Annotated in this window: 53 protein-coding genes (2 of these 53 cut by a window edge); 22 read left to right on the forward strand and 31 right to left on the reverse strand. The window is 68.4% G+C overall.

Annotated elements, in window-relative coordinates; genetic code table 11:
• On the forward strand, positions 1-1,086 hold the 3' portion of the coding sequence (locus AB0F43_RS02270; RefSeq protein ID WP_360469436.1) for a hypothetical protein. Its footprint begins 900 nt before the window's first position; 1,086 of the gene's 1,986 nt are visible here — the last part of the coding sequence; its start codon lies off the left edge, out of view; it ends in the stop codon at positions 1,084-1,086.
• Between the two features lie 45 nt (positions 1,087-1,131).
• Here AB0F43_RS02270 and trpD read toward each other — a convergent pair whose 3' ends face one another.
• The 3 genes from trpD to AB0F43_RS02285 all read right to left on the reverse strand — a co-directional run bounded on the left by trpD (position 1,132) and on the right by AB0F43_RS02285 (position 3,712).
• Positions 1,132-2,172: an anthranilate phosphoribosyltransferase gene (gene trpD, locus AB0F43_RS02275; RefSeq protein WP_360469439.1), complete on the reverse strand. Its 1,041-nt coding sequence runs from the start codon at positions 2,170-2,172 to the stop codon at positions 1,132-1,134.
• A 144-nt stretch (positions 2,173-2,316) separates the two neighbouring features.
• Positions 2,317-2,736: a hypothetical protein gene (locus AB0F43_RS02280; protein WP_337005742.1), complete on the reverse strand. Its 420-nt coding sequence runs from the start codon at positions 2,734-2,736 to the stop codon at positions 2,317-2,319.
• A gap of 58 nt (positions 2,737-2,794) precedes the next feature.
• Entirely contained in the window at positions 2,795-3,712 is a 918-nt protein-coding gene (locus tag AB0F43_RS02285; RefSeq protein WP_360469441.1) for a cytochrome c oxidase assembly protein, read from the reverse strand.
• Positions 3,713-3,959: 247 nt separating this feature from the next.
• Here AB0F43_RS02285 and AB0F43_RS02290 point away from each other — a divergent pair, with 247 nt between their 5' ends.
• The 4 genes from AB0F43_RS02290 to AB0F43_RS02305 are packed head-to-tail and all read left to right on the forward strand — an operon-like array spanning position 3,960 to position 8,195.
• Positions 3,960-4,622 carry a heme-copper oxidase subunit III gene (locus AB0F43_RS02290; protein WP_360469444.1) on the forward strand — a complete coding sequence of 221 codons (663 nt, stop codon included), beginning with the start codon at positions 3,960-3,962 and terminating at the stop codon, positions 4,620-4,622.
• Positions 4,619-5,488 (forward strand): cytochrome c, encoded by an 870-nt coding sequence (locus tag AB0F43_RS02295; protein WP_360469447.1) that lies wholly within the window; start codon positions 4,619-4,621, stop codon positions 5,486-5,488. The genes AB0F43_RS02290 and AB0F43_RS02295 overlap by 4 nt, the downstream gene beginning before the upstream one ends.
• Before the next feature lie 13 nt (positions 5,489-5,501).
• Positions 5,502-6,530, forward strand: a complete 1,029-nt coding sequence (locus tag AB0F43_RS02300) for a Rieske 2Fe-2S domain-containing protein (RefSeq protein ID WP_360472983.1) — start codon at positions 5,502-5,504, stop codon at positions 6,528-6,530.
• A gap of 6 nt (positions 6,531-6,536) precedes the next feature.
• A complete protein-coding gene (locus AB0F43_RS02305; RefSeq protein ID WP_360469450.1) occupies positions 6,537-8,195 on the forward strand; it encodes a cytochrome bc complex cytochrome b subunit in 1,659 nt (552 codons plus the stop codon).
• A 48-nt stretch (positions 8,196-8,243) separates the two neighbouring features.
• Here AB0F43_RS02305 and AB0F43_RS02310 read toward each other — a convergent pair whose 3' ends face one another.
• The gene (locus AB0F43_RS02310) at positions 8,244-8,702 is read right to left on the reverse strand and encodes a helix-turn-helix domain-containing protein (protein ID WP_360469453.1); all 459 of its coding nucleotides are present in this window, start codon (positions 8,700-8,702) and stop codon (positions 8,244-8,246) included.
• Between the two features lie 40 nt (positions 8,703-8,742).
• On the opposite strand from AB0F43_RS02310, the gene AB0F43_RS02315 reads away from it, so the two are divergent.
• A complete protein-coding gene (locus AB0F43_RS02315) occupies positions 8,743-9,564 on the forward strand; it encodes an alpha/beta fold hydrolase (protein ID WP_360469456.1) in 822 nt (273 codons plus the stop codon).
• Here AB0F43_RS02315 and AB0F43_RS02320 read toward each other — a convergent pair.
• From AB0F43_RS02320 to coxB, 4 genes are all read right to left on the reverse strand, one after another.
• A complete protein-coding gene (locus tag AB0F43_RS02320) occupies positions 9,550-10,782 on the reverse strand; it encodes an Ig-like domain-containing protein (RefSeq protein WP_360469459.1) in 1,233 nt (410 codons plus the stop codon). The two genes, AB0F43_RS02315 and AB0F43_RS02320, sit on opposite strands and share 15 nt — an antisense overlap.
• Positions 10,783-11,007: 225 nt before the next feature.
• Positions 11,008-11,403, reverse strand: coding sequence for a cytochrome c oxidase subunit 4 (locus AB0F43_RS02325; protein ID WP_360469462.1), 396 nt, complete (start codon positions 11,401-11,403; stop codon positions 11,008-11,010).
• Positions 11,400-13,118, reverse strand: a complete 1,719-nt coding sequence (gene ctaD / locus AB0F43_RS02330; RefSeq protein ID WP_360472986.1) for a cytochrome c oxidase subunit I — start codon at positions 13,116-13,118, stop codon at positions 11,400-11,402. The genes AB0F43_RS02325 and ctaD overlap by 4 nt, the downstream gene beginning before the upstream one ends.
• 47 nt (positions 13,119-13,165) lie before the next feature.
• On the reverse strand, positions 13,166-14,059 hold the full coding sequence (coxB, locus tag AB0F43_RS02335; protein ID WP_360469465.1) for a cytochrome c oxidase subunit II: 894 nt from the start codon (positions 14,057-14,059) through the stop codon (positions 13,166-13,168).
• A 94-nt stretch (positions 14,060-14,153) separates the two neighbouring features.
• On the opposite strand from coxB, the gene AB0F43_RS02340 reads away from it, so the two are divergent.
• The 5 genes from AB0F43_RS02340 (at position 14,154) to pulA (ending at position 22,555) form a co-directional block, all read left to right on the forward strand.
• Positions 14,154-15,269 carry an aminotransferase class V-fold PLP-dependent enzyme gene (locus AB0F43_RS02340; protein ID WP_360469467.1) on the forward strand — a complete coding sequence of 372 codons (1,116 nt, stop codon included), beginning with the start codon at positions 14,154-14,156 and terminating at the stop codon, positions 15,267-15,269.
• Entirely contained in the window at positions 15,266-15,478 is a 213-nt protein-coding gene (locus AB0F43_RS02345; RefSeq protein WP_360469470.1) for a sulfurtransferase TusA family protein, read from the forward strand. The genes AB0F43_RS02340 and AB0F43_RS02345 overlap by 4 nt, the downstream gene beginning before the upstream one ends.
• 43 nt (positions 15,479-15,521) lie before the next feature.
• Positions 15,522-16,073, forward strand: a complete 552-nt coding sequence (locus tag AB0F43_RS02350; protein ID WP_360469472.1) for a GNAT family protein — start codon at positions 15,522-15,524, stop codon at positions 16,071-16,073.
• A 3-nt stretch (positions 16,074-16,076) separates the two neighbouring features.
• Positions 16,077-16,793, forward strand: coding sequence for a Sir2 family NAD-dependent protein deacetylase (locus AB0F43_RS02355; RefSeq protein ID WP_360469475.1), 717 nt, complete (start codon positions 16,077-16,079; stop codon positions 16,791-16,793).
• A 77-nt stretch (positions 16,794-16,870) separates the two neighbouring features.
• Complete coding sequence (gene pulA, locus AB0F43_RS02360) at positions 16,871-22,555, forward strand: pullulanase-type alpha-1,6-glucosidase (protein ID WP_360469478.1); 5,685 nt, start codon at positions 16,871-16,873, stop codon at positions 22,553-22,555.
• Here the strand turns inward: pulA and AB0F43_RS02365 are convergent, their stop codons facing one another.
• Together AB0F43_RS02365 and AB0F43_RS02370 are read right to left on the reverse strand one after the other, a co-directional pair.
• Positions 22,556-23,533: a serine hydrolase domain-containing protein gene (locus AB0F43_RS02365; protein ID WP_360469480.1), complete on the reverse strand. Its 978-nt coding sequence runs from the start codon at positions 23,531-23,533 to the stop codon at positions 22,556-22,558. It lies immediately after the preceding gene.
• Between the two features lie 68 nt (positions 23,534-23,601).
• Entirely contained in the window at positions 23,602-24,477 is an 876-nt protein-coding gene (locus AB0F43_RS02370) for a diacylglycerol kinase family protein (RefSeq protein WP_360469483.1), read from the reverse strand.
• Between the two features lie 74 nt (positions 24,478-24,551).
• Between AB0F43_RS02370 and AB0F43_RS02375 the strand changes: the two genes are divergently transcribed.
• Positions 24,552-25,955 carry a serine hydrolase gene (locus AB0F43_RS02375; RefSeq protein ID WP_360469486.1) on the forward strand — a complete coding sequence of 468 codons (1,404 nt, stop codon included), beginning with the start codon at positions 24,552-24,554 and terminating at the stop codon, positions 25,953-25,955.
• Between the two features lie 137 nt (positions 25,956-26,092).
• On the opposite strand, the gene AB0F43_RS02380 is transcribed toward AB0F43_RS02375, so the two are convergent.
• A complete protein-coding gene (locus tag AB0F43_RS02380) occupies positions 26,093-26,821 on the reverse strand; it encodes a class I SAM-dependent methyltransferase (protein WP_360469489.1) in 729 nt (242 codons plus the stop codon).
• 109 nt (positions 26,822-26,930) lie between these two features.
• Between AB0F43_RS02380 and AB0F43_RS02385 the strand changes: the two genes are divergently transcribed.
• Both AB0F43_RS02385 and AB0F43_RS02390 read left to right on the forward strand, forming a co-directional pair.
• Positions 26,931-27,869, forward strand: coding sequence for an NAD(P)-dependent oxidoreductase (locus AB0F43_RS02385; RefSeq protein ID WP_360469492.1), 939 nt, complete (start codon positions 26,931-26,933; stop codon positions 27,867-27,869).
• Positions 27,870-27,919: 50 nt separating this feature from the next.
• Positions 27,920-29,206, forward strand: coding sequence for a M20 family metallopeptidase (locus tag AB0F43_RS02390; protein ID WP_360469495.1), 1,287 nt, complete (start codon positions 27,920-27,922; stop codon positions 29,204-29,206).
• A gap of 100 nt (positions 29,207-29,306) precedes the next feature.
• Here the strand turns inward: AB0F43_RS02390 and AB0F43_RS02395 are convergent, their stop codons facing one another.
• Positions 29,307-29,783, reverse strand: a complete 477-nt coding sequence (locus AB0F43_RS02395; RefSeq protein ID WP_360469498.1) for a VOC family protein — start codon at positions 29,781-29,783, stop codon at positions 29,307-29,309.
• A gap of 118 nt (positions 29,784-29,901) precedes the next feature.
• Entirely contained in the window at positions 29,902-30,612 is a 711-nt protein-coding gene (locus AB0F43_RS02400) for a TetR/AcrR family transcriptional regulator (protein ID WP_360469501.1), read from the reverse strand.
• Between the two features lie 284 nt (positions 30,613-30,896).
• On the opposite strand from AB0F43_RS02400, the gene AB0F43_RS02405 reads away from it, so the two are divergent.
• A complete protein-coding gene (locus tag AB0F43_RS02405) occupies positions 30,897-32,327 on the forward strand; it encodes a DHA2 family efflux MFS transporter permease subunit (RefSeq protein ID WP_360469504.1) in 1,431 nt (476 codons plus the stop codon).
• A gap of 137 nt (positions 32,328-32,464) precedes the next feature.
• Here the strand turns inward: AB0F43_RS02405 and erpA are convergent, their stop codons facing one another.
• The gene (erpA, locus tag AB0F43_RS02410; protein ID WP_337005647.1) at positions 32,465-32,821 is read right to left on the reverse strand and encodes an iron-sulfur cluster insertion protein ErpA; all 357 of its coding nucleotides are present in this window, start codon (positions 32,819-32,821) and stop codon (positions 32,465-32,467) included.
• Positions 32,822-33,018: 197 nt separating this feature from the next.
• The gene (locus AB0F43_RS02415) at positions 33,019-34,113 is read right to left on the reverse strand and encodes a glycerate kinase (protein WP_360469508.1); all 1,095 of its coding nucleotides are present in this window, start codon (positions 34,111-34,113) and stop codon (positions 33,019-33,021) included.
• Positions 34,114-34,250: 137 nt separating this feature from the next.
• Here AB0F43_RS02415 and AB0F43_RS02420 point away from each other — a divergent pair, with 137 nt between their 5' ends.
• Positions 34,251-34,652, forward strand: a complete 402-nt coding sequence (locus AB0F43_RS02420; protein WP_360469511.1) for a VOC family protein — start codon at positions 34,251-34,253, stop codon at positions 34,650-34,652.
• A gap of 34 nt (positions 34,653-34,686) precedes the next feature.
• Here the strand turns inward: AB0F43_RS02420 and AB0F43_RS02425 are convergent, their stop codons facing one another.
• Positions 34,687-35,409: a LacI family DNA-binding transcriptional regulator gene (locus AB0F43_RS02425; protein WP_360469514.1), complete on the reverse strand. Its 723-nt coding sequence runs from the start codon at positions 35,407-35,409 to the stop codon at positions 34,687-34,689.
• Positions 35,410-35,499: 90 nt separating this feature from the next.
• Between AB0F43_RS02425 and AB0F43_RS02430 the strand changes: the two genes are divergently transcribed.
• Both AB0F43_RS02430 and nfi read left to right on the forward strand, forming a co-directional pair.
• Entirely contained in the window at positions 35,500-36,036 is a 537-nt protein-coding gene (locus tag AB0F43_RS02430) for a CGNR zinc finger domain-containing protein (RefSeq protein ID WP_360469517.1), read from the forward strand.
• Positions 36,037-36,095: 59 nt separating this feature from the next.
• Positions 36,096-36,749, forward strand: a complete 654-nt coding sequence (gene nfi / locus AB0F43_RS02435; RefSeq protein WP_360469520.1) for a deoxyribonuclease V — start codon at positions 36,096-36,098, stop codon at positions 36,747-36,749.
• Here nfi and AB0F43_RS02440 read toward each other — a convergent pair.
• The 8 genes from AB0F43_RS02440 to AB0F43_RS02475 all read right to left on the reverse strand — a co-directional run bounded on the left by AB0F43_RS02440 (position 36,735) and on the right by AB0F43_RS02475 (position 44,882).
• Complete coding sequence (locus AB0F43_RS02440) at positions 36,735-37,391, reverse strand: SRPBCC family protein (protein ID WP_360469523.1); 657 nt, start codon at positions 37,389-37,391, stop codon at positions 36,735-36,737. The two genes, nfi and AB0F43_RS02440, sit on opposite strands and share 15 nt — an antisense overlap.
• On the reverse strand, positions 37,388-38,242 hold the full coding sequence (locus tag AB0F43_RS02445; RefSeq protein ID WP_360469527.1) for a xanthine dehydrogenase family protein subunit M: 855 nt from the start codon (positions 38,240-38,242) through the stop codon (positions 37,388-37,390). The genes AB0F43_RS02440 and AB0F43_RS02445 overlap by 4 nt, the downstream gene beginning before the upstream one ends.
• On the reverse strand, positions 38,239-40,623 hold the full coding sequence (locus AB0F43_RS02450) for a xanthine dehydrogenase family protein molybdopterin-binding subunit (RefSeq protein WP_360469530.1): 2,385 nt from the start codon (positions 40,621-40,623) through the stop codon (positions 38,239-38,241). The genes AB0F43_RS02445 and AB0F43_RS02450 overlap by 4 nt, the downstream gene beginning before the upstream one ends.
• On the reverse strand, positions 40,620-41,087 hold the full coding sequence (locus AB0F43_RS02455; RefSeq protein ID WP_360469532.1) for a (2Fe-2S)-binding protein: 468 nt from the start codon (positions 41,085-41,087) through the stop codon (positions 40,620-40,622). The genes AB0F43_RS02450 and AB0F43_RS02455 overlap by 4 nt, the downstream gene beginning before the upstream one ends.
• Positions 41,088-41,163: 76 nt before the next feature.
• Positions 41,164-42,285, reverse strand: coding sequence for an XdhC/CoxI family protein (locus AB0F43_RS02460; RefSeq protein ID WP_360469534.1), 1,122 nt, complete (start codon positions 42,283-42,285; stop codon positions 41,164-41,166).
• On the reverse strand, positions 42,278-43,372 hold the full coding sequence (locus tag AB0F43_RS02465; protein ID WP_360469537.1) for a VWA domain-containing protein: 1,095 nt from the start codon (positions 43,370-43,372) through the stop codon (positions 42,278-42,280). Before AB0F43_RS02465 ends, AB0F43_RS02460 begins: the two co-directional genes overlap by 8 nt.
• 8 nt (positions 43,373-43,380) lie before the next feature.
• Positions 43,381-44,256, reverse strand: a complete 876-nt coding sequence (locus AB0F43_RS02470; RefSeq protein ID WP_360469539.1) for a MoxR family ATPase — start codon at positions 44,254-44,256, stop codon at positions 43,381-43,383.
• Between the two features lie 38 nt (positions 44,257-44,294).
• Positions 44,295-44,882 carry a nucleotidyltransferase family protein gene (locus AB0F43_RS02475; protein WP_360469542.1) on the reverse strand — a complete coding sequence of 196 codons (588 nt, stop codon included), beginning with the start codon at positions 44,880-44,882 and terminating at the stop codon, positions 44,295-44,297.
• A gap of 82 nt (positions 44,883-44,964) precedes the next feature.
• Between AB0F43_RS02475 and nadA the strand changes: the two genes are divergently transcribed.
• Positions 44,965-46,146 carry a quinolinate synthase NadA gene (gene nadA, locus AB0F43_RS02480; RefSeq protein ID WP_360469544.1) on the forward strand — a complete coding sequence of 394 codons (1,182 nt, stop codon included), beginning with the start codon at positions 44,965-44,967 and terminating at the stop codon, positions 46,144-46,146.
• Positions 46,147-46,283: 137 nt separating this feature from the next.
• Here nadA and AB0F43_RS02485 read toward each other — a convergent pair whose 3' ends face one another.
• The 5 genes from AB0F43_RS02485 to AB0F43_RS02505 all read right to left on the reverse strand — a co-directional run bounded on the left by AB0F43_RS02485 (position 46,284) and on the right by AB0F43_RS02505 (position 50,461).
• Entirely contained in the window at positions 46,284-47,471 is a 1,188-nt protein-coding gene (locus AB0F43_RS02485) for a glycosyltransferase family 4 protein (RefSeq protein WP_360469547.1), read from the reverse strand.
• Positions 47,471-47,887, reverse strand: coding sequence for an adenylyltransferase/cytidyltransferase family protein (locus AB0F43_RS02490; protein WP_360469550.1), 417 nt, complete (start codon positions 47,885-47,887; stop codon positions 47,471-47,473). The genes AB0F43_RS02485 and AB0F43_RS02490 overlap by 1 nt, the downstream gene beginning before the upstream one ends.
• Positions 47,887-48,618 (reverse strand): CDP-alcohol phosphatidyltransferase family protein, encoded by a 732-nt coding sequence (locus tag AB0F43_RS02495; RefSeq protein ID WP_360469553.1) that lies wholly within the window; start codon positions 48,616-48,618, stop codon positions 47,887-47,889. Before AB0F43_RS02495 ends, AB0F43_RS02490 begins: the two co-directional genes overlap by 1 nt.
• 118 nt (positions 48,619-48,736) lie before the next feature.
• The gene (locus AB0F43_RS02500; protein ID WP_360469556.1) at positions 48,737-49,192 is read right to left on the reverse strand and encodes an adenylyltransferase/cytidyltransferase family protein; all 456 of its coding nucleotides are present in this window, start codon (positions 49,190-49,192) and stop codon (positions 48,737-48,739) included.
• 45 nt (positions 49,193-49,237) lie between these two features.
• Positions 49,238-50,461, reverse strand: coding sequence for a glycosyltransferase (locus AB0F43_RS02505; RefSeq protein WP_360469558.1), 1,224 nt, complete (start codon positions 50,459-50,461; stop codon positions 49,238-49,240).
• A gap of 87 nt (positions 50,462-50,548) precedes the next feature.
• Between AB0F43_RS02505 and AB0F43_RS02510 the strand changes: the two genes are divergently transcribed.
• Both AB0F43_RS02510 and AB0F43_RS02515 read left to right on the forward strand, forming a co-directional pair.
• Positions 50,549-52,243 carry a right-handed parallel beta-helix repeat-containing protein gene (locus tag AB0F43_RS02510; RefSeq protein ID WP_360469560.1) on the forward strand — a complete coding sequence of 565 codons (1,695 nt, stop codon included), beginning with the start codon at positions 50,549-50,551 and terminating at the stop codon, positions 52,241-52,243.
• 173 nt (positions 52,244-52,416) lie between these two features.
• Positions 52,417-53,937: a right-handed parallel beta-helix repeat-containing protein gene (locus tag AB0F43_RS02515; protein ID WP_360469563.1), complete on the forward strand. Its 1,521-nt coding sequence runs from the start codon at positions 52,417-52,419 to the stop codon at positions 53,935-53,937.
• On the opposite strand, the gene AB0F43_RS02520 is transcribed toward AB0F43_RS02515, so the two are convergent.
• Together AB0F43_RS02520 and AB0F43_RS02525 are read right to left on the reverse strand one after the other, a co-directional pair.
• Positions 53,912-55,294 (reverse strand): mannitol dehydrogenase family protein, encoded by a 1,383-nt coding sequence (locus tag AB0F43_RS02520; RefSeq protein WP_360469565.1) that lies wholly within the window; start codon positions 55,292-55,294, stop codon positions 53,912-53,914. The two genes, AB0F43_RS02515 and AB0F43_RS02520, sit on opposite strands and share 26 nt — an antisense overlap.
• Before the next feature lie 94 nt (positions 55,295-55,388).
• Positions 55,389-56,378, reverse strand: coding sequence for a LacI family DNA-binding transcriptional regulator (locus AB0F43_RS02525; RefSeq protein WP_360469568.1), 990 nt, complete (start codon positions 56,376-56,378; stop codon positions 55,389-55,391).
• Positions 56,379-56,557: 179 nt separating this feature from the next.
• Here AB0F43_RS02525 and uxaC point away from each other — a divergent pair, with 179 nt between their 5' ends.
• A protein-coding gene (gene uxaC, locus AB0F43_RS02530) for a glucuronate isomerase (protein ID WP_360469571.1) crosses the window boundary here: on the forward strand, positions 56,558-57,307 show its 5' portion. Its footprint extends 669 nt past the window's final position; the window shows 750 of its 1,419 coding nt (coding positions 1-750); the start codon lies at positions 56,558-56,560; the stop codon falls past the right edge of the window.

A 57,307-nucleotide genomic window follows, 5' to 3' on the forward strand; every position in this document is an offset into this window, starting at 1 on the left:
GGCCAGCAGCCGGGCCACCTGGCGCCAGGTCAGCAGCCGGGTCAGCCGCCGCAAAGGCAGCAGCCGGGTCAGCCGGTGCGAGGGCAGCACGCTGGGCAGCCGGGGCAAGGGCGGCAAGCTGGCCCGACGGCGGAAGGACAGCACGCCGCCCAGTCGTCACAGGGCCAGCCCCAAGGTCAGCCGCCGTACGGCCAGCAGCCCGGGCAGACGGCGCACACCCAGCAGGCGGGGCAGGCGGCGTACACCCAGCAGGCCGCCTATACCCACCAGGCGGCGTATGGCCAGCAGGCGGGGCAGGGCGGTTATGGGCAGCGGCTTCCTGGGGCCGATGGTGCGGACGGCGGTGGTGGGAAGTCGCCGATGGATGGGGCGATGCGGGCGCGGCTGATCGGTGCGCTCGTGCTGGTTGTCGCCGCGCTTGCGACCACCGGGATCAGCGTCGGCTGGATCTGGACCAAGGCTGACGCGGTGACCCCGGTGACGATGCCGTCCGGTGGGCAGAAGCCGATGGAGACGGTCGACCCGTCGGCGAAGCCGTCCGAGACGCCGACTCCGACCGGCAAGGTGCTCGGTACCGAGATGGTTGCCGGCAACAAGGACACGATGCCGATCATGAGCTCGGCGTGGACCAGCGAGTACGACCGGGTAGGCCTGTGGGGCGGGACCGCGATCTGGTTCACCGTGCACGCGAACTACGACGGCAAGAAGGGCACCTGGGGCAACTACGTCGCGTTCGGCCAGCTGGCGCCGCAGATCCCGTACGTCAACACCGCTGCCGGCCGGCGGGCGGCCGCGGGCCAGGCGGCCTCCCGGGCGGTCGTCAGTCTGTACGACAAGGACGCGAAGATCTCCGCGGTCACGCACAAGGCGATTACGGTCGACGGCCACCCGGGCCACGAGATCACCGCGCGGATCGCGATCAACCAGCCGCCGCTGAAGGAGACGTTCTCGACGATCATGATCGCGCTGATCGACCGCGGTGACGGCAAGACGGCGGCCGTCTCGATCGCGGACATCGCCGGATCCACGCCGGCGTGGCAGAACGTCTGGCGCTACAAGGTCAGCCAGATCAAGATCAACCAGTGACGAAGAAGGGGCCGGCGTCGCCGGCCCCTTCTTTCAACTGAGCAGCTACCGCACCGAGACGCAGGCAGCGATCCAGCGGTCCAGCACGTCCTTGGCCGCACCCGAGTCGATCGCCTCCGCGGCCCGGTCCATGCCGGCCCGGATCCGGCTGGTGATCGGCTCGTCCGTCGGGGTGTACGCCGCCAGCGCCGCCCCCGCGTTCAGCAGTACGACGTCCCGCACCGCCCCGGGCTCGCCCTCGAGCAACGCCCGCACCACCTTGGCATTGAACGCCGCATCCGCACCCTTCAACGCGTCCGCGGCCACCGGCGCGATCCCCAGTTCACGCGGATCGACCGTGAACGGCCCGTCCACCGAGCCCCCGCCGACCGTCCACACCTGCGAGGTCGTCCGGGTCGTCAGCTCGTCGAGTCCGTCGTCACCGTGGAACACCAGCGCGTCGATCCCCCGCCGCGCCAGCACCCCGGCCATCAGCCCGGCGATCCGCCCGTCCCCGACCCCTACCGCCTGCGCGGACGGGTTGCCCGGATTCGCCAGCGGGCCGAGGAAGTTGAAGGTGGTCGGCACCCCGAGCTCACGCCGCGGTACGGCGGCATGCCGCAGCGCCGGGTGGAACGCCGGGGCGAAGCAGAAGGTGATCCCGGCCAGCTCCCCCACCTCGGCCACCTGCTCGGCGGTGAGGTCGAGCGGTACGCCGAGCTCCTCGAGGACGTCGGCCGCCCCACAGGCCGACGAGGCCGCGCGGTTGCCGTGCTTGAGCACCTTGGCGCCGGCGCCGGCCGCGACGATCGCGGACATCGTGCTGATGTTCACGGTGTGGGCTTGGTCACCGCCGGTGCCGACGACGTCAAGCGTGCGGCCCGGCACCGAGATCTTGGTGGCGAAGTCGCGCATGGTCGCGACCAGGCCCTCGACCTCGGCAACCGTCTCGCCCTTGGACCGCAGCGCGACCACGAACCCGGCGAGCTGGGCCGGCGACGCGGCACCGGACAGGATCTGTTCCATCGCCCACGCGGTGGCGGACGCGTCCAGGTCTTCGCGCCGCAGCAGCGGATTGAGCACCTGCGGCCAGGTGTAGGCGGTCATGGGGCCTCCCGGCCTGGACTGAGGAGCGTAGGGAGCGCAGCGACTGGAGCGACGAGGGAAGGGCGGGAGTCATAGCCCCATGACCTGCCGCGCGCTAGCGCGGCAATGTGCACGGTCATGGGGCCTCCCGGCCTGGACTGAGGGTCAGGCAGTCGTGGCGGGCAGCTTGGCCAGGCGCTGCCGGAGCAGGTCGGCGGTGACCTCGGCCAGCCGGACCGGGTCGATCGGGTGCGAGACCGCGGCCTCGGCCCGGGACCAGGTGGCCAGCCAGGCGTCCTGCGGACGGCCGGTGATGACGAGCACCGGCGGGCACTGGAAGATCTCGTCCTTCAGCTGCCGGGCGATTCCCATCCCGCCGGCCGGCACCGCCTCGCCGTCCAGGATGGCCAGGTCGATCCCGCCCTTGTCCATGGTCTTGATCACGGCCGGCTCGGTCGCGCACTCGACGTACTCGAGCACGGGCAGATCGGCGGCCGGACGCTTGCCCAGCGCCAGCCGGACGGATTCCCGCGTCGTACGGTCGTCGCTGTAGACGAGCACCTTCAGCGGACGCTCTGAACTCATCGATCCATCCCAAGCTGTGTGTCTGTGACGAGTGGACATGCAAACAACACGGCGAATGCTACCGGGGCGCCTGTCCGCTCCGGCGAGCCTGTTCCTCCAACCGGTCCAGCCGGCGGTCCTCACGGCGGGCCTCCCGCTGCGACTCGCGCACCCACTGGACGAAAAGTACGCCGAAGAACACCAGCCCGACGATGTCGCCGGAACCCCACAGCAGCCCGCCGGCGATGTACTGGTCGCGCAACGGCGACGGCGGCCAGGACCGGCCGAAGCTGGTGTACCAGTCCTCCGCGATCAGCTTGTTCGCCGACATGATCGTGATGCCGAGGAAGGCGTGGAACGGCAGCGTGAGGAACGTCATGATCAGCCGGAACGGGTAGATCACCCGGCCCGGCACCGGGTCGAGCCCAAGCAGTGGCCAGAAGAACAGTGCGCCGACCAGGATGAAGTGCAGATGGAGCAGGTCGTGCAGCACGGTCGAGCGCAACGTGGCGTCGTACCAGCCGCTGAAGTACAGCGCCCACGGACTGAGCACGAACAGCGTGAAGCCGACCATCGGGAAGCACATCACCTTGGCGAACCGCGAGTGCAACACGGAGAGCAACCATTTCCGCGGCCTGGCCGGCAGGGTGCGCAGGGCCAGTGTCACCGGTGCGCCGAGCGCCATCATCAGCGGCGTGAGCATCGACAGGATCATGTGCTGGGCCATGTGCACGCTGAGCAACACGGTGTCGTACGTGCCGAGGGCCGACTGGGTGGCGATCACAGCGCTTCCCAGCCCCAGGCCGACGAACGCGAACGTGCGGCCGCGGGACCACTTGTCACCCCGCGCGCGAAGCTTGTGCACGCCGTACAGATAGAGCGCTGCCAGTACGACGATCACGCCAAGTAACACCGGTTCGAAGGTCCAGGCAGTCAGCAGCCGGAGCGGTGTCAGCGGCGCGATCTGGTCGCCGGGCTCGGCGTGGAGGGGAAGCACGCTTCCACAGTAGTGTCCTGAGCCGGGCGAGATCCGAGTGGCTGCGGTGTTCAGGTGCGTGCATCGTGGCGCTTCCGGCGCGTCCTCGATGCGGAGCATCGTGGATGTGCCGGAAGTGGCGCGAGGTGCGTGCCTGGGCGCCGCAGACGCCGGATGTCGCCCGGCTCAGGACACTGTGAAAGCGATAGTTGCCGACATGCATGGGGGTGGTCGTGGCAGTTGAGACGAGGACCGACATAATGACCGCGTGGCCACTGCAACCGCGCTCCCAGCGTCTCGTGAACACGGACACCACGACCGTCCCAGCATGGTCAGTGTCGGCACGATCGTCTGGCTCTCGAGCGAACTGATGTTCTTCGCCGCCCTGTTCGCGGCGTACTTCACGATCCGGTCGGTGACGACCGCTGCCGCCGTTCCCGGGACGGAGACGTTGTGGCAGGCGTCGACCGAGATGCTGAACGTGCGATTCGCCTCGGTCAACACGTTCGTCCTGGTCGCGTCGTCGTTCACCTGCCAGGCGGGTGTGTTCGCCGCCGAGCACGGCAAGGTGGGCCGGACCGGATCGATGCTGAACTTCCGCGCCTGGGGCATGCGTGAGTGGTTCATCCTCACGTACCTGATGGGCGCGGTCTTCATCGCCGGCCAGGTGACCGAGTACGCCGCCCTGCTCCACGAGGGCCTGTCGATCTCGTCGTCGCCGTACGGGTCGGTCTTCTACCTGACCACCGGGTTCCACGGTCTGCACGTGACCGGCGGTCTCATCGCTTTCGTGTACGTCCTGGCCAGGACGTACATGGCTCGTAAGTTCACCCACGAACAGGCCGTCTCGGCGATCGTCGTGTCGTACTACTGGCACTTCGTCGACGTGGTCTGGATCGCCCTGTTCGCGACCATCTACCTGCTCAAATGAGTGAGAAGAGACTTTCCTTGTCACCGGCGCGCTTTCTCTCCGCGCGACGACGGCACCGGTCAGCCGGCCTCGTCGTGCTCCTGTTCGGCCTCCTGGCAGTGGGTTCGGCGTACGCCGCCTTCGCCCCTGACGACGCGGTCGCGGACAACTCGGCCCAGTCCCAGCAGATCGAGGAGGGCAAGAAGCTCTTCGCGGTCGGTTGCTCCAGCTGCCATGGCCTGAACGCCGAGGGCAGCGGCAACGGCGAGGGCGAGATGGCCGGCCCGTCGCTGATCGGCGTCGGCGCGGCCGCGGTCGACTTCCAGGTCGGCACCGGCCGGATGCCCGCCATGCAGCCGGGCGCCCAGGTGCCGCGCAAGACGCCGGTGTACTCGCAGGAGGAGATCGAGGCACTGGCCGCGTACGTCGCCTCCCTCGCCCCCGGCCCGGCCGTCCCGGCGCAGGAGTCGTACGACGTGAGCAAGGCCACCGACGAGCAGGTCACCCGCGGTGGCGAGCTGTTCCGCACCAACTGCACGGCGTGCCACAACTTCGCCGGCCGTGGCGGTGCGCTGCCGAACGGTCGTTACGCGCCGTCGCTGATGGGCGTGAGCGAGAAGCACATCTACGAGGCGATGCTCACCGGTCCGCAGCAGATGCCGGTCTTCTCCGACCAGGTGATGCAGCCGGAGGACAAGCGCGACATCATCGCCTACCTGAAGGCGCTGGAGACCCAGAAGGACCCGGGCGGCTTCGGTCTCGGCCGGCTCGGCCCGGTGTCCGAGGGTCTGTGGGGCTGGCTGGTCGGGATCGGCCTGCTGGTCTGCGTAGCGGTCTGGATCGGCGCCAAGGGTGTCAAGGCCAAGGGAGTGAAGGCCAGTGAGTGACGACAAGCTGCCTGTGAAGGCAGAGGAGGAGCACGGCGGTCAGGTTCAGGTAGCGGAGCCGATCGCGGACCCGGGCCTGGAGGCGCACGAGTACCGGATCACCGATATCGACCCGAAGGCTGCCGACCGCGTCGAGCGGCAGGTGGCGGGCATGTTCGGCCTGTCCACCCTGCTCGTGCTCGGTGCCTGCGTGGCGTACTTCGCCATCCCGCGCGACGCCCAGCTCGTCTTCGGCCCGCTGTCCGGTAACGCCAACAACATGACGCTCGGCCTGTGCATCGGGCTGGCGCTGTTCCTGATCGGCGCCGGCGCGATCCAGTGGGCCAAGAAGCTGATGGTCGACGAGGAGATCTCCGAGGAGCGGCACGCCGCGCACTCGACGCTGGAGCAGAAGGCCGACATCACCGACGCCTTCCAGGAGGGGGTTGCGGAGTCCGGGTTCACCCGGCGCAAGCTGATCCGCCGCTCGCTGCTCGGCGCGCTCGGTGTGCTCGGCCTGCCGGCCATCGTGTTGCTGCGCGACCTCGGCCCGCTCCCGGGCCGGACGCTCTACCACACCATCTGGGCCAGGGGCATCCGCGTCGTCAACGACGTCACGCTGCGCCCGATCAAGCCGTCCGACCTGGTCATCGGCCAGCTCGTCAACGCCGCCCCCGCCAACCTGGCTCCGATCCAGGAAGAGAGCCCGGTCGAGTACCAGAACGCCAAGGCGAAGGCCGCGGTGATCGTGGTCCGGATCAGGCCGAGCGAGATCCGTACGCCGGCCGGCCGGGAGAACTGGGGTGTCGACGGCATCCTGTGCTACTCCAAGATCTGCACCCACGTCGGTTGCCCGATCTCGCTGTACGAGCAGACCACCCACCACGTGCTCTGCCCGTGCCACCAGTCGACCTTCGACCTCGCGGACGCCGCCAAGGTCGTCTTCGGCCCTGCGGCCCGGCCACTTCCTCAGCTACCGTTGGCAGTGGACTCGGAGGGCTACCTGATCGCACAGAGCGACTTCACCGAGCCAGTCGGTCCGAGCTTCTTCGAACGAGGGTGACCGCACGTGTCTGACAAGGATTTCCCACCACCGGTCAAGTATCTCGACGACCGCCTCGGGATCGCCAAGATCGGGCGGAAGAACCTCCGCAAGGTCTTCCCGGACCACTGGTCCTTCATGCTCGGTGAGATCGCGCTCTACAGCTTCATCATCCTGCTCCTCACCGGCGTCTTCCTGACCTTCTGGTTCAAGCCGTCGATGGCCGAGATCGAGTACCAGGGCTCGTACAGCCTGCTCAAGGGCCTGCACATGTCCGAGGCGTACGCCTCGACGCTGGACATCTCGTTCGACGTCCGCGGCGGTCTGCTGATGCGGCAGATCCACCACTGGGCGGCGGTGCTGTTCATCGCCGCGATGATGGTGCACCTGCTCCGCATCTTCTTCACCGGCGCGTTCCGCAAGCCGCGTGAGCTGAACTGGGTGATCGGCTTCACGATGCTGTTCCTCGGCATCGTCGAGGGCTTCATCGGCTACGGCCTGCCCGACGACCTGCTGTCCGGTACTGGTCTGCGGATCACCCAGGGCATGATCCAGGCGTCACCGGTGATCGGCACCTACATGAACTTCTTCATCTTCGGGGGCGAGTTCCCCGGCGATGACATGGTGCCCCGATTCTTCATCGTGCACGTGCTGCTGATCCCCGGGTTGATCCTGCTGCTGGTCACGCTCCACCTGTTCCTGGTCGTGTACCACAAGCACACGCAGTACCCGGGCCCCGGCCGGACCAACAACAACGTGGTCGGCTACCCGCTGTGGCCCGTCTACACGGCCAAGGCCGGCGGCTTCTTCTTCGTCGTGTTCGGCATCACCGCGCTGATGGGCGCACTGATGCAGATCAACCCGGTCTGGCTGTACGGGCCGTACAACCCGGCGGAGGTGACGGCGGGATCCCAGCCGGACTGGTACATGGGCTGGCTGGAAGGCTCGGTCCGCATCATGCCCGGCTTCGAGTCCCATTTCTGGGGCATCACGCTGAGCTGGAACCTGATCATCCCGGCCCTGCTGATACCTCCCGCCTTCGTCACGCTGGTCGCGCTCTACCCGTTCATCGAGGGCTGGATCACCGGTGACAAGCGCGAGCACCACCTGCTGGACCGGCCGCGCAACATGCCGACCCGGACCGGCATCGGCGCCGCCTTCATCACCTTCTACGGCCTGCTCTGGATCGGTGGCGGCAACGACCTGATCGCCACCCACTTCGGGATCTCGCTGAACAACGTGACCTGGTTCCTGCGGTTCGCGGTGATCCTCGGCCCGATCCTGGCGTTCTGGATCACCCGCCGGGTCGCGATCTCGCTGCAGCGGTCCGACAACGAGCGGCTCCTGCACGGCCTGGAGACCGGCATCATCGTCCGCTCCCCCGACGGTGCGTACTCGGAGAAGCACACGCCGATCTCGACGTACGAGGCCTACGAGCTCACCGCCCGGGACCGGTTGCTGCCGCTCGACATCGGTCCGGAGACCGACGAGAACGGCGTCCGCGCCCCACGCCGGGCTCTGAACAAGCTCCGCGCCCGGCTGTCGCGCTTCTACTTCGCCGACGCGGTGCAGAAGCCGACCCGCGAGGAGGTCGAGGAGGCTCAGGCCCACGCGCACGACGCGGACGAGATCCACGAACTGGGCGAGACCGAGACCTACCGCGAGGTCACCAGCGACAGGTCCTGACCCAGCATCACCCCAAGAAGCCCCGGCCATCGCCGGGGCTTCTTGCTTTTATCCGATCGCGTCGGTCACCGCCTCCAGGTATCTCTTGACCACGGCTCGCTCGGATGGCTGGAGCTCGACCGCGATCAGGCGCTCGAGCAGTGGGCCGAAGAACTGCCAGCCGAGGGCGACTGCGCTGTCGGAAACCTGGAGGCGGGAGCTGCGACCGTCTGAGCGGCTTCTGAGGCGTTCGACGTGCCCGGCGGCCTCCAACCGGTGGATGACCGCTGTCGTCGCCTGAGACGACATCCCCAGCTGCCCAGCGAGCCACCCCGGCGTCGCCTCCACACCGGCCCGCTCGGCGTCCAGCAGCCGGATCAAGGCCCGTACGTCGGTCCCGTGCAAGCCCGTCGTACGCGCGAACTCCCCCACCGCGAGCTCCAGCCGCGACGCGACCTCTCGCAGCCGGTGCACCAACTTCAACGCCGCCGCCCGCTCCGGATCCGCCGGCATCACTCCCTCACGCATACTCCCCAATTTACCTCACTGAGTGAGCTATCCTCACGACATGACTTTCGAGGACGCGTACGACGCTCTGCTCGACCGCTGGGGTGTCCCGGTGGAACGGCTCGACATTGGCGGCACCCACGTGAACGCGTGCGGCCCACTCGACGCCCCTCCCCTGGTCCTCCTGGCCGGCCACGGCGCGACCTCCCCGGTATGGTTCACCGTCGCCCCGCGACTAGCCGAGACCCACCGCGTCTACGCCCCCGACCTCCCCGGCGACGCCGGCCGCAGCACCGCCACGCCACCACGACAGGTCGACGACCTGATGGCTTGGCTCACCGGCGTACTCGACGGGCTCAAGGTCGACCAGACTGCTCTCTGCGGTCACTCGTACGGCGCCTGGACCGCCTTGACCTTCGCTCTACGCAACCTCGACAAGGTCGGCCGGCTGGCACTCGTCGACCCCACGGACTGCTTCACCGGACTCCGAATCCCGTACATCGCCCGCGCGTTGCCCAGCCTCCTGCGCCCTTCACGGGAACGGACGAGGTCGTTCCTCCGCTGGGAAACCCAGGGCCTGCCGGTCGACGAGCAGTGGCTCGAACTTGCCGCCCTGGCCGCCGAGCAGCCCACCGCTCCCTTCGTCCGCCCCAAGCGCCCGACCGACGATCAACTGCGGTCCCTACAGCCCGCTCCCCTGGTCTTCGTGGCGGCCCGCAGCAAGAGTCATGACGCCAACCGTCTCACCCAGCGCGTCACCACCCTCATCCCGGCGGCAACCGTCGTACGGGTCGAAACCGCGACGCATCACTCCCTGCCAGTCCTGCACAGTGACGAGGTCGTGAACGCTTTGACAGCCTCAGAGTGGTCAGGACAGGGCTGAGCCGGCCTTGTAGGCGGCCCAGGTCATGTTCCAGTCGGTCCAGCCGTTGCCGGGCTCCATCTTGCGGGTGGTGCCGGTGACGATGACAGGGTCGCCGCGCAGGGTCTGCTGGAAGTACCACTGGCCGTTCGCGAGGCTCATGCCGACACAGCCGTGGCTGACGTTCTCGCTGCCCTGGCTGCCGCTCGACCAGGGCGCGCCGTGGATGAACTCACCGGAGGTCGTGACCCGCTGGGCCCACTTCACGTCCCGGATGTCGTAGTACTCCGGGTCGCCCGGCTTGATGCCGACGGTGCGGGCGTCCATCCGCTTGGTGGGGAACTTCTCCATGATCACCTTCACCCCGCTGCGGGTGGTGAAACCGTCCTTGCCGGCGGTGATCGGGATGCTCCGGGCCAGCTTGCCGTTGATGGTGACGTACATCGTGTGCTTCTTGACGTCGACCTTGCTGACCACGGACCTGCCGATGGCGAAGGAGATCTCGCGGCTGGCCGAGCCCCAGGTGCTGTTCCCGGCGTTCACGCCCTGGGTGTCGATGTTCACCGTCACCCTGGTGCCGGCCGGCCAATAGTTCTTCGGCCGGTAGTTGACCTGCTTGCTGTTCATCCAGTGCCAGCTGCCGTCGACCGGGACCGACGTGGTCACCTTGAGCCGCTTCTCCACCGCGGCACGGTCCGTGACCGGGTTGTTCCAGTAGATCTGGATCGGCATCGCGACACCGACGGTCTCACCGTTCAGCGGGGCGACCGAGGCCTTCAGGTTCCTGGCCGCCTTCAGGGTCTTGAAGGTCGAGCTGATCGGCACGGACGCGCCGTCGGTGCCCTCCGCGGAGCCGGTCAGGGTGTACGTCGCCCCCGGCTCGAGCTGCGGCACGGAGGTCCACTGGTTCTTGTCCGGGTTGAAGCTGCCGGCCACCTTGTCGCCGTCGTCGTCCTTGAGCGTGACGTCCTTCAGCGTGCCTACCGAGGTCTTCACGGTCACCGGAGTGTCCGGCTTGACCGAGGTGGCGCCCTTGGCCGGGACGACCGAGACGTTGGCCGCACCCGGGTCCTGGGACGGCGTCGTCGAGGCACCAGGGGTGGTCGAGGCTCCCGGCGTACCGCTGGTCTGCGTCGTGCCCGGCGACGACGGGGAGCCCCCCGCCTCGGTGTCGCTGCACGCGGTGCCCACCATCAGCATCACGCAGATCCCCGCCACGGCCAAGCCGTGCTTCCTCACCGAACCGCCTACCATTCCCCAGCTCTCCCCTGTTGAAACCAACGCCGCCAGAGTAACCCGCCGTACCGACAGATCCCGGCAGCACACGGCCACCACAGTGGTACGGACCACAACGGCCCATTCTCCGGTGGCACCCCGTAAGACGCGCAAAGGCGCCATCCGGTTGGCTTCCGGATGGCGCCCGTACGACGTTGAGCTGGTGACCCTAGTGAGCCCTAGTGAGCCCTAGTGAGCATGGTCACCGCGGTAGTACTCGAAGATGAACCCGGACAGCGTGACGATGCCGAGCGCGCAGCCGGCGATGAACAGCCACCAGCCGAAGACGAGGCCCAGCACGACCACCGACAGGGTCAGCGCGCACCACAGCGGCCACCACGAGTACGGCGGGAAGAAGCCGAGCTCACCGGCTCCCTCGACGATCTCGGCCTCCTTGCGGTCCTCCGGCCGGGGGTCCATCCGGCGCGCGGTGATGCTCAGGTAGAACGCCACCAGCAGGGCGAGGAAGAACGTCATCACCAGCGCGGTGGTACCGGTCGGGTCCTCCGACATCAGCCAGTAGATCGGCGTGACGACCAGCACGAACACGCTCAGGATCCCGAAGACCCAGGCTTCGACCTTCACGCCTTGTCCTTCCCCTCGATACCGGCGTTCTGCTCCAGGTGCTCGACCCGGCCGTCGTCCTCACCGGCGTCGAGCAGGTTGTCCTTCGGCGCCCGGTTGTCCGGGTACTCGGCCAGTGCGAGGTCCGCGTGGTGCAGGTCGAACGCCGGGCTCTCGGACCGGATCCGCGGCAGCCGATCGAAGTTGTGCCGCGGCGGCGGCGAACTGGTCGCCCACTCCAGCGACCGACCCCAGCCCCACGGGTCGTCGACACCGACCAGCGGTGCCTTGCGCGACTTGTACACGTTGTAGAAGAACGGCAGCATCGACAGGCCCAGCACGAAGGCACCGACGCTGGACACCTCGTTGAGCGTGGTGAAGCCTTCGTTCGCACCGTACGACGCGTAGCGCCGCGGCATGCCCTCGACACCGAGCCAGTGCTGCACCAGGAACGTGGTGTGGAACCCGATGAACAGCAGCCAGAAGTGCAGCTTGCCGAGCTTCTCGTCGAGCATCCGGCCGGTCATCTTCGGCCACCAGAAGTAGAACCCGGCGAACATCGCGAACACCACCGTGCCGAAGACGACGTAGTGGAAGTGCGCCACCACGAAGTAGGAGTCGGACAGCTGGTAGTCCAGCGCCGGCGAGGCCAGGATGATGCCGGTCAGACCGCCGAAGAGGAAGGTGGTCAAGAAGCCCACCGACCACAGCATCGGGGTGTCGAACGACACCGATCCGCCCCACATGGTGCCGATCCAGTTGAAGAACTTCACCCCGGTCGGGACCGCGATCAGGAACGTCATGAAGGAGAAGAACGGCAGGTTCACCGCACCGGTGACGAACATGTGGTGCGCCCAGACCGCCACGGACAGCACCGCGATACCGAGCGTCGCGCAGACCAGGCCGATGTAGCCGAAGACCGGTTTGCGGCTGAACACGGGCAGGATCTCGGTGATGATGCCGAAGAACGGCAACGCGATGATGTAGACCTCGGGGTGCCCGAAGAACCAGAACAGGTGCTGCCACAACAGCGGCCCGCCGTTCGCGGCGTCGAAGACGTGAGCCCCCAAGGCCCGATCCGCCTCCAGCATCAGCAGCGCGCCGGCCAGGATCGGGAACGCGATCAGCACCAGGATCGAGGTGACCAGGATGTTCCAGACGAAGATCGGCATCCGGAACATCGTCATCCCCGGCGCCCGCATGGTGATGATCGTGGTGACGAAGTTGACCGCACCGAGGATGGTGCCCAGACCGGCCATCCACAGGCCCATGATCCACAGGTCACCGCCGACGCCCGGCGAGCGGACCGCGTTCGACAGCGGCGCGTAGGCGAACCAGCCGAAGTCGGCCGCGCCGCCCGGGGTGAAGAAGCCGCTGATGGTGATCAGGCCGCCGAACAGGAACAGCCAGAAGCTGAACATGTTCAGCCGCGGGAAGGCGACGTCCGGGGCGCCGATCTGGACCGGCATGATCACGTTGGCGAACCCGACGAACAGCGGCGTCGCGAACAGCAGCAGCATGATCGTGCCGTGCATGGTGAAGAGCTGGTTGTAGACCTCCTCGTTCACGATCTGCAGGCCCGGCTTGGCCAGCTCGGCGCGGATGACCAGCGCCATCACGCCGCCGATCAGGAAGAACGCGAACGAGGTGATCAGGTACATGTGCCCGATCAGCTTGTGGTCGGTGGTGGTGAGCCACTTGACCGCGAGTTGGCCCTTGGTACGCGCCCGGGGCAGAGCGGTAGTGGTCGCACCGATGGCACCGGTGCGCTCGGCGAAGTCGGTCACTTCTCGCCCTCCTCTGACCCATGGCCAGGAATGGTGGTGGCGTCCTGGCCACCGGTGGCGGCGCCGGTCTGGCCCTTGGCGGCCAGCTCACGCAGGTGTGCGTCGTACTCGGCGCGGGTGACCACCTTGACGGAGAAGACCATCCGGCTGTGGTAGAGCCCGCAGAGCTCGGCGCACTTGCCGGCGAAGGTCCCGGTCTTGGTCGGGGTCAGCTCGAACTTGTTGGTCCGGCCGGGGATGACGTCGAGCTTGAAGTAGAACGACGGCACCCAGAAGGAGTGGATCACGTCTTGTGAGGTCAGGTCGAACTTGACCGACTCGTTCACCGGCAGCCAGAGCTCGGCGGGCTTCTCCAGGGTGCCGGTCTCCCAGACGCCCTCCTGCCCGTCGACCGTCTCCTTGTAGTTGAAGGTCCACTGCCACTGCTGGCCCACCACGTTGACGGTGTGCTGCGGGGTGTCCGACATCGCGGTGATCTGGTTGCCGTGCTCGACGGTGTAGTAGAAGAGCACACCGATGATGGCGAACGGCGCCAGCGTGTAGAGCACCTCGAGCGGCAGGTTGTACCGGACCTGCTTCGGCGCGTCCTCGCTGCGCTTGCGGTACCGCACGACGACGTACAGGATCAGGGCCCAGACCATCACGCCGACGATCAGGGCAGCGATCCAGGCGCCGATCCAGAGGCTTCGGACGGCCTCGGTCCGGTCCGATGCGCCCTCGGGGAGACCGAGTCGTTTCCACTGCTCAGTGGTCGCCGACGAACAACCGGTCAGCAGCAGGGTGCCGAGCACCACTCCCGTACCGACCAGCAGGCGTCGCTTCGCCGGACGTGTGGCGCCGGCAAGACCTGCCGCGCGCTCGTCCACTCCGGGCGTGCCGTTCGAACCCACGGGGCGCCTTTCCCTTCCCAAGTGAGACTGACGACCAAACACTACTGGACACCCCTTCGGCTCCCGCGCATAGGTAGGGCTTAGCGTTTTGAGGGTGAGTGAGCGTGGGTATCTGGACGCGGCGTCGGCCGAGTCGTTGCATCCGGCAGCGCGGGAGATGTTGCTGTCGGCAGTCGATTCGGGCTGGGCGGATCCGGTCCGGTTGCACCACGAGGGGCGGACCGCGCGGCTGCTGCTGGACAACGCCCGGGCGGTCCTCGCGGACGCGGTCGGCGTGCGGCCCGACGAGCTCTTCCTGACCACCTCCGGTACGGCGGCCATCCACGCCGGGCTGACCGCGCTCACGGCCGCCCGCAAGCGCGTCGGTACGGCGGTCGTCCACAGTGCGGTCGAGCATTCCGCCGTACTGCACACCGCGGGTCAGATAGGTGTGGAGGTCGGCGTGGACACGGTCGGACGGGTCGACCTGGACGCGTTCACCGACGCAGTACGCGGACCGGGAGTCGCGGTGGCGGCCCTGCAGTCTGCCAATCATGAGGTTGGCACGCGGCAGCCGATCGAGGCAGCGGCCGAGGCGTGCGGCGACGTACCTCTGTTCGTCGACGCGGCCGCTTCGATCGGGCACGACGCTGTACCGGCCGGGTGGTCGGCGCTGGCCGCGAGTGCGCACAAGTGGGGTGGACCGGCGGGCGTGGGGCTGCTCGCCGTCCGTAAAGGCACGCGGCTGGCGCCGGCCTGGCCGATGGACGAGCGGGAGGACGGCCTCTCCCCCGGGTTCCCGGACGTCCCGAACACCCTCGCGGCGGCGGCCGCCCTGCAGGCTCGCCAGGCTGAGGCTGCACAGTTGAACAAGCAGCATCGGGCCTGGATCGACGAGCTCCGGCACAGGGTCGCCGCCGATATCCCCGATGTCGAGGTGGTCGGCGACCCGGACGACCGGTTGCCGCACATCCTCACCTTCTCCTGTCTGTACGTCGACGGCGAGGCACTCGTCACAGCCCTGGACGCGGCGGGCTTCTCGGTCTCCAGCGGTTCGGCCTGTACGTCGAGCACGTTGCGACCGTCACACGTCCTGGCGGCGATGGGGGTCCTCACCCATGGCAACGTCCGCGTCTCACTCGGCCGATCCACGACGTACGGCGACATCGACCGGTTCGCGACTGTGCTGCCAGGGATCGTGCAGCGGATCCGTGCGGAGGTGGGCCTGTGAACACCGAGCTCGACTGTCTCGGCCTGCTCTGCCCACTTCCCGTGATCAAGCTGGCGAAGCTGTTGCCGGCCATCGACGTCGGCGACACCATCACTGTCCTCGCCGACGACCCGGCCGCCGCCACCGACATCCCCGCCTGGTGCCGCCTCCGCAACCAGGAACTCGTCTCCGCCGACGCCCCGCGCTTCGTCGTACGAAGACTGAGCTAAATCCGCTCGCCCCGGAGACGATCCGGTTGGCAGACTGCGGACCGTGACCGACTTCTCCCACAAGCCGACGTTGACCGGCGAGCTCGTGATCCTGCGGCCGGTGGACGAGGGCGACTACGACGCGCTGGCTGTCGCGATGGCCGACCCGGATGTGATCAGGTTCACCGGGAGCCGTGGGGACATCGGTGAGGAGCAGGCCCGGCAGTGGTACCGGACCCGCAATGACCAGACCGACCGGCTCGATCTGGCGATCGTGGACAAGGCGACCGGGGAGACCGTCGGCGAGGCGGTGCTGAACGAGTGGGATCCGGACAACCGGTCCTGCAACTTCCGGATCCTGATCGGCCCGTCCGGCCAGGGGCGTGGGCTCGGTACCGAGGCCACCCGGCTGATCGTCGGCTACGGCATCGAGGAGATCGGCCTGCACCGGATCAGCCTCGGGGTGTACGCGTTCAACCCACGGGCGCAGCGTGCGTACGAGAAGGCCGGCTTCGTGGTCGAGGGCCGCCTCCGCGACGATCTGTACTGGGACGGCGAATGGGTCGACTCGATCGTCATGTCCGTGCTGGCTCCGGAATGGAAAGCTAACGTCTGAGGCGTGATCGACGCTGAGCACATCGCCGTGCTGACCGGAGCCGGGATCTCCACCGCGTCCGGCATCCCCGACTTCCGCGGTCCGCAGGGGCTGTGGACGAAGAACCCGGCCGCGCAGGCGATGTTCGACATCGACGAGTACGTCGCCTCCCGTGCGGTCCGGGTCGAGGCCTGGAAGCTCCGCCTGGCCGCGCCCGCGTGGACCGCCGAGCCGAACCCGGGTCACCTCGCGCTGGTCGAGCTCGAACGCCAGGGCCGCCTGACCGGCCTGATCACCCAGAACGTCGACGGCCTGCACCAGAAGGCGGGCTCGTCGCCGGAGATCGTCCACGAACTGCACGGCACGGTCTGGTACGTGGACTGCCTCGAATGCAGCCGCCGGATCCCGATGGCCGACGTACTCCCCCGCCTCGAGGCCGGCGACGAAGACCCCGCCTGTGAGGTGTGCGGCGGCATCCTCAAGTCCGCCACGATCTCGTTCGGCCAATCGCTCGACCAGCGCGTCCTCGACGCCGCCGTCGCCGCCACCGAAGCCGCGGAGCTGTTCCTGGCCGTCGGCACCTCCTTGCAGGTCTACCCCGCCGCCGGCCTCTGCGACATCGCCCTGGCCGCCGGCAAACCCCTGGTCATCCTCAACGCCGAGCCGACCCCGTACGACGACGACGCCACCACCGTCCTGCACACACCGATCGAGACCACGCTGCCCGACCTCGTGACCTGACCGTGACGTTCCAGCCCTCCTCACGGTGAAGGGTCGCGGGTTAGCGTCACGCCCACGATCTACGGGAGGGGACCGTGATGCGCGGGTTCAGGCGATGGACGGCGGGGTTCACCGCGGCGGCGGTGGTGGTACTCGGACTGGGTACGGCGGCACCCGCGCCGGCCCGGCCGGCGGCCGATCGGGTGATCACGCTGGCGGGGTCGCTGCAGAGCGAGCTGGGGTGCCCGGGTGACTGGGATCCGGCGTGTACGGCGACGAGTCTCGGTGCGGCGGCGCCGTACGCGAAGGTGTTCGGCGTGCCGGCCGGGTCGTACGAGTTCAAGGTGACCGTCAACGGCAGCTGGGACGAGAACTACGGCGCCGGCGGCGTACTGAACGGGCCGAACATCCCGCTGCGGATCGAGGGACCGGCCAAGCTCTCCTTCAGCTATGACGACACCAGCCACGTCGTCACCGTGAAGCCGGTCGACCTCGCGGGTCCGGCGGTGACTCCGGCGGACAAAGCGTTGTCGACGCCGAGTCTGCGGGAGGACCTCACGAAGGAACGGTTCTACTTCGTGATGGCGGACCGGTTCGCGAACGGGGACCCGTCCAACGACGCCGGCGGACTGACCGGTGATCGCCTCGCCACCGGCCTCGACCCGACGGACAAGGGCTTCTACCACGGCGGCGATCTGACCGGTGTGATCCAGAAGCTCGACTACATCAAGTCCCTCGGTACGACGTCCATCTGGCTCACGCCGTCGTTCAAGAACCGTCCGGTCCAGGGCGCCGGCAACGACGTCAGCGCCGGGTACCACGGCTACTGGATCACCGACTTCACCCAGATCGACCCGCACCTGGGCACCAACGCGGACATGAAGAAGCTGATCAGCCTCGCCCACGGCAAGGGGATGAAGGTCTTCTTCGACATCATCACCAACCACACCGCGGACGTGATCGCCTACCAGTCCGGCCAGTACGGTTACATCCCGAAGTCCACGTCGCCGTACAAGGATGCCTCCGGCAACGTGTTCGACGACAAGGACTACGCGGCAGGTGACACGTTCCCGCCGCTGGACAAGAACGTGTCGTTCCCGAACGTCCCGGTGTTCCGGACCCCGGCCGACGAGACCGTGAAGGTGCCTGCCTGGCTGAACGACCCGACGCTGTACCACAACCGCGGCGACTCCACCTTCGCCGGTGAATCGGCGGAGTACGGCGATTTCGTCGGGCTGGACGACCTGTTCACCGAGCAGCCCAAGGTGCGGGACGGGATGATCGACGTCTACAAGGCGTGGGCCGAGTTCGGTATCGACGGGTTCCGGATCGACACCGTCAAGCACGTCAACATGGAGTTCTGGCAGAAGTTCTCGCCGGCGATCCTGGCCGCCGCTCGCGGTGCCGGATCGGAGGACTTCTTCATGTTCGGTGAGGTCTTCGACGCCGATCCGAAGTTCATGTCGACGTACACCACCCAGGGTGCGTTGCAGGCGACGCTCGACTTCGGCTTCCAGCAGAACGCGGTCGCCTTCGCCAAGGGCGACCCGAGCACGAAGCTGCGCGACTTCTACGCCGCAGACGACTACTACACCGATGCGGACTCGAACGCGTACCAACTGCCGACCTTCCTCGGCAACCACGACATGGGCCGGGTCGGCACGTTCCTCAAGCAGGCCGGCGCGTCCGGGCAGGAGTTGCTGGCGCGCGACAAGCTGGCGCACTCGCTGATGTTCCTGACCCGCGGCCAGCCGGTCATCTACTACGGCGACGAGCAGGGCTTCACCGGCGCCGGTGGAGACAAGGGTGCGCGCCAGGACATGTTCGCAACCCAGACCACCGACTACAAGGACGACGAGATCGTCGACGGCACCGGCACGACGACCATCGGCAGCCAGGACCGGTACGACGTCAACGCGCCGATGTACAAGCACATCGCGGCGTTGCAGAAGCTCCGGGCGCAGCACCCGGCGCTCGCCGACGGCCGCCAGATCCACCGCTACTCGTCGAACTCGGGCGGACTGTACGCGTTCAGCAGGCTCGGCAACGACAACGTCGAGTACCTGGTGATTGCCAACAACGCGACAACCGCACAGTCGGCAACCGTCCCGACGTACGGACCGAACACCTGGTTGAAGCCGGTCTACGGCGGCTCGAAGCCGCTCAAGACGGACCGCGAAGGCAGGGTCGTGGTCAACCAGGCGCCGTTGTCCGTGACCGTGTACCAGGCGACCAGCAAGGTCCCGCACCGGACCAAAGCGCCCGCGGTCCACATGAGCTCGCCGGAGCTTGGTGCGACGGTCGGTGGGCGCGCCGAGATCGGTGCAGAGGTGCCGGAGAACACTCCGGTGACCGTCACCTTCGGCTACCGGCCCGTGGGTACGACGGCCTGGCAGCGACTCGGCTCCGACGACAACGCGCCGTACCGGGTGTTCCAGGACGTGTCCGGCCTGCCGAAGGGCACCCTGCTCGAGTACCGCGCCGTCCTGAAGGATGTGTCCGGCAACTACTCGGTGTCGGGGTCGTACGGCGTGGTCGGCGACGCACCGAAGCCGGGTGGGGGTGGCGGCGGGACCGGACCGGTCGTACAGCCGGCCAACGTCAGCGTGCCCGGCGACCACAACAGTGAGATGGGCTGCCCGGCTGACTGGTCGCCGGACTGCGACCAGGCGCAGTTGACGCTGGACCCGAAGGACAAGGTCTGGAAAGGCAAGTACACGATCCCGGCCGGTGAGCACGCCTACAAGGCCGCGATCAACAAGACGTGGGACGAGAACTACGGTGCCGGCGGCAACCAGAACGGTGCCAACATCTCCTACACGGCACCGAACGGACCGGTCAGCTTCTACTACGAGCACGGCCGCCACTACGTCACGTCGACTGCCGAGGGGCCGATCATCACCGTGCCGGGCACCTTCCAGTCCGAGCTGGGTTGCCCCACCGACTGGGACCCCGCCTGCATGCGACCCTGGCTGACGGACCAGGACGGCGACGGCACGTACACGTGGTCGACGAGCGAGATCGGAGCGGGCAGCTATGAGGCGAAGGTTGCGCACAACTTGTCCTGGGACGAGAGCTACCCGGCCAACAACATTCCGATCACGGTGCCGGCGGAGGGGCTGGTCGTCACCTTCTCCTACGTCCTTGCGACTCACATGCTGACCGTCACGACGTCGACGCCGGGCGCCCAGCCGGACCTCAGCCAGGCCAAGGCGTACTGGGTCGGCAAGGACCTCCTCGCCGTACCAGCGGTCGCCCATCCGGAGCACTTCCGCTGGCGGCTGCACTGGTCGTACGACGGCTCACTCAAGGTCGACGCGGACGACATCGGCGGTACGTCGACCGGCCTCCGCTACGACGCTGCCGGGATACCACCGGCCGTGCTCGCGAAGTTCCCGGCGCTGAAGGGCTATACGGCCTTACGGCTCGGCCAGGCCGATGCCCGCAAGATCCTGACCGGACAACTCGGACTGGCGCGGTACGACGACGCCGGACGCCTGATCGACGCGACCGGCGTACAGATCCCCGGCGTTCTCGACGACCTGTACGGCGCCTCGGCGACGAACCGCTCGTACGGCGTGACGTGGCAAGGCGGGGCGCCGCGGTTCACGCTCTGGGCGCCGACCGCACAAAAGGTCAATCTGATTGTCGGATCGCAGACGATCCCCATGCGGCGCAACGACGACGGCTCCTGGTTCGTGAACGGTCCACGGTCGTGGAAGAACGCGGCGTACCGCTATCAGGTGACCGTGTTCGCGCCGTCGACCGGCAAGGTGGAGATGAACGTCGTCACCGATCCGTACTCGCTCGCACTCACCACCGACTCGACGCATTCGGTCGCGGTCGACCTCGCCGATCCGGCCGGCAAGCCGGCGTTGTGGTCGAAGACGCCGTCGCCGAAACTGGCCCGGGCGGTCGACTCGACGATCTACGAACTGCACGTCCGCGACTTCTCCGTCAACGACACCACTGTGCCGGCCGCACACCGTGGCACGTACCTTGCCTTCGCCGACGAAGGCAACGGCACCAAACATCTGCGGGCCCTCGCGGCGGCCGGGCTGAACACGGTCCACCTGTTGCCGACCTTCGACATCGCGTCGATCCCGGAGACCGGCCAGCAATCACCGGCCTGCGACCTCAAGTCCTTCGCGCCCGATTCCGAGCAGCAGCAGGCTTGTGTCACCGCGGTCGCGGCGAAGGACGGCTTCAACTGGGGTTATGACCCATTCCACTGGCTCGCGCCAGAGGGTTCCTACGCGACCCAACGCGACGGTCTGGCCCGGGTCGCCGAGTTCCGCACGATGGTCGGCGGACTGCACAAGTCCGGGCTGCGCGTCGTACTGGACCAGGTCTTCAACCACACGCCGTCAGCCGGCCAGGCGCCGACATCCGTGCTGGACAAGGTCGTGCCCGGCTACTACCAGCGGCTGAACGCGACCGGCAAGGTGGAGACGTCGACCTGCTGCAGCAACATCGCCACCGAGCACGCGATGGCCGAGAAGATCATGGTCGACGGCACCGTCAGCTGGGCCCGCAACTACCGCGTGGACGGCTTCCGCTTCGACCTGATGGGTCACCACAGCAAGGCGAACATGCTCAAGGTCCGGGCAGCCCTCGACCAGCTCACCCTGGCCAAGGACGGCGTGGACGGCAAGAGCGTCTACGTCTACGGCGAGGGCTGGAACTTCGGCGAGGTCGCGAACGACGCGCGGTTCGTCCAGGCCCGGCAGGGCAACCTCGGCGGCACCGGTATCGGCACGTTCTCCGACCGGCTGCGCGACGGCGTGCGCGGCGGTGGCCCGTTCGACGAGAACCCGCGGATCCAGGGCTTCGGCTCCGGCGCCGCGAGCGACCCGAACGGTGACCCCGTCAACGGCTCCCCGGCCGATCGCGCGAAGCGCCTCGCCCACGACACCGACCTGGTCCAGCTCGGACTGGCCGCCAACCTGCGGGGATTCTCGTTCCGCTCCGCCGAGACGGGTGCCGTCGTGCGGGGTGACGGCGTCGACTACAACGGTTCGCCGGCCGGGTACGCCGACCGGCCGGACGAGGTGGTCACGTACGTCGATGCCCATGACAACGAGACGTTGTGGGACGCACTGACGTACAAGTTGCCGACAGCACTGACCATGCCGGACCGGATCCGGATGAACACGGTGTCGCTGGCAACGACCGCGCTGGCGCAGACCCCGTCGTTCTGGCACGCGGGTGCGGATCTGCTGCGGAGCAAGTCGCTGGACCGGAACTCGTACGACTCCGGCGACTGGTTCAACATGCTCGACTGGACCGGTGCCGACAACGGCTTCGGCCACGGCCTGCCGCCCAAACCGGACAACGAGGCCAAGTGGCCGTTCATGAAGCCGCTGCTGGCCAACCCGGCCCTCAAGCCCACCGCGGCGGACGTGACGACGGCTTCGACAGCCGCCGCCGACCTCCTGAAGCTCCGCTTCTCCACACCGCTGTTCCGCCTGGGCTCCGCCGACCTGATCAACACCAAGCTCAGCTTCCCCGTGAGCGGTGCGACCCCCGGCGTCATCACGATGCGCATCGACGACACCGTCGGCCCCGACGTCGACCCGGCGCTGAAGGGCGTCTTGGTCGTCTTCAACTCCACCGGCTCGGCCGTCACCCAGCAGATCCCGGGCCTGACCGGCGCCAACCTGTCCCTGTCCCCAATCCAGGCCAGCGGCTCGGACCCGGTCGTCAAGCAAACAACCTGGACCCCCGCGACCGGCACCGTCACCGTGCCGGCCCGCACGGTCGCCGTACTGGTGCAGAAGTAGTCAGCCAAGGAGACCGGCCAGCACCTGGCCGGTCTCCGGTTCCTCCCGACTTGTGCCAGTGCGGGACAAGGTCAACTGGTGGGAAAGATCCGGGGAGTGATAGCTGAGGGTCAGATAGCCGAAGATCCCACCGGTGTGTCCCCAGACGATCCGTCCACCGGGCAGCCGGCGCCGCTCGATGCCGAGCCCGTACCCGAAGGAGTCATCCACCGGTACGGCGGTCAGGATCGCGTCCTGCTCGGCCGCCGCGAGTAGTTCGCCACCGAGCACCGCCGCATAGAACCGATTGAGGTCGGCAGCCGTCGACACCACCTCGCCGGCGGCCCATGCCTGCGAGGCGTTGAACCGCGCCAGATCCACCAGCTCGCCGTCGACGGGCAGGTATGCGTGCGCATGAGGCTCAGGCAGGTTCGCGTCGTCGCCTGGCAGCAGGGTTCGCTCGAGTTCCAGCGGCCGCAGGATCCGCTCGCGCACCTCGTCGCCGTACGCATTGCCCGTCACTGCCTCGATCAGCAGGCCGAGGGCGACGTAGTTGGTGTTCGAGTAGGACCACGAGCTTCCCGGCTCGAACAGCAACGGCTTCGCCAAGCCCACCGCCAGCGACTCCTCCGGATCGCGGTGCAGGTAGCGGTCACGGACGATGCCGGCCGGCTCGGGCAGGTCGTCGGTGTAGTTGTAGAGCCCGCTCGTGTGATTGAGCAGCTGCCGCACGCTGATCCCCGCCGGCACCTTCGGCAGCCAGTCTCTGGCGGGCGCCTCCAACCGCAGCTTGCCCTCTCCCACCAGTTGCAGGACGACAACAGCGGTGAAGGTCTTCGTGATGCTGCCGGCCCGGAACCAGCCGTCGGGATCGACCGGACGATCTGTGCCGAGCTCGGCGACGCCGGTCGAGCCGATCCAGGTTTGCTCGGGGGATCGGAAGTGGAGCAGCACCCCGGCCGCGCCGTCTTGCACCATGGAGGCGAGAAGCTTCTGCATGTGGTCACTGTGCCAGGCGAGTTGCTTTCGGCGGCGTCAGACCAGGGGTCGGCGAAGACCTGCAGCGGTCACGGCACCCGGACGACCAGGGCTGACGGATCGACCGACGCACTCAACGTGCGACCGTCCGCGATCGTGTCACCGTCCAGTTGCCGTCGTACCACCTTCGCCGCGGTGACCTGGATCCGCTGGCCGGTGAACCGCTGGACGTGGCGCTCGCGCAACGGTTTCACCACCAGGCTCGCCGCGAGCCGGGGCCACTGGGTGATCCTCCGTGGCGCGAGCACGACGGCGTCGATCAGCCCGTCGTCCGGTACGGCGTTCGGCAGCAGCGGGATGTTCGCCTGCAGGGTCCCGACGTTGCCGATCACCACGGTCCGCGCGCGGCGTCGTACCGGCGGACGATCGTCCACGATGATCTCGACCCGGACGAAGGGATGGTTGAGGTTCTTCAGCGTCGCCACGACGTACGCGGCCCAGCCGACCCGTTTCTTCAGCTCGTCGGGAGCGTCCGCGATGATCGCGGCGTCGAGCCCCAGGCCCGCCATCACGACGAACCGGTCGGTCGGCAGCTCGTCCCCCTCGATCTGGACGCTGTCAATCCGCTGCTCGCCGCCACCGAGCAGCTCGGCCAGGGCGACCTCGAGATCCAGCGAGATGCCGAGGTTGCGGGCCAGCAGGTTGCCTGTCCCGGCCGGCAGCACCGCCACCGGGATCCCGCTCCTCGCCAGCTCGGCGCAGACCACCCGCACGGTGCCGTCCCCGCCGGCCACCACGACCAGGTCGACCGTCTCCTCGATCGCCCGCTTGGCCATCGTCGATCCGGCGTCGTCCACGGTCGTCTCCAGCCAGAGCGAGTCGTCGAACCCACGCTCGGTCAGCGCGGCGTCGACCGTACGGCGGAACTCGTCGACATCCAGCACCTTCGTGGGGTTCAGGATCACCGCGGCCCGTCTCGACGGGGCCGGTTGTGGACTTTCCAAGTTTTCTGTCCGTTCCAGCGGATAACGTGCGGGGAATGAGCAGCCTTCCACGGAGTACCCCACAGGACCAGGGACTATCCGGTGCCGCGCTCGACGCCTTCGTCGGCGCGCTCGACTCGTCCGGCCAGGAGATCCAGACCGTGATGCTGCTGCGGCACGGTCACGTCGTCCTCGAGGACGCCTGGTCGCCGTACCGGCTGACCGACCCGCACATGTTGTTCTCGGTGTCGAAGAGCTTCACCTCGACTGCCGTCGGGCTGGCGATCGACGCCGGCCTGCTGTCGCTCGACGACACGGTGGTCTCGTTCTTCGGCCCCGACGAACTGCCGGAGACGATCAGCGACCACCTGGCCGCGATGACGGTCCGGCACCTGCTCACCATGACGACCGGGCACAGCAAGGACACCGTCGAGGCGCTCAGCCGGGACCGCCGGATGGTGAAGGTCTTCCTCGGTCTCGACGTCGAGCACGAGCCGGGCACGGTGTTCGTCTACAACAGCGGCGCGACGTACGTGCTGTCCGCGATCCTGCAGCGGCTGACCGGTGAGACCCTGCTGGACTACCTGCGGCCGCGGCTGTTCGAGCCGCTCGGCGCTTCGGAGGCGACCTGGCAGGTATCGAAGGAGGGGATCACCACCGGCGGCTGGGGGCTGAGCCTGAACACCGAGTCGCTGGCCCGTTTCGGGCAGCTGTTGCTGCAGCGCGGTGTGTGGGAGGGCAAGCAGCTGGTCCCGGCCGAGTGGTTCGAGGCCGCGACGTCGAAGCAGGTGCCCAACGACAACGAGGCGAATCCGGACTGGCAGCAGGGGTACGGCTTCCAGTTCTGGCGCGGCCGGCACAACACCTACCGTGGCGACGGCGCGTTCGGCCAGTTCTGCCTGATCTTCCCGGAGTACGACGCCGCGCTCATCCTGACCGGCGCGACGTTCGACATGCAGGCGGTCTTGGACACGGTGTGGGACCACCTCCTTCCCGTCCTCGAAGGCAAAGAGGTCACCCCGGTTACCAAGCCGGACCGGCTGGAGCTGCCGCCACCAAGTGGTCCATCGCCGACGGGCGGTGACGGACACACCTACCGCTTCGCGGCGAACGAAGCCGGCCTGAGCGCGGTCCGGCTGGATCCGGACGGGACCGGGACCTTCACCTTCGCCGAGGTCGAGCAGGGATCACATGGTTCGTACGAGATCGTCTGCGCACCCGGCGGCTGGCGCGAGCAGAGGATTCCGGGCGTGTCGCGCGATGCCGTCACCGAGCCGGGCCAGCGCATCGTCACCAGCGCCTACGCCGAAGGCGACGCGTTCGTCGCCACCTTCAGATGGCTCGAGACCCCGTTCGTCGCGTCCGCAGCCTGCCGCACTGCCGACGGCCAGATGACTATCGCTGTCAACCTCAACGTCTCCTTCGGTCCAACCACCTTCACCGTCACCTCAACCGCCTGAGCTTCCACCCCGATCACGGCAACTCCGCGCCGCACCCCCGATCCCCCGATCCTCAACAGGTCCTGACTCACAGATGCCTCTGGTCCGTCGGATGCCCGATCCACATCAGTTCGGGCCGGTCGTCGTACGCCCGGTTGTCAGCGGATCGCGACGAGCAGGAAGTTACCGACGTCCTGACGAATCGGCGCGACCTCGGCGAAACCGGCTTGCCGAAGGGTCTCGACGGCCTCGTCAAGGGTGGCGGTAAGACCTTCGTAGCCGGAGCCGAGCCGCTGGTCGCGGAGCCGGAGCAGGTCCGCGAAGGCAGGTTCGGCTGCGACGGCCGACCACCACGAGGACCAGGTCTCCCCCTCGTGCGCCGCGGTTTCGTGCGCCGAAAGTGCGCGCCGGCGCAGGTCGCCAACCATCGAGTCCAGCCGGGGAACCCCGATGCGGAACGTGTCCGAGATCAGCACAACACCATCGACCCGAACGCCGTCGGCAAGAATGCCCGCCAGCCTAGGCAGCTCAGCCGGATCCAGGTAGTGCAGCGCGGCAGTGGCACAGATGACATCGACCTCCCCCAACGGCCGGCTCCAGCCGGGATCGAGCAGATCGCCGTCGACGAACCGCACCCGCTCGGATCCGGCCGCGCCGCGCGCGATCTCCAGCAGCACCGGGTCCAGGTCCACGCCCAGAATCTCGGCCTCCGGGAATCGCCGGGCCGCCCGGAGCGCCAGTGAACCCGGTCCGCAGGCGAGGTCCACGAGTTTCTTCGGCCTACCGACGAGCCGCTGGATCACGGTGAGGGCGAGCTCGAACTCCTGGTCCCGGCCCGGGAAGTGTCCGGCCAGGACAGCGTCCCACCGCTCGAGCCAGCTACTCATAGTTTGCATACGACAATCATTACCATTAAGACGTGACCGTCGTCACTGTCACAGGCTGATGTCGGCGCGTGTCCTCCGGGTTGTCACAACAGACGACGGAGGAACTGAGATGAAGGTCTTGGTGGCAGGTGCGACCGGCGGACTGGGCCGGTCACTGGTACCGAAGCTGGTCGCGGCCGGGCACGAGGTGACCGGGATGATCCGGTCCGAGTCCGGTGCGGCCGGCGTACGGGCGCAGGGTGCCGACGTGGTGCTGGCGGACGGCCTCGACGCCGCCGCGGTGAAGTCCGCGGTCGACTCGGTCCGGCCGGAGGTCGTCGTACACCAGATGACGGCCCTCAAGGGCGGTATCGACCTCAAGCGGTTCGACCAGAGCTTCGCGCTGACGAACCGGCTCCGCACCGAAGGCACCGACAACCTGCTCGCCGCCTCCCAGGCTGCCGGCGTACGACGGTTCGTCGTCCAGTCGTACGCCGGCTGGAACTTGCAACACGGCGGATCCGCGACCAAGACCGAGGCGGATCCGCTCGACCCCGACCCGGTGCCCGCGCAGCGGCAGACGATGGCCGGGATCAAATACCTCGAGTCGGCCGTCACCAACGCCGACGGGATCGAGGGCATCGCGCTGCGGTACGCCAGCTTCTACGGACCGACCGGCGACATCGGTCAGGGCGGCTCGATCGTCGAACTGATCCGGAAGCGCAAACTCCCCCTGATCGGCGACGGCGCCGGCGTGTGGTCGTTCATCCACTACGACGACGCGGCCGACGCGACGGTGAAGGCGATCGAGAGCGATGCCACCGGCATCTACCAGATCGCGGACGACGACCCGGCGCCCGCGGCGGTCTGGCTGCCGGAATTCGCCCGCATCCTGGGCGCCAAGCCCCCGCGCCACATCCCCACCTGGCTGGCCCGCCTGGCCGTCGGCGACGCCGGCGTCGCCGCCTTCACCACCATCCGGGGCGTCGACAACACGTTGGCCAAGGCAACCTTCAACTGGCAACCGGGCTACGCGTCCTGGCGAGAAGGCTTCCGCAAGGGCCTTTAGCTCGCCGGTCCGCCAGCTCGCCGAGGTTCTGCGCCCTAGGCTGGATGTTCATGACCCCCGCCGAACAGGACGTCCTCGATCGGATCGACGAAGAGCTGCTGGTGCGGGTCACCTGCCAGTTGCTGCAGGCGACCGGGCAGAACCCACCCGGCGAGGAGGCCGCGACCGTCGCCGTACTCGCCGCGGCGGCGCGCGAGCTCGGGCTCGAGGTGGTGACCTCACCGGTCGAACCCGGCCGGGACAACCTCAGCATCAAGGTTGCCGGGGGCAACGGTCCCGGTCTGTTGATCCTCGGGCACACGGACGTCGTACCGGTCGGTGACGGCTGGACGACGGATCCGTACGGCGGGATCGTGAAGGACGGCCGCATCTACGGCCGTGGCGCGTCAGACATGAAGGGCGGCCTCGCCGCCGCCCTGATCGCACTGGCCGCGCTACGCGGCACCAACTTGAGCGGCCCCGTCGAACTAGCCGCCGTAGTGGACGAGGAAGAGACCGGCAAAGGCATCCGCGCCTACGTCGCCCAAACCCGCCGCACCACACCTCGCACCGGCAACAGTCCCGCCAGCGCGGACGGGCCCGGACGGATCGACGCACGCGGCGACGCGGATGCTCGTGGTGGTGTGGAGTCTCGTGGTGCGGTGGACGCGGGGTTTGTTGGCTGTATCACGGCTGAGCCGACCGATGTGCAGACAATCATTGCGGCGCGGGGTGATTCGTATCTGCGGATCGCGATCCACGGCCGGGCTTGTCATGCCGGCAATCCGGACGACGGCGCCAACGCGATCTACGGAGCCGCCGCCGTGGTCGCCGAGATCGAACGGTTGCACACCGAACTGGCTGCCGATCCCCATCCCCTGCTCGGCCCCGCGACCTGGAGCGTTGGGCAGATCAACGGCGGTACGGGCGGTTCCATCGTGCCGGCCGAATGCGTGATCGTCGCGGATCGACGGCTACTGCCTGGCGAGTCGCCGGCCGCCGTACTCGACGACCTGCGTTCCCGCGTGGCGGCGTTGCGACTCGAGGACCGCGGATTGTCCGTCGAACTCGAGATGCCGATGGAGATGCCCGCCTTCGAAACAGCTGCTGACGCAGAACTCGTACAAGTGGTCGAAACAGCCCGGATCGATGCCGGCGGCCCTGATCTCCCTCTCGCCGGTTGGACCGCCGCCTGCGACGGTGGGTACGTCGCCCGCGACCTCGGCGTGCCTGTCGTCGTCCTCGGCCCCGGCTCAGTCACCAGCCAAGCCCACCGAGCCGACGAATCCGTCCCCATCACCGACCTCGTCACCGCAGCCCGCACCTATACCCTCACCGCCCTCCGCCTACTCACCTAACCCGCCCACACCACCTCCCCCCGCGCTGCCGGTGGTCCAAGCGCCCCCATCGGCCTGACGCCGGCTCGGTGCCTTGTCGTGAAGGCGGCGGGGGCGGCGGTCAGTCGCGGCCGGGGAAGAAGTCGGCGCCTTGGACGTACTCCATCCGGCGGGTGAACTCGGGATCCGCCAAGCGCTCCATCATCTCCTGCTCGGACACCTCTTCGATCCGGGTCTGGATCCAGTAGAGATTGCCGAACGGGTCCCGCACCCGTCCCACCGTGTCGCCGAAGAACAGATGCGTCACCTCGGTCACCGACGTCCCGCCCGCCGCGACCGCCTGTGCGTGCACGGCCTCCGCGTCGTCGACGTACAGGCGAAGGAAAGCGGGCGTCGCCGGCCACTCCGGCCTGGCGTCGAACATCATCACGATCGCGTTCCCGACCCGCATTTCCGCGTGCCCGATCCGCCCGTCCGGACCCACCACCCGATCGATCTCCTCGGCTCCGAACGCCCGCGTCAACCAGTCCATCAACCCATCCGTGTCCGGCCCGATGATCCACGGCGTCACGGTCGTATATCCCTCGGGAATCGGCATCTGATCTCCTCCACTCGCTGCTGAACACGAGCAACGCTAGACGGAGAACCGGACAGCTTCTGTCCTCGACTGCCACCGGGGATGTTTGTACGCACGACTCTGTCGGGGGGTGGGTGGGTTAGGTGGGGGTGGCTAGGGAGGCTAGGCCGGCGGTGAGGACTGTCAGGCCGAATTCGAAGCGTTCGTCGCCAGCGGAGCCGGCGGTCATGGCGCCGGCGAGGGCGATGGTGAGGGGGAAGCGGTCGGGTGGGAGGGACTCGAAGTAGGAGCGGAGGCCGGCGACGAAGCGTTCGACGTCTTCCTTGCTCCAGCCCGCGGCGCCTTGCACTGTCTCCTCGAAAGAGACGGCGGTGACGTACAGCGGGATCAGGTCGACCGCCCACGCGGCCGCTTGGTCGGGGAGGTTGCCGGCCTTCAGGATGGCGAGGATTCGCTCGGTGCTGAGCATGGCCCGCTCGCCTAGCGGGACCTGACCGATCGCGGCCCGGGCGACACCGGGATTCGCTCGCATCACGCGGAGCATCTCGCGCATCGCGTCCTTCAACTGCTCCTGCCAGCGGTCCGGATCCGGGTTCTCCGGGAGCTTCATGTCCTGTGCCGCGCGGTCGACGAGGAGTTGGTCGAGCTCCTTCTTGTTCGCGACGTGGGCGTAGAGCGATGCGGGTCCGGTACCGAGCGCCTGGGCGACCTTGCGCATCGAGACCGCGTCGTACCCCTGCTCGACCAGCAACCGCATCGCCGCGTCGACAATCCGATCCCGAGTGAGCGGTTCCTTCGGCGAGCGCGCGGGCTTCGCGGGAGTGATCGGCTGCCACGGCGACTGTGTCATGGCCCCCACTGTAGCGAACACCGTACTTGACAGGAACACCGTTCGTCGTTAGAACAGTGTTCGTCAACGAACACCGTTCGAAACATCTGGAGCCCATGATGAGCACCTCGACCACTACCTCCCCCGAACCCCCCACCCCACCCACCACGCCAAACCCCGGCGCTCCACCGACACCAAGCCCGTCAACCCCTACCCACGTCGGTGCGCCGGGATCGTCCGGATCAGCCACGGCCGATGGGTCGACGTCGGCCGGGGTCGGTGTCCTGGGGTCGTCCGGGTCAGGTGTGGACGGTCCGGCGGATTCGGCTGGCGGTGCGCGTACGCCGTACCGCTGGCGCTGGATTGTGCTGGCGACTGTGCTCGTGGCCGAGATCATGGATCTTGTCGACGCGACGATTGTCAACATTGCGGCGCCGTCGATCCGGGGCGAACTGGGTGGGTCGGAGTCGGCGATGCAGTGGATGCTGGCGGGCTACACGCTGGCGTTCGCGATCGGGCTGATCAGTTTTGGCCGGCTTGGCGATCTCGTCGGGCGGCGGCGACTGTTCCTGATCGGGGCGCTCGGGTTTACCGTCGCCTCCGCGCTCTGCGGGTTCGCCACCTCGCCGGAACTGTTGATCGGCAGCCGGGTCGCGCAGGGTCTGCTCGGGGCGGTGATGATCCCGCAGGGGTTCGCGATTCTGAAGGCGGTCTTCCCGCCGGATGAGATCGGCAAGGCCTTCGCGATGTTCGGCCCGGTGATGGGATTGTCGGCCGTCGCCGGACCGATCATCGCCGGTGTGCTGATCGACGCGAACTGGTTCGACGCGGGCTGGCGGATGATCTTCTTCATCAACATCCCGATCGGTGTGCTCGCCCTGTTCGGCGCGCTCCGCTTCATGCCCGAGGTGAAGACGCCGGGCGCCTCCCGACTCGACGCGGTCGGCGTGATCCTGGTCAGCCTGGCATCCGGGCTGCTGATCTATCCGCTCGTCCAGGGCCGTGAGCTCGGCTGGCCGTTGTGGACAATCCTGATGTTGACCGCGTCCGTACCGGTGTTCGCCCTGTTCGGCTGGCGCGAGCGCCGTTCCGGCAACCCGGTCATCGACCCGTCGCTGTTCCGGAGCCGCGGGTACGTCGCCGGCCTCGGCGTGATCACCACGTTCTTCCTGGCGATGTCCGGTTTCATGCTGGTGTTCAACCTGTTCACCCAGCTCGGCCTGCACTACAGCCCGTTGAAGGCCGGTCTCGCGATGGTGCCCTTCTCCCTAGGGATCGCCATCGGCGCGCCGCTGTCCGGCGGACTGCTCGCGCCGAAGCTCGGCCGCAAGGCGCTCCAACTCGGCGTGATCGTGATGACCCTGGCGATGGGCGGCGTGTGGTTCACCCTGCACACGTACGGCGACGCGACGACGATCTGGAACCTGGTTCCGGCGACCCTGGCCACCGGGATCGGTGCGGGGCTCGTGTTCGCGCCGTTGTTCGACATCATCCTGGCCTCGGTCGAGGATCAGGCCGCGGGGTCGGCGTCCGGCGTACTGACAGCGATGCAGCAGTTCGGCGGGGCGATCGGGGTCGCGGTGATCGGCACGATCTTCTTCCAGCTACTGCCTGACCACGCCTTCCTCGGCGCCACCAAGAACACGGTGCTGGTCGCGATCGGCCTGTTCGTGGTGAGCTTCGCGGTCACCTGGCTGCTGCCGAAGCGCGCCCGCGAAGGAGCCTCGGCCCACTGACCAGCAGGTTGTTTGACGCCTGACGTGCTGTAACCCGCAGTCGGTGCAACAAGCCGCCATCAAGACCGGGCCAAGGTCGACGCCGCGGCGTGCGACAGCCCCGCTCCTCGGGTGAGGAGCGGGGCTGTCGGCGTACGTCAGTTGAACGAGTCGCCGCAGGCGCAGGAGCCGGTGGCGTTCGGGTTGTCGATGGTGAAGCCCTGCTTCTCGATGGTGTCGACGAAGTCGATCGAGGCGCCCTTCAGGTACGGCGCGCTCATCCGGTCGGTCACGACGCTCACACCGTCGAAGTCGGCCACCACGTCGCCGTCGAGCTGACGCTCGTCGAAGAACAGCTGGTACCGCAGCCCGGAGCAACCACCCGGCTGTACGGCGACCCGCAGCGCGAGGTCGTCGCGGCCTTCCTGCTCGAGCAGCGCCTTCACCTTGGCGGCGGCCCCGTCGGTGAGGATCACACCCGTGGCGACGGCCTGCTCGGTCTGCGCTTCAGTCATTCCTGACTCCAGTCATCTCGTGAGCGCCCGGCTGCTGGTGGTCAGGCAGCCGCGCGCGGAAAGTCCGCTGTCATTCCGGGCCAACAACCGTCGATCCGGAACCATTCCCATGGTCGCACATCAATTTCCCGGATCAACTACCTGCCTCGCTCACCGGACGCCGTTTCGACCCCACATCCCCCGTCGTGGGCCGGTCGTCAGCGGGCCCAGGTCCGGGCGACACGCTCCGCGACGGCGGCCAGGGAGCCGTGCGGGTCGGCGAACGCCTGCGCCTCGCCCACCGCGTCGACCAGCGAGTACGCCGACTCGACGCCCATCGTGCGCATCTCGCGGGACCCGATCAGGACCTTCCCGGCCAGTACGACGCAGGGCCGCATCGCGTCGTTGGCCACCTTCGCGACCCCGGCGATCACCTTGCCGTCGCGGGACTGGAAGTCGAAGGCACCTTCACCACTCAGCACCAGATCGACCCGGGACGCCTTTTCCTTCAGTCCGGTCAGCTCCGCGACGAGATCGATCCCGGACACCCGTTCGGCGCCGAGCAGCAACAGTGCGTAACCGAGTCCACCGGCCGCGCCCGCACCCTTCTTGTCGGCGGTCTTGCGGTCCGCCAGCTCCGCGAAGTGCGTGAGCCAGCCGTCCACCTCAGGTTTCCGATTGTCGACAATCCCCTTCTGCGTACCGAAGACGTTGGTCGCGCCCCGCAGGCCGAGCATCGGGTTCTCCACGTCACTCGCCGCGACGAACTCGATCCCGGCCATCCGCGTCCGGGCCGGCTCCAGATCGACCTCGGTCAGCGCCGCCAGCCCGGCCGCCCCGGCGTCGAGGCGGCCCCCGGCGGCGGTCGCACCGAGCGCTGCCAGCATGCCGGCACCGGCGTCGTTCGTCCCGGACCCTCCGAGCCCGAGGATGATCCGCTTCGCACCGGCATCCACCGCGGCGGCGATCAGCTGGCCCACGCCGTACGTCGTCGCGTCCTCCGGCCGGCGCTGCTTCGGCTCGACCAGGTGCAACCCGCAGGCCTGTGCGGTTTCGACGTACGCCGTCTCGCCCGCGAGCAGCACGGTCGCCGGGGTGTCCTCGCCGAGCGGTCCGCGTACGGTGACCGACAGCAGGGTGCCGTCGACGACAGCCGACAGTACGTCGATGAAGCCGGGGCCGCCGTCCGCCATCGGCGCGACCAGCACCTCCGCGTCGGGGTCCCGCCGCCGCCAGCCTTCCTCGATGGCGGCCGCCGCCTCCACGGCGGTCAGCGTTCCCGCGAACTTGTCCGGCGCAATCAGCACTCGCATGGCGACATCCTCTCCCACAACCCCGCGATCGAGGGTGTCGACCCCGACCATTGCGCACGCGGTGATCGAGCAGTTCGAGGTCGACTGGCACCTGGTCCGTTGACTCGTCTCGGCGCGGGGCAGTTGGATCGGCAGCCATGAAGACAATCCTGTTCGCGTACCGGGTGAGCGACCTCGAGCGTTCGCTCGCCTTCTACCGGACTGTGGGATACACCGAACTCGCCACCGTGCCGTTCGACGACGGCTCGAGCCTGGTCTGGCTGAAGCTTCCCGGCGAGAACGCGGTGTCGCTCGAGCTGGTACACCGGCCCGGCGACGGCAAGGTGGAGATCGGCGGCTTCGAGCACTTCGCGATCGAGGTCGAGTCGCTGAGCGAGACCATCGAGCGCCTGACCGAGGCCGGCCTGCAGTTGGGAGCAGTGGAATATCCCGGCGGCCCCGAAGGCCCGAAGACGTCCTGGCTCATCGATCCCGACGGCTACCGCATCGAACTGGTCGAATGGCCGCCCGATGGACCGCCCCGATTCGACCCCGAGTAGCCACCGTCGTCCATCGATCCCGACCGCTGCCGCATCAACAGAGCGAGTCGCCGACCGGCGGGCCGCCCCAGGGTGACCCGACGTAGTCGCGGTGGTCCGATGGACTGCCCCGCCATCGCGCCCGACCTCCGTTGGCTTCCCTCGCCCGAATCGCCTGGATGACGACGTGGCGTTGTTCGGGCGGACCGACGCCGGCAACGCGGTCGAGCAGAAGGCCCACCGCCTCGTCGGCGAACGCCTCATGCTCACTGGGATCGGGCATCAGCGACAGCTCGCGCCCGATCGAGACCCGATCGCAGGCGAGATCCGCACGCCCCTCCCCCAACAGGACCACCGGCCTGCTCGGGTCCGCCGCCGTACCCGTGGGCGCCGTCGGCCACAGAAGAACCCCGTCGACCAGCCGGTCACGAAGACCGTCGAGGGCGAGGTCTTCCGCAGCGCCGTGGCCGTCCGTCTGCTCGATCAGTACGGCGACGCCACGCTTCTTCGCCGCCCGACCGACGGCTCCGGCGAGCCCGGCGAAGTACTGCACGGCGAGATCGGGAATCACCAGCGCGATCACGCCGCAGCGACCCTTACGCAATGAACGGGCGCCGAGGTTGGGGCGATAGTCGAGCTCGGCGATCGCGGCATCGACCCGCGCCCGGGTCTCCGGCGTGACGTGCGGATAGTGGTTGAGGACGTTGGAGACGGTCTTCACCGAGACACCGGCCCGCTGGGCGACGTCCCGCATCCGCGCCGTCATCGATCCTCCCATGCCGTCACGTGATCCTCGGATTCATCACGTTATGGCAGCTTGGTGCGAGGTGCAACGCGTTAACGGCGGTCAACGCGTTATGTTGGTGCGGTGCGAGTGCAGGTGGAGCCGATGCCGCTCGGCACCTTGGTCGAGTTGGTCAACGGCTGGGGGGTCGAGCCGCGCCGGGCGGGGGCGAGGTCGGAGGTGCCGCCGCTCGGCGACCACGTTGGCCGGGCCGGCGTTCCGGCCGCGGTGGGCGACGTACTGACGGACGCCGATCTGGTCGGTTTCGCCGAAACGATCTTCGAGGTCTTCGCCGCGGCGGGTACGACGGCCCGCGTCGCGGCCGTCTCCGGCTTGCTGGCGCGTGTCGACGTACGGCCTGACCTCGCGGTCGCTGACGGCGAAATCAAGCCGACGTGGTGGGTGGACGCTGATGACGCGCTGCTGGCCACGGCCCTGCTGGCCCTGCGTGCGCAGTTGTGCGATGAGGATCCCGATCGTCTCGGGATCTGCGTCGACGGCGGCTGCGCGGATGTCTACATCGACAGTTCCCCCGCCGGGCGGCGGCGCTTCTGCTCAGTCACCTGCCAGAACCGCGCCCGCGCCGCAAAGTACAGACGCACCCGCCGAAGCGCCTCATGACCCATCCGGCCGCTCTATGACCCGTTCGGCCGCGGGGCACGGATGGATACGGTGCGTGGATGCATTGGCCGAGCACACCCACTGAGGCGATCGCCGTTCAGGAGCAACTGCGCGGGCTCGTCGACACTACGGATGTCGACGAACGACCGCGGTACGTCGCCGGGCTCGATGTCGCGTACGACGGGGATCGCCTGGCGGCTGCGGTCGTCGTACTCGACTGGGAGACGTTGGCCGAGGTGGACCGGGCAGTCGTGCTCGGGGAGACGACGTTTCCTTATGTGCCGGGCTTGTTCGCGTTCCGGGAGATTCCGGGGCTGCTGGAGGCGTTGGGACGCCTTCAGACCACGCCCGATCTACTGGTCTGCGATGGGCAGGGCCTGGCCCATCCGCGGCGGTTCGGGCTCGCATGCCATCTCGGTGTGCTGACTGGCATGCCGACGATCGGCGCCGCGAAGACGGCGTACATCGGCACGCATGCCGACCCCGGACCGCGCCGCGGTGACGTCGCCGATCTGATTGTCGACAATCAGGTTGTCGGCGCGGTCGTCCGCACACAGAACGACGTGAACCCGATCTACGTGTCCATCGGGCACCGCGTCACCCTCCCGACCGCAGTACGGCATGTGCTCCACCTCGCGCCCCGGTACCGCTTGCCCGAAACCACGCGCGCGGCCGATCACCTGTGTCGGCAGGCGTTGTCAGCGGCGAATTAGGCGGCGGATGAGGAGTGCGAGTACGGCGCCGATGAGGTACGGGCGGGCGCGCCGGACGAGGGCTGGTACGAGCGCGGACCCCAGGTCCAGCGTCGATGGCTCACCGGGGCCGGCCGGAGTGGTGGGTTCGGTCGAGGCGGGGCCGGCGGGTTCGGCTGCGGGTGGGGCTTGAGATGTGGGCTCAGTGGCTGGGGGTTGGGTGGAGAGTTCGGTGGTCAGGCAGGTGACGAACTGGGCCAGGAGGTGGTCCGAGACGTCTTGGATGAGGCCGCGACCGAATTGGGCGGGCCGGCCGGTAACCGTGAGGTCGGTTTGTACGGTTACCGCGGTGGCGGCGTCTCCGGTTGCGGCGAGGTGGGTGATCACGCGGACAGACGCCGTGCTGTTGCCGCGCTTGTCCTTGCCCTTGGCCTCGACCACCGCGTGATGGTCCGCCGGGTCGCGTTCGACGAATGTCCCGCTCCCCGCGTACTGCAGCGATACCGGCCCGAGCTTGACCTTGCACGCCCCGGTGAAGTCATCACCGTCGTACGACGTCAGGGTGGCGCCGGGGAAACACGGCACCACCCGTTCGAGGTCGTTGAACGCGGCCCACGCCTCCTCGACCGGAGCCGGTACGACGAACTGGTGCTCGAGCTTCATCCGGTACCTGCTGCGGCCAGCACCGCACGCCGGGTCAGCACCGACGCCAAGTGCCTGCGGTAGTCAGCGTCACCGTTGAGGTCGGACACCGGCGACGTCCCGTCGGGCGCGCGGGCCGCGGCCTCCCGGATGGCCTCGACGGTCGCCGGGCGGCCGATCAGCACGTCCTCGACCGCGATCGCCCGGATCGGCGTCGAACCCATGTTGGTGAGGGCGACCCGAGCCTCCGCGATGGAGTCGCCGTTCAGCCGGACCGCGGCCGCGACGGCGACGATCGACCACTGCTGCGCGACCCGGTTGAACTTCTCGTAGTGCGCGCCCCACCCGGTGTATTTCGGCACCCGCACCTCGACCAGCAGTTCGTCCTCGGCGAGCGTCGTGGTGAAGGCGCCCTCGAAGAAGTCGGCAGCGGCGACGGTACGGCGGCCGTCCGGGCCGGCGATCACGAACGACGCGTCCAGCGCGACGGCCACCGCGGGGAGGTCACCCGCCGGATCGGCATGCGCCAGCGATCCACCGAACGTCCCGAGATGCCGAACCTGCGGATCCGCGATCGTTGCCGCCGCCAACGAAATCAGTGTGGCGTGCTCACCGATCAGCGGATCGGACTGGATCGAACTGTGCGGCGTCATCGCACCGATCACCAGCGCGTCACCGTCGTCACGCACCCCGCGCAGTTCGTCGATCCGGCCGATGTCGACAATCGTCTCCGGCGCCGCCAGCCGCAGCCGCAGCACGGGCAGCAGGCTCTGACCGCCGGCCAGCACCTTCGCATCGGAGTGCTCGCGGAGCAGAGCGACCGCCTCATCCACCGATGTCGGTGTGAAGTACTCGAAAGCCGCGGGGATCATGAGCCCGCCCCTTCCTGAAGGGCCTTCCAGACCCGGTACGGCGTGCACGGCATCTGGATGTCCGACACACCGAGGTGGCGGACCGCGTCGATCACGGCGTTCACCACGGCCGGTGTCGAGGCGATCGTCCCCGCCTCGCCGACACCTTTCACGCCGAGCTGGTTCGTCGTCGCCGGGGTCTCGGTGCGTTCCGTCACGAACGGTGGCAGATCAGGCGCCGATGGGACCAGGTACTGGTCGAACGACCCGGTGATCAAGGTGCCGGTCTCGTCGTGCACCGCTTCCTCGAAGAGCGCCTGCGCAACGCCCTGGGCGATACCGCCGTGCACCTGCCCCTCGACGATCAGTGGGTTGACGACGTTGCCCACGTCGTCGACGCTCACGTACGAGCGGATCGTCGCCGCGCCGGTCTCGGTGTCGACCTCGACCGCGCACAGGTGGGTGCCGTGCGGGAACGAGAAGGTGTCCGGGTCCATCGTCGCGTCGGCATCGAGGGACCGCTGCGCCGCGGCCCCCAGCTTGTGGCCCTGGAAGACCGCGAAGGCCAGGTCACCGATCCCCATGCCGGCCTCGGTGCCCTTCACCCGGAACCGGCCGCCGCTGAACTCGACGTCGCTGGTGCTTGCCTCGAGCAACTGCGCGGCCAGCGGCCGGGCCTGCTCGATCACCTTGTCGGCCGCCGCCAGTACCGCCATTGCGCCGACCGTCAGCGATCGCGAGCCGTAGGTGTCGAGGCCCCGGGCCGCGATCTGGGTGTCGCCGTGCAAAACCTCGATGTCGTCGAACGGCACGCCCAGCCGGTCCGCCACGATCTGGCTCCACGCCGTCTCGTGGCCCTGGCCGTGCGGACTGGTCCCGGCGATCACCTCGACCTTTCCGGTGGGCAGCATCCGGATCGACGCGTGCTCCCAGCCGCCGCCGACGTAGCCCATGGAGCCGAGCCAGCGCGACGGCGCCAGCCCGCACATCTCGGTGTACGTCGAGATCCCGATGCCGAGCTGGACCGGATCGCCCGCCTCGCGCCGCTTCTGCTGCTCGGCCCGCAGATCGTCGTACCCGAACAGCTCCTTGGCCTTCGCCGTCGCGGCCTCGTAGTCGCCGGAGTCGTACTCCAGCCCGGCGACGGTGGTGAACGGGAACTCGTCGTGCTTGATCCAGTTCTTCTCGCGGATTTCCAACGGGTCGACGCCGACCTCGGCGGCCAGCTCGTCCATCAGCCGCTCGACCGCGAAGGTCGCCTCCGGCCGCCCGGCCCCGCGATACGCGTCGGTCCAGGTCTTGTTCGTGAAGACGTTGGTGCAGGACAGGCGGTACGCCGGGAACTTGTAGATGCCGTTGTACATGAAAGCACCGAGGATCGGGATGCCGGCCGTGACCAGGCCGAGGTATGCCCCCATGTCCACGAGCAACTCGACCTTCAGCCCTCTGACGGTGCCATCACGGTCGGCGGCGAGCGTGAGGTTCTGCCACTGGTCGCGACCGTGGTGCGCGACCATCATCGACTCGGACCGGCTCTCCGTGTACTTGCAGGGCTTGCCCGTGTGCCGGGCCGCGATGACTGTCAGCACCTCCTCCGGGGTGAGTTGAAGCTTGCCGCCGAAGCCACCGCCGACATCGGGGGCGATCACGCGGATCTTGTGCTCCGGGATGCCGAGCACCAACGAGAGGAAGATCTTGACGAAGTGCGGCACCTGGGTGGACGACCAGATCGTCAACTGCTCGCCGGTGGGGTCGGCCACGATCGACCGCGGCTCCATGAACGCCGGGATCAGCCGCTGCTGGCGGAACTCGCGTTCGATCACGATGCCGCCGTCGCGCGCCGCCGCGATCGCGGCCTCGACCTCACCGCCATTGCCCGCTTCGGCCGAGTCGTAGACGAACGTCGCCGACACGTTGGTGCCGAGGTCGGGATGCGCGAGCACCTCGTCGGCGGCGGCCGCCTTCAGGTCGAGCGCGGCCGGAAGCTCCTCGTAGTCCACGTCGACCAGATCGGCCGCGTCGCTCGCCTCGGCCGCGGACCGGGCCACGACGACGGCGACGATCTCACCGGCGAAGTTCACCGTGTCCACGGCGACGGACGGGTGGTTCGGCTGCTTCTGCTCCGGCGTTGCCGTCCAGGCGAACGGCAGGCCGCCCTGCTCCTCGGCGAGGTCTGCTCCGGTCAGTACGGCGACCACGCCGGAAGCCGCTCGTGCGGACTCGGTGTCGATCCCGGTGATCCGCGCGTGCGCGAACGGGCTGCGGACCATCGCGAGATGCAGCATGCCGGGCAGTACGAGGTTGTCGGTCCAGCGGGTCCGGCCGGTGATCAGGCGCGCATCCTCCTTGCGGCGGCGCGGGCTGCCGACCTCGGCGGCCGGACGTTCCTCGGTGGCGGTCATCGCGCACCTCCCGCGGCGGCGGCGCGAACGGCCTTGACGATGTTCTGGTAGCCGGTGCAACGGCAGAGGTTGCCCTCGAGCCCGTGACGGATCTCTTCCTCGGTCGGGTTCGGATTGTCGGCCAGCAGGTCGATCGACTGCATGATCATGCCGGGCGTGCAGTAGCCGCACTGCAAGGCGTGGTTCTCGTGGAAGGCCTGCTGCATCGGGTGCAATTGCCCGTCGGTCGCGAGTCCCTCGATGGTTGTGACCTCGTGCCCGTCGGCCTGGGCCGCGAGCATCGAGCAGGACTTCACACTGCGCCCGTCGAGGTGGACCGTGCACGCGCCGCAGTTGCCGGTGTCGCAGCCGACCACGGTCCCCGTCTTTCCCAGCTGCTCGCGCAGGTAGTGCACCAGCAGCGTGCGCGGCTCCACGTCGTCCGTGTAGCTGCTTCCGTCGACTTTCACCGTGATCCGGGTCATCGCCCCGCCTCCAGAAGTGAGCAACCGCCGTGCTTCTGATCCTGCTCTCGTGTGATCTGGACCACAAGACATCGGATCAATGGTGGATCGGACCGGCCTGTGTCGTCAGCCGGTTGCCCGCGCCGCCCCAGCGCAGCGCGATGATTTCGGCTGCGATGCTGACGGCGGTTTCCTCGGGGGTGCGGGCGCCGAGATCGAGGCCGATCGGGCTGGACAGGCGGGCGATCTCGGAGTCGGTGAGGCCGGCCTCGCGGAGGCGCTTCAGGCGGTCGTCGTGGGTACGGCGCGAACCCATCGCACCGATGTAGCCGAGCTCGGGCAGTCGCAGTGCGACCTCCAGCAGCGGGACGTCGAACTTCGGGTCGTGGGTGAGCACGCAGATGACAGTTCGCCCATCGATCCGCCCAGCCTCGGCCTCGGCCGCGACATACCGATGCGGCCAGTCGACAACCACCTCATCTGCGGACGGGAACCGCGAGGCGGTCGCGAACACCCCACGCGCATCGCACACGGTCACTCGATAACCGAGGAAGGCGCCGAGCTTCGCCACCGCGGCGGCGAAGTCGATCGCGCCGAAGACGAGCAGCCGCGGCACCGGCGCGTACGAGGACACGAACACCCTCATCCCCTCCCCCCGGCGTTGCCCCTCCGGCCCATACTCCAGCGTCTCGGTTCGCCCGGCCGCCAGCAGCCCGCGCGCGTCATCGGCGACCGCGTCGTCTGCCCGTTCGGACCCAAGGCCTCCTGCCGTCGGCTGACCTTCGGGCCGTACCACCAACCGCATCCCCACCCGCGCCGGATCCGGATGCGCGACCACTGTCGCCACCGCCACCGGACGACCCGCCACGATGTCGGAGGCCACCTCCTCCAACCATGGGTACGACGTCCTGTCCACCCGCTCGACGAAGATGTCGATGATGCCGCCACACGTGAGCCCGACGGCGAACGCTGACTCGTCGCTTACGCCGTACCGCTGGAGCACTGGCTCGCCGGACTCCAGGATCTCCTCACCGAGTTGGTAGACGGCTCCCTCGACGCAACCACCCGAGACACTGCCGACCGCCTCGCCGTCGGGCCCGACCAGCATGACCGCACCAGGCGGCCGCGGCGCGGACTCGAACGTCGCCACAACGGTCCCCATGGCAACCGGCTCCCCGGCGTTCCACCACTCCATCAACCGTTCGAGCACCTCACGCATCGGCCACCACCTTCAGGAGATCCGCAAAGCTGGCCAGGCTGTGCCCCGCGACGAGGTCGTCCAGATGCGGCAGTACGGCGACGATCCCCGCCTGCACGGGCAGGTACCCGGGCTTGCCTCGATGCGGGTTGAGCCAGACCACCCGGTGTGCCAAGCCGGCCAGGCGTTGCAACTGTGCGCCGAGCAGCGTCGTGTCGCCTCGCTCCCACCCGTCGCTGCACACCACCACGACGGCCCGGCGCGCAGTCCCGCGCTGACCCCAGCGATCCAGGAAGACCTTCAGCACTTCCCCGAGTCGCGTGCCTCCCGACCAGTCGGGTACGACGTCGCCGGCCAACCGCAGCGCGAAGTCAGGGTCGCGGTGACGCAGCGCCGGGGTGACGCGGGTCAGCCGAGTGCCGATGGTGAAGACCTCCACCGACCGCGGCGCCGCCTGGACGAGCGTGTGAGCGAGTCGCAGCAGGCTGTCGGCGTACGGACGCATCGAGCCAGACACATCGACGAGCAGGACGACGCGGCGAGGTCTCGTGCCGCGTCGGCGGTACAGGACACGAGCGGGCTCGCCGACCTGGCGCAACTGGGCGCGCAACGTCCGCCGCGGGTCGATGTCACCCCGATGCGACGGCCGTCGCCGGGCCGCGCGGCGGACCGGTACCCGCGGGCGGAGTGTCCCGAACAGCCTGGCCAGCTCGGCCCGGTCGCGTGCGGACAGTTCGGCGACGTCGCGGTGCCGCAGGACTTCCGTCGTACTCGCGGAGACGGTGAGCGACCGGTCGCTGTCCTTGCCCTCGGCACCGTCGTCGGCATCGAGGGCCGCCTGCATCGTGGCCTGCGTAGTAGTACGGCGACCTGTCCCCCTCGCGGGAACACCGGAGAACCAGGCGGCGAACACCTCGTCGTACCGGCCCGTATCGTCGGGCCCACTGCACAGGGCAGCCCGGCCCGCCCAGTAGACATCGGCGGTGACAGCGGCGTCGAGTGTGGCGACTGCTTGTAGGAACAGGTGAACTCGGTCGGCGGTGACAGCCAGGCCCGCGTGCCGGAGTGCGGATGCGAAGCCGGCCAAGGCGAGGTCTGGTGCGGTCATGGTCGCCCTCAGCTCGCCAGCAGCCGGTCCAGGGACTCCCGAACCCGGTCGGTGTCCTCCCGGTACTTGAGCACCGCACCCAGCGTCGCAGCCGCGGTCTCGACGTCGAGCGTGTCCGTGCCGAGCGCGTCGAGCGCCCGAGCCCAGTCGAGGGTCTCCGCGACACCAGGCGGCTTGAGCAGGTCGAGCTCGCGCATCCGCTGCACGGAGCGTGCCACCTGCTCGGCCAGCCGGTGGGAGACCTCCGGCAGCCGTGTCCGCACGATCTCGACCTCACGGGCCAGACCGGGATGGTCGATCCAGTGGTAGAGGCAGCGGCGCTTCAACGCGTCGTGGACCTCACGGGTCCGGTTCGAGGTGAGTACGACGATCGGCGGGACCTCCGCGGTGATCGTGCCGAGCTCGGGGATCGTCACCTCGTGGGTCGACAGCACCTCGAGCAAGAACGCCTCGAACTCGTCGTCGGCGCGGTCGATCTCGTCCACCAGCAGTACGGCGGGACTTTCCCGCAACGCTCGCAGGACCGGGCGGGCGAGCAGGAACCGCTCGTCGAACAAGGACTTCTCGACCTCTTCGGTCGCAGCACCGTCACTCGTCGCCTCCACCGTGCGCAGATGCAGGATCTGGCGTGGGAAGTCCCAGTCATAGAGCGCCTGGGTCGCGTCGATGCCCTCGTAGCACTGCAGCCGGATCAACTGGAGGCCGAGCGCTTCGGCGATCGCCGCGGCGAGGGAGGTCTTGCCGGTGCCTGGTTCGCCTTCGAGCAGCAGCGGGCGGTGCAGGGCGAGCGCGAGGTAGCCGACGGTGGCCAAGCCGTCGTCGGCGAGATACCCGGTCCCGCGCAGACGCTCGGCGAGCTCTGCCGCGGAGCCGACGGCGTTCATCTGCTCAGCATCACCCCGCCCGCCCGGGTTGCCAAGCCTCAGCCGATCCGATGCCCCTCGGGCAGATCCTCGACCCTGTCCACATCCGCTCCGTCGGCAAGGTCGCCGCACTCGACCTCGATCGGCGGGTGCTGCTCGAGATAGGCCCGAGCACCCTGATCCCCGACCGCGGTAGCAATCACGCCGTCCCAGTGCTCGCGCCCAAGCAGCACCGGGTGCCCGGGCTTCCCGTCGTACATGGCGCGCACGAGTGCTGACCGATCCGCGCGAGCCGCCACACGTCGTACGACGTCCAAAGTCAGTCCAGGCAGATCAACGGGTACGACGAGGGCTGCTACAGCGCTGGTGTCGTCCTGCACCTTCGTCAGACCGGCTCGGAGCGAGGCACCCATGCCCTCCTCCCAGTCCAGTGCCTTGACAGGCTCGACCGGCTCGCTGGCCAGCTCTGACGCCACCTGCTGAGCGGAAGCTCCGGTGACGACCACGACTGGACTGCAACCGGCCGCGACAAGCAGGCGCGTGGCGCGGACTACCCAAGCCAAGCCCTCCGGGTCGCGGACGAGGGCCTTGGGGGTCCCCATGCGGCGGCCGGCGCCGGCGGCCAAGAGCAAGCCTGCGATCTTCACTCTCGGAGAGTAACGATTTCACAGTCTGGGCAGTGACGCGTACCACGTGGGTGAGGGGTCACGACATGGGACGATGGTTGACGTGACGACTACTGCGGATGGTCCTAAGGCCCTTCCTCTGCTGTTTCTGGGACAGAACACCGACCCTCACTCGGAGCGGGGGGTCGAGTGCCCCGGTGCGCTGCCGCCGGCGTCTGACCCGGATCTGGTGGAGCGGGCGCTGAAGGCGAAGGCGGCGCTCGGTGACCAGGTGTTCGTGCTCGGGCACCACTACCAGCGCGACGAAGTGATCCAGTTCGCCGACGTCACCGGGGACTCGTTCAAGCTGGCCCGGGACGCCGCGGCCCGGCCGGATGCGCCGTACATCGTGTTCTGCGGTGTGCACTTCATGGCCGAATCGGCCGACATCCTGACCAACGACCAGCAGACGGTGATCCTGCCGGATCTCGCGGCCGGCTGCTCGATGGCCGACATGGCGCGCATCCAGCAGGTCGAGGCGGCCTGGGACGCGCTCGCCGACGCGGGCGTCGCGGACGTGACCGTGCCTGTCACGTACATGAACTCGAGCGCCGACATCAAGGCGTTCTGCGGCCGCAACGGCGGGGCGGTGTGTACGTCGAGCAACGCGGACACCGCGCTCGAGTGGGCGTTCGAGCAGGGCGAGAAGGTGTTGTTCCTGCCCGACCAGCACCTCGGCCGCAACACCGCCGTACTGAAGATGGGCCTGAGCCTGGACGACTGCGTGGTGTACGACCCGCACAAGCCGGGCGGCGGGCTCACCCGCGAGCAGCTGGCGGCGGCGAAGATGATCCTGTGGCGCGGGCACTGCTCGGTACACGGCCGCTTCACCGCCGCGTCCGTGGACGACGTACGGGCGCGCGTCCCCGGCGTCAACGTGATCGTCCACCCCGAGTGCCGGCACGAGGTCGTCACCAAGGCGGACCTGGTCGGCTCGACGGAGTACATCATCAAGACACTCGAGACCGCGGAGCCTGGTACGTCGTGGGCAGTCGGCACCGAGCTCAACCTGGTGCAGCGACTGGCCAAGCAGCACACCGACAAGAACATCGTCTTCCTGGACAAGACGGTCTGCTACTGCGCGACGATGAACCGGATCGATCTGCCGCACTTCGTCTGGGCGCTGGAAAACCTGGTCGCCGGCCACGTCGTCAACCCGATCAAGGTCGACCCCGACACCGAGAAGAACGCCAAACTGGCCCTCGACCGCATGCTCGCCCTCCCCGGCAAAACCGCCCGCGACTGACCACTTGGTACGGCGGCATCCCTCGAACCGAGCTGATCCGGGAAACCACACCAGCCGACTGGCCGGCCGCGGGCTCCGCACCAGCCCGACTGGACGCCCTGCCGAGGCCCTAGGGGTGGCTGGGCAGGCGGGTCTTGTCAGTGGAGGACGCGGGCTGGGGCGTACCAGGTGGACAGGAGGGTGGGGAGGCGGTCTGGGCCCCAGCGGTCGACGGGGGTGATGCGGCCTTGGAGGGAGGACAGGCCGCGGGCTAGTTCGCCTACTACGTCGCCGCGCCAGGGGACGGCGACGCCCTCGCCGGGGCCGACGATGACGGCTGGGCCGCCGCGGTCGAGGCAGACGACGGGGCAGCCCGAGGCCAACGCCTCGGTCACCGCCCAGCCGGCGGCCTCGCGCAACGCGGGGGCCAGCAAGGCGTCCGCGCGGAACATCGCGGCCAGTACGTCCTCACGTGGCAGCTGGCCCATGAACTCGACCCGGTCGCGGACACCCAACTCCTCGGCGAGCCGCTCGGCGCGTCCCCACTCCGGGCCGTCGCCGATGATTCGCAGCTCCCAGTTTGCCGCCTCCGGCCGCGCCAGCGCGCTGATCGCGAGCAGCACGCCCTTCCACGGGATCAATCTTCCGACGAACAAGGCGGTCTTGATGCCAGGGGCACCAAAGGTTTCGTACGGACCGGACGCGGTGAACCGCCGGATCGCCACATTCGGCTGCACCACGATCTCCCGCGCGTACCCGCGGAACACCTCGGCGACATCGTTGTTCTGGGCAATCATCAGGTCGGCGCTCTGGGCAAGCTTCCGCCCGGTCAGCTGACGCCGGATTCCGGTGTACGTACGCCGTACCAGCTCGGCCGTCACGCCACGCGGCCCGAGCCAGTGCGCCATCGACAACGGCGCGGTGGTCGACCCGCCGACCGGTCCCCAGATCACCTTGGCCGACGACGGCTCGACCACACCCGCCGACATCCAGTCGACCGCGAAGGTGAGGTGATGGATGACATCGAACGAATGCTCCGCGTGCAGCCGCCGCGCCGTCCGCCGGGCCAGCCCTTGCCAGAGCGGGTAGTACCAGTACACGTCGGCCGGCCGGCGCCGCAGCTTGAGCACCCAGTCGGGCAGCTCCAGCGGTACAACGGTCAGCGACGGAACCGGCCGGATGGCCAGCTCCTCGGCGATCTCGTGCGCGAACTTGCCGCGAGTCAGCAACCATACGTCGTGGTCGCGCGCGGCCGCCTTCGCCCAGGCCCAGCCGGCACCCGGCTCCGACCCGCCCTTCGGCCGGCACGCGTAGGCGCTGAGCAGGACCTTCGGCCGGATCGACATCAGCCCATCCCCTCCAGCAACCTGCGCAGATCCGTGCTCGAGGTGGAGGCGGTGTACGGGAAGTAGTGCACGCTTGCACCGACCTCCCCGAGTAGTCTCTCGAGTCTCGCCCCCTTCTCGGTGCCCTTCCAGTCGTCACCTTTGAACAGGACGTCGTACCGCAACTGCTTCCACATCTCGAACTTGTCGCTGGACCAGTCGCAGACCACCTCGTCGACCAGGCCGAAGGCCCGGACGACCTCCATCCGCTCGTCGTGCGGGACCACCGGCGGCCGGCCCTTGATCCGGGTCACCACGTCGTCCTCGACCACGCCGGCGATCAGGTGGTCGCAGTGCTCGCGGGCCCGGCGCAGGATGTTCAGGTGACCGATGTGGAACATGTCGTACACACCCGGCGCGTACCCGACGATGCCCATCAGCCGCGCACCCCCGGCGCCAGCAGCGCCATCTCCCGGTACCACTTGGCGATCGCCGCGCCCAGGAACAGCAGGTTCGCCGCGAGCAGCGCGCCGTACAGCACGGCGAACACCGACGGCCAGGCGAAGGTCAGGAAGACCAGGCACAGTACGCCGTAGTCGGTCGGTGCGATGAGCAACGACTTGACCACGGAATCGCCCCGCTCGTTGGGTTTCGGTACGCCGCCGTGCCGCCGGCGGAGCTGGTCGATCAGGATCAGCCCGAAGAACAGCACCGAGGACATGCAGACGTAGCCGAGCGGGACGAGCAGCACCAACTCGTTGCTGAAGGCATCGAAGCGGTAGAACGAGATCAGTACGGCGCTGTGCAGCAGCACGATCTTGACCGCGTCGATCATGTGGTCGAGCCACTCACCCAACGGCGACCCGCCCCCGCGCAGCCGAGCCAACTGACCGTCCGCGGAGTCGAGCCCGTACCCGAGCAACAGCAAAGCGGTCACCGCCACAGCAAGCGTCACCGACGGCCGGACGGTCGCGACCAGCACAATGCCGACCAGCGAGCAGAATCCGGACGCCAGACTCACCTGGTTCGGCGTACGCCCAACCAGGAACGCGGCGGCGGCGAACACCCGGCCGATCCGGCGGTTGACGAACCGCGAGTACGCCGGAGTCCCTGCCGAAGGTTTCTGCGCACGGGACAGCTCCCCAACGACATCCAACAGCGAGGTCATGGGGCCTCCCGCCCTGGACTGAGGAGCGTAGGGAGCGAAGCGACTGAAGCGACGACGGAAGGGCGGGAGTAAAAGCCCCATGACCCCGCCGGCGCCGAAGGCCCGGCCAATAGCACCGTCATGCGACGGAGCTGCGCGACTGGCGCTGGTCGATCGCGGCGCGCAGGATCGGGCTGCGGGAAGCCCGGCCGGCCGGCAGGACGCTGACGAGCTGGGCCGGAACCCCGTCGAGCTCGTCGACGCCGAGCACGCCGTCGGTACCACTGGCAGCGAACACGGTCTGTACCCCCAGTACGCCGGTCAGCCACTCGGACCGAACGTCGTCCACCACGATCACCTCGTCGACACAGCGCAGGTGCTCGAGGAGCTGGGCCCGCTCGACCAGCGGCACGAACGGCCGCGCACCCCAGGCGTTGATCGCCCAGTCGTCGGTCAGCACGCCCACCACCAGTCGGTCACACGCCTGCGTGGCCCGTCCGAGCACGTCGAGATGCCCGACGTGGAAGAGGTCGAAGACCCCGGCCAGAAATCCGATCCGTGACAAGCCGTCCCCCAGTAAAAGCTGTTCCCCCACGTGACCCCCACGTCCTCCCTGACCCTATCCCTTGTTTTCTCACCGTCAAGCGTCGTGGTCAGGGCCCGCCCTGCGTCCGCGACGGGTCCGGCCGCGGTCCGCGTGCCGGGCGATCGCATCGGTGTAGATCCTCTCCGTGGCCACGACGTCGTGCTCCGGGGTGAAGCGGTCGAGGTAGACCTGTCGGGCTCGGTCGCCGAAGGCTACCGAAGTGACGGGATCGCTCACCAACCTGAGCGCCTTCCGCAGCCCTTCCGGGTCGCCGGGCTCGGTGAGCGCCCCGGTCTCGCCGTCATCGACCAGCTCCGCCAGAGCACCCAGCCGGGACGCGACCACGGGCACCCCGTGCGCGAACGACTCCACCACCACGAGACCGAACGTCTCATACGAACGCGCCGGTACGACGGCGACGCGCGCGGACCGGAGAACCTCCATTCCCTCGGTCCACGGTAGTTGACCTTTCACCTGAATCGAGGGGTCCGCCGAGGCCCGTGCCTCCGCCTCGGCCCGCAGCGGGCCGTCGCCGATCACGATCAGCTTGCCGAGCGAGGAATCCCACGCCCGCAGCAGGTCCGCGAACCCTTTGTCCTCCACCAGCCGTCCAAGGAACACGACCGCGTCGCCGGCGCCTTCGCGCACCGCACCGGAGTGCGGCACCGCGTGCGGTTTCACCACGATCTGCTCGGGGTCGAAGCCACCCGCGACGTACCGGCCGCGGACGAACTCCGACGGCGCGACCAGCGTGGTGACGTACCGCTGCCAGGTGCGGAGCTTGTGGTGGACACCGATGCTGGTCGCCAGCGGCAGCGTCTGCACGCGCGACTCGCGATAGCAGCTGTGCCGTACGCCGGACCACGGAAGCCTGCCGACGCAGGATTCGCACGGCCGCCCGTCGCGCTGAAGGACCGCGTTGGCACACATCAGCCGGAAGTTGTGCAGCGTCGCCACCACCGGCAGGTCCAGTCGGTACGCCGCTCGCAGCACCGACGCGCTGAACAGCGGGAAGGTGTTGTGGACGTGCACCACATCGGGCCGCTGCTCCTGCAAGAGAAGTGTTAAATCGCGTTCGGCAGAAAATGACCAAACGGAGCGAAATGGTAACAGTGTGCGATCTTTTCGGCCCATCCGGGCGATATCGTCACTGTTCCGGACGTACAGGTCGAGCTCATGTCCTGAGTTACGCAACAAATCAACCGTCTGCGCGACGACGGTGTTCTCGCCACTGGGTTGACCCGTCCGGTAACGATTGTGCAACATGGCGACCCGCATGGCACTACCTTAAGTCTCGCGGTGGCTACACCTGGTTTGCTTCCGGACTGACGTCGACCAGGGCCACCTCACCCGGAGGGTGCACCTTTGAGGAAGCTGTGGTTCCCAGTGCTTATCGCCGCTGCGCTTGCCTTTGTTACAGCAGCGCTGCCGGTCATCGCCAACCAGAAGAACGCGACAGACGCCGTGAAGTCACGCGCCGTCAGCGAACCGGCGCCCTCGGAGGCCATCCCCTCGCACCGTGCCTCCAAGGCCCCGGCGGCGACTGTCCCGCCCAAGGCACCCGTCACCACCGCGCCTTCGAAAAGGACGACTCCCTCCCCCAAGCCGAAGCCGACGCCCCCACCGACGACCACGGCCACCACCGAAGCGCCGACCGTCCCAGCCGCGGACGAGGCCGACGCGGGGCCGTCCGTCGCCGGACCCTGCAGCGGAGTGGTGATCAAACCCGGCCAGAACGCGCAGTCGATCGTGAACTCCAAGCCCGCCGGTACGACGTTCTGCTTCGCGGCCGGTCTTCACCGGATCACCGACACGATCCGGCCGAAGGCGAACACCACACTGGCCAGCGCGCAACGCGCCGTACTGACCGGATCGGTGCCGTTGACCGGCTGGGCCAGGTCCGGCGCGACCTGGGTGGTCCGTGGTGCGCTGCCGGCGGCGTACGGGATGAGCGGGCAGTGCGAGGACAACAAGGCGAACATCTGCCACCTGCGTGAGCAGGTCTTCGTCGACGGCGATCACCTGACCCGGGTGGCCAGCCTGGCCGCGGTGAAGGCCGGCACCTTCTATGCCGACTACGCCGCGAACGCGATCTACCTGGGCACCAACCCGGCCGGGCGTGCGGTCGAGATGTCGAAGACGAAGACCGCGATCGAGTCCGGCGCGCCCGGTGTGGTCGTCCGGGGCCTGACCATCGAGCACTTCGCCAGCGCACCGCAGGCCGGCGCGCTCGTCTCCGGCCCCGGCTGGAAGGTGACCGCGAACGACGTCCGCTGGAACCACGCGGTCGGCGTGATGCTGGTCGAGGCGAACAACACCCGGGTGGAGAAGAACCTGATCCGCAACAACGGCCAGCTCGGCCTCGGCCAGTACGCCTCGGCCGCCGCCACCGTGACCCGCAACGTGATCACCGGCAACAATACCGACGGGTTCTGGATCGCCGACTGGGAGTCCGGTGGGATCAAGTCGACCCGCTCGTCCGGCACCGTCAGCGGCAACCTGATCAAGCAGAACAAGGGTGTCGGGATGTGGGCCGACGTGGCCGACGACGGCCGGGTGATCAGCGGCAACAAGATCATCGGCAACGCCGCCGACGGGATCCGCTACGAGATCAGCCGCAACGGCACGATCGAGAACAACACTATCAGCGGCAACGGTTTCGGCACCGGGCGCGGCTCGGGTACGTCGCTGTGGGACGGCGGCGGCGTCAACGTCAACACCTCGGCGAACGTGACGGTGCGGAACAACGTTGTGTCGGGCAACGTCAACGGCGTCTCGATCCAGTCCCGGACCCGTGGCACCGGGCCGTGGGGCACGTACGTGCTGCGCGGCGTCCGGATCACCGGGAACACCATCGAGATGACCGGCGGCAGCCAGAGCACCGGCATGGTGCAGAACTCCGGTGCCGAGGTGCCGGCCGGCCAGGTCGTGTTCAGCGGCAACAAGTACGTGCTGGACGCGCTCGGCGCGCAGCGGTTCGCCCGGTTCGGCACCAAGCTGACCGCGGCGGGCTGGCGGCAGGCCGGCCTGGACACGATCGGCAGCTTCCTGGCGAACTGACTCGATGCCGCGCGCAACTTTTTGTGCCGGAGTGTGTTGTAATGACTACCTGAAGTAGTAGTCTGCTGTGGCGAAGTCGCGCCACGGGGGGTGCGTCCCCCGGAGGCTCCGTAGTGAAGACACCTACCGTCATTGTCGCGATAGTTGCAGCAGGCACCATTGCCCTGGCCCGGATGACCGCGCCGGCCATGGGCTCCCCCGTGCTGGACGACGGCCCGCCGGAGCTGATCTCCGGCCTCCTCCCGGACGACCAGCCGCCGACCCCCACACCGCCGCCGGTCCCCTCGGGTGAGCTCGAGGTCGGGCCGGCGTACGCACCCGCTTGTACCGGCGTCACGATCACGCCCGACCAGGACGCGGCAGAGATTGTCGACCACGCGCCGAACGGTACGACGTTCTGCTTCGCCGCGGGCCTGCACCGGATCGGGCAGACCATCCGCCCGAAGTCCGACCAGGTGCTGGCCAGCGATCAGGGCGCCGTACTGACCGGCTCGATCCAGCTGACCAAGTGGTCCGGGTCTGACGGGGACTGGGTGACCACCGGCGTGCTGCCGCCGGCGTACGGGCAGACCGGCCAGTGTGAGGACAACGTCGCGAACATCTGCTACCTGCGTGAGCAGGTCTTCCTCGACGGGAAGCACCTGACCCGGGTCGCCGCCCGCGACAAGGTCGCTCCCGGCACCTTCTACGCCGACTACACGGCGAACGCGGTCTACCTTGGCGACAATCCGGCCGGGCGCTCGGTGGAGATGTCGAAGACCGAGCAGGCGATCCAGTCCAGTGCGAACAACGTGACAGTACGAGGCCTGACGATCGAGCACTTCGCCACCCCGCCGCAAGGGGGAGCGATCCAGCTCGGGCTGGGCTGGAGTGTGTACGCCAACGACATCCGCTGGAACCACGCGGTCGGGGCGATGCTGGTCAACGCCGACGGCGCCGTACTGGAGAAGAACCTGATCCACCACAACGGCCAGCTCGGCGTCGGGCAGCACAGCACCTTGCGCGGCACGATTTCGGCCAACGAGGTCAGCTACAACAACACCGACGGCTTCTGGATCGCCGACTGGGAGTCCGGCGGGATCAAGACGACCTGGTCGAACGGCGGCTGGGTGACCGGCAACCTGATCAAGGCCAACCGCGGGGTCGGCCTGTGGAGTGACGCGTACGACGACGGCCGCACGTTCAACTCGAACCAGATCGTCGACAACGCGGCCGACGGGATCCGCTACGAGATCGGCCGCAACGGCGTGATCGAGGACAACAAGATCACTGGCAACGGTCTCGGCACCGGGCGGGGATCGGGCAAGTCGCTGTGGGACGGCGGCGGGATCAACGTCAACACGTCGTCGAACGTGCAGGTCCGCAACAACGTGGTCGCGGACAACGTGAACGGTATCTCGATCCAGTCCCGGACCCGTGGCTCGGGCCCGTGGGGGCTGAACGTGCTCCGGGACGTCGTTGTCTCCGGCAACCAGGTCACCATGAAGGGCGGCACCACCGCGACCGGCATGGTGCAGAACCCCGGCGCCGTCATCCCGGCCGGCGAGGTGACGCTGAAGGGCAACTCCTACATCCTGGACAGCCTCACCGCCGAGCGGTTCCAGAAGACCGGGCAGTGGTACACGGCCGCGGAGTGGAGCAAGACCGGCCAGGACGCAGACAGCACGTTCACCGCCCGGAAGTCAGTGCGCTGACGTGCTCGATCAGCAGCTCGCGGAAGATCGTTGAGTCGCGCAACTCCGCGGTGAAGACGGAGTCGACCCCGAGGAGTGCGTCGACCACGGCGGCCGGCTCGGAGGCGCCTGCCAGGGCGGCCTTCAGCCGGCCCGCCTGCGGGTCGTCCACAGTCGGGGTCTTCAGGACATAGACCATCCAGGCGGCGACCGCCAGCGAGATCACGCGCGGCTCGGCACCGGCGGCCAGGCGGTCGCGGACCGTGCCGAGCATCCGGACCGGCAGCTTGACCGAGCCGTCCATCGCGACCTGGGTCGTACGGTGCTTCAGCGCGGGATTGGCGAAGCGCTCGAGCACGCTGGCGCCGTACTCGGACAGGTCCAAGCCGTCGGGCGGGGTCAGCGTCGGGACGACGTCCTCGGTCATCAGCGCGCGGGCGAGGGCCGAGAGTTCGTCGTCGCGGACCGCTTCGGCGATCGTCTCGTAGCCGCGCAGGGCGCCCAGATAGGCGAGCATCGAGTGGGTCGCGTTCAGCATCCGCAGCTTGGCCTGCTCCCACGGCGCGACGTCCTGGGTGAGGACGGCACCGGCCTGCTCCCAGGCCGGTCGGTCGCCGGCGAAGTCGTCCTCGATCACCCACTGCAGGAACGGCTCCGCGACCACGACCGCTTCATCGCGTACGCCGAGCAGCCGAGCGGTCTCGTCCCGATCGGCCTCGGTCGTGGCCGGCACGATCCGGTCGACCATGCTGGCCGGGAAGCGGGTCGCCTCGAAGACGTCGGGCATCTCGCCGAGCGCCTCGAAGTACTCCCGCACCAGCCTGCGCAGGAAGGGGCCGTTGGCAACCAGGTTGTCACACGAGACGATCGTCAGCGGCTCGACCCGGCGCGCGATCCCGGCGGCCAGCTGCCCGACGACCGTCCGCGGCGGACGACCGGTCAGGTCGGCCTGGATCTCGGGGTCGTCGAGATCGAGCCCGGCGCCGGCGGCTCGGTACCCCTTCTCCGTGACCGTCAGCGTCACCACGGACACGGCCGGATCGGCGATCCGCGCGACCACGGCCTCCGGGTCCTCGGGTGCGGTCAGCACCTCGCGGATGCTGCCGATCACCTGCACCGACGGGTCACCCAGTCCTCGCTCGAGGACGGCGTACAGGCCGTCCTGGGGTGCGAGTTGATCCCGGACCGTCGCCGAGCGCTGGCTCACCCCGGTGATCCCCCACCGGGTGTCTCCACTGACCACGGCGGCCCGCTCGGTGACCACGGCCTGGTGCGCCCGGTGGAACGCGCCCAGCCCGAGGTGGACGATGCCGACCGAGAGCGCCCGCGGTTCGACCGCGGGGGCGACGGGGAGGTTGGTGAGACTGAGCCTGCTCAAGCGAGGACACCTTTCATTTATCTGGTTCTTCCTTGACACGAGCTTCGGATGTCTGCGCTGAATCAAGGCGGGCCGGCGGGCTGTCTGGGGTTGATCAGGGCTTTGGTGCGGGGCCGGTGGAGTCGCGGACGATGAGCTCGCCGTGCAACGTGTCGCGGGTGGCGACGGCAGTGTCCGGGTCGTCGAGGACGGCCAGCAGCAGTTCCACCGCGATCCGGCCGGCCTCCTGCTTCGGCAGCCGGACGGTGGTCAGGGCGGGCCTGGCCATCCGGGACATGGCGATGTCGTCGATGCCGACCACGCTGAGGTCGCCGGGCACCGAGATTCCCCGTGCGTGCAATCGGGCCAGCAGCCCGATCGCGACCAGGTCGTTGTAGGTGACCACAGCGGTGGCACCGGTGGCGACGGCTTGGTCCGCCGCCGCCATACCGCCTTCGTACGTCGGGGCGAAGCTGCCGACCCGCGCCAGTTCAGCGCCGTGGTCGTACAGGGCGTTGCTGAGGCCGATGCTGCGGTGCTGCGTCGACCACGAGGTGACCGGTCCACCGACCCAGGCGATCCGGCGATGGCCGAGCGCCACGAGGTGGGCGACCGCTTGCTGCATTCCCTCCTCGTTGTCGTAGCTGATGCCGGGAACGCCCTCGGCCGTGCGGTTCACCAGTACGACGTTCGTCTCCGTGGCGATCGCGGACAGGTCGGCGTCGCTCGCGCGGGGTGAGCACAGGATCAGCCCGTCGACCTGTTTGGCCAGTGCACGCACCAGACCGACCTCGGCGGCGGCGTCCTCGTCGGTGTCCGCGACGAAGACGGCGACGTCGTACCGGCGGGCGCGTGCCTGGACGCCCTTGGCGACGCTCGCGAAGAACGGATTGGCGAGGTCGGGCACGACCAGACCGATGTTGCCGGTCCGGCCGGTGATCAGGCCGCGGGCGGCCCGGTTCGGCTGGTAGCCGAGCTGCTCGACCGCGGCGGCGACCCGGGCCCGGGTGGCCGAGTTGACCATCTCCGGCATCGAGAGCGCGCGGGACACGGTGGACGGCGACACGCCCGCCAGCCGCGCCACGTCACGGATCGTCGCGGGCATGGTGTCACCTCCTTCCAGGTCAGGCTTGAGTCTGCAATCGGTTTCAGTGGCGTGTCAAGGTCTCTGGGCCGGGCCGTGGATCGCTGGGGGAATCGCCTTGTGGACAAGGACTTGTGCGACAGTCGAGCGGCTGCAATCCTTTGCAACAATCGTTGCAGCCGACCCCTCACGGAGGACCCATGCCGAAGGCACTGCAGCCTCATCCGGACCGCGCTCTGCCCGCCGGCGAGGCACGTGACCTCGCCCGGCGGATCCACGCGTCGACGAAGGACCTGCCGCTGCTCTGCCTGCACGGGCACGTCGACATCTCGTTGTTCGCCACCGACGCGCCGTTCGGCAACCCGGCCGAGCTGCTGGTGATCCCGGACCACTACGTCACCCGGATGCTGATCTCACAGGGCGTCTCCCCCGAGCGCCTCGGCCTCCCCCGCCGCGACGGCGCCCCGGCCGCCGACCCGCGGGAGATCTGGCGCGAGTTCTGCGCGAACTGGCACCTCTTCCTGGCCACCCCGAGCCGGTACTGGCTGGAGCACGAGTTCGCCGAGGTCCTCGGAGTCACCACCCACCCGTCGGCGGAGACCGCTGACGAGCTGTACGACCAGATCTCCGCGCGGCTCGCCGAGCCCGACTTCCGGCCCCGGGCCCTGCTCGACAAGTTCGCGATCGAGCTGATCTCCACCACCGACGCGGCCACCGACGACCTGGCCCAGCATGCGAAGGTGGCCGCGGATCTGCCCGGCCGGGTGATCCCGACCTTCCGCCCGGACGCCGTCGTACACCTGGATCGTCCGGACTGGAGCGAGCTCGTTCAGCAGCTCGGTGCGTTGGCCGACGTGGACACCTCGACGTACGACGGGTATCTGGAGGCGATCCGGAAGCGGCGGCAGGCCTTCGTCGAGGCGGGTGCGCGGGCGACCGACCACGGGCAC

This window comes from Kribbella sp. NPDC023972 (assembly GCF_040639075.1).
In the GTDB taxonomy this organism is placed as follows: Bacteria; Actinomycetota; Actinomycetes; order Propionibacteriales; family Kribbellaceae; genus Kribbella.

Coding starts and splice junctions, on each gene's coding strand:
- AB0F43_RS02385 (WP_360469492.1), top strand. CDS start 26,931: ATGAAGGTCTTGGTGGCAGGTGCGACCGGCGGACTGGGCCGGTCACTG.
- AB0F43_RS02460 (WP_360469534.1), bottom strand. CDS start 42,285: ATGCGTGAGGTGCTCGAACGGTTGATGGAGTGGTGGAACGCCGGGGAG.
- AB0F43_RS02395 (WP_360469498.1), bottom strand. CDS start 29,783: ATGCCGATTCCCGAGGGATATACGACCGTGACGCCGTGGATCATCGGG.
- trpD (WP_360469439.1), bottom strand. CDS start 2,172: ATGACCGCCTACACCTGGCCGCAGGTGCTCAATCCGCTGCTGCGGCGC.
- AB0F43_RS02440 (WP_360469523.1), bottom strand. CDS start 37,391: ATGAAGCTCGAGCACCAGTTCGTCGTACCGGCTCCGGTCGAGGAGGCG.
- AB0F43_RS02425 (WP_360469514.1), bottom strand. CDS start 35,409: ATGGGAGGATCGATGACGGCGCGGATGCGGGACGTCGCCCAGCGGGCC.
- AB0F43_RS02445 (WP_360469527.1), bottom strand. CDS start 38,242: ATGATCCCCGCGGCTTTCGAGTACTTCACACCGACATCGGTGGATGAG.
- AB0F43_RS02365 (WP_360469480.1), bottom strand. CDS start 23,533: ATGCAGAAGCTTCTCGCCTCCATGGTGCAAGACGGCGCGGCCGGGGTG.
- AB0F43_RS02495 (WP_360469553.1), bottom strand. CDS start 48,618: ATGACCTCGCTGTTGGATGTCGTTGGGGAGCTGTCCCGTGCGCAGAAA.
- AB0F43_RS02295 (WP_360469447.1), top strand. CDS start 4,619: ATGAGTGAGAAGAGACTTTCCTTGTCACCGGCGCGCTTTCTCTCCGCG.
- erpA (WP_337005647.1), bottom strand. CDS start 32,821: ATGACTGAAGCGCAGACCGAGCAGGCCGTCGCCACGGGTGTGATCCTC.
- AB0F43_RS02525 (WP_360469568.1), bottom strand. CDS start 56,378: ATGCCCGCGACGATCCGTGACGTGGCGCGGCTGGCGGGCGTGTCGCCG.
- AB0F43_RS02470 (WP_360469539.1), bottom strand. CDS start 44,256: ATGAACGCCGTCGGCTCCGCGGCAGAGCTCGCCGAGCGTCTGCGCGGG.
- AB0F43_RS02465 (WP_360469537.1), bottom strand. CDS start 43,372: ATGACCGCACCAGACCTCGCCTTGGCCGGCTTCGCATCCGCACTCCGG.
- AB0F43_RS02450 (WP_360469530.1), bottom strand. CDS start 40,623: ATGACCGCCACCGAGGAACGTCCGGCCGCCGAGGTCGGCAGCCCGCGC.
- AB0F43_RS02490 (WP_360469550.1), bottom strand. CDS start 47,887: ATGGGCATCGTCGGGTACGCGCCGGGTGTGTACGACATGTTCCACATC.
- AB0F43_RS02390 (WP_360469495.1), top strand. CDS start 27,920: ATGACCCCCGCCGAACAGGACGTCCTCGATCGGATCGACGAAGAGCTG.
- AB0F43_RS02485 (WP_360469547.1), bottom strand. CDS start 47,471: ATGTCGATCCGGCCGAAGGTCCTGCTCAGCGCCTACGCGTGCCGGCCG.
- AB0F43_RS02315 (WP_360469456.1), top strand. CDS start 8,743: ATGACTTTCGAGGACGCGTACGACGCTCTGCTCGACCGCTGGGGTGTC.
- AB0F43_RS02380 (WP_360469489.1), bottom strand. CDS start 26,821: ATGAGTAGCTGGCTCGAGCGGTGGGACGCTGTCCTGGCCGGACACTTC.
- nfi (WP_360469520.1), top strand. CDS start 36,096: ATGCATTGGCCGAGCACACCCACTGAGGCGATCGCCGTTCAGGAGCAA.
- AB0F43_RS02400 (WP_360469501.1), bottom strand. CDS start 30,612: ATGACACAGTCGCCGTGGCAGCCGATCACTCCCGCGAAGCCCGCGCGC.
- AB0F43_RS02280 (WP_337005742.1), bottom strand. CDS start 2,736: ATGAGTTCAGAGCGTCCGCTGAAGGTGCTCGTCTACAGCGACGACCGT.
- AB0F43_RS02515 (WP_360469563.1), top strand. CDS start 52,417: ATGACCGCGCCGGCCATGGGCTCCCCCGTGCTGGACGACGGCCCGCCG.
- AB0F43_RS02455 (WP_360469532.1), bottom strand. CDS start 41,087: ATGACCCGGATCACGGTGAAAGTCGACGGAAGCAGCTACACGGACGAC.
- AB0F43_RS02505 (WP_360469558.1), bottom strand. CDS start 50,461: ATGCGGGTCGCCATGTTGCACAATCGTTACCGGACGGGTCAACCCAGT.
- AB0F43_RS02375 (WP_360469486.1), top strand. CDS start 24,552: ATGAGCAGCCTTCCACGGAGTACCCCACAGGACCAGGGACTATCCGGT.
- pulA (WP_360469478.1), top strand. CDS start 16,871: ATGCGCGGGTTCAGGCGATGGACGGCGGGGTTCACCGCGGCGGCGGTG.
- AB0F43_RS02310 (WP_360469453.1), bottom strand. CDS start 8,702: ATGCGTGAGGGAGTGATGCCGGCGGATCCGGAGCGGGCGGCGGCGTTG.
- AB0F43_RS02420 (WP_360469511.1), top strand. CDS start 34,251: ATGAAGACAATCCTGTTCGCGTACCGGGTGAGCGACCTCGAGCGTTCG.
- AB0F43_RS02415 (WP_360469508.1), bottom strand. CDS start 34,113: ATGCGAGTGCTGATTGCGCCGGACAAGTTCGCGGGAACGCTGACCGCC.